Origin of the sequence: Paraburkholderia sp. J67, assembly GCF_905220265.1 — a bacterium.
Taxonomy (GTDB): Bacteria; Pseudomonadota; Gammaproteobacteria; order Burkholderiales; family Burkholderiaceae; genus Paraburkholderia.
The window spans coordinates 56026-113696 of sequence record NZ_CAJMZK010000029.1 but is presented as its reverse complement, the minus strand read 5'-3'; the positions used below and the strand labels follow the sequence as shown (position 1 = coordinate 113696).

Annotated in this window: 49 protein-coding genes and 1 pseudogene; 16 read left to right on the top strand and 34 right to left on the bottom strand. The window is 58.7% G+C overall.

The genetic code is table 11. The annotated features are described in order from the left end of the window. Window positions 1-483: 483 nt before the first annotated feature. From U5782_RS34175 to U5782_RS34150, 6 genes are all read right to left on the bottom strand, one after another. Complete coding sequence (locus U5782_RS34175; RefSeq protein ID WP_322048268.1) at window positions 484-1461, bottom strand: TnsD family Tn7-like transposition protein; 978 nt, start codon at window positions 1459-1461, stop codon at window positions 484-486. Between the two features lie 138 nt (window positions 1462-1599). Further along, the gene (locus U5782_RS34170; RefSeq protein ID WP_322048267.1) at window positions 1600-2994 is read right to left on the bottom strand and encodes a TnsD family Tn7-like transposition protein; all 1395 of its coding nucleotides are present in this window, start codon (window positions 2992-2994) and stop codon (window positions 1600-1602) included. A gap of 97 nt (window positions 2995-3091) precedes the next feature. After that, window positions 3092-4666 carry an ATP-binding protein gene (locus U5782_RS34165; protein ID WP_322048266.1) on the bottom strand — a complete coding sequence of 525 codons (1575 nt, stop codon included), beginning with the start codon at window positions 4664-4666 and terminating at the stop codon, window positions 3092-3094. Further along, window positions 4663-7095, bottom strand: a complete 2433-nt coding sequence (locus U5782_RS34160; protein ID WP_322048265.1) for a DDE-type integrase/transposase/recombinase — start codon at window positions 7093-7095, stop codon at window positions 4663-4665. Before U5782_RS34160 ends, U5782_RS34165 begins: the two co-directional genes overlap by 4 nt. Window positions 7096-7121: 26 nt before the next feature. Beyond that, a complete protein-coding gene (locus U5782_RS34155) occupies window positions 7122-7934 on the bottom strand; it encodes a TnsA endonuclease C-terminal domain-containing protein (protein WP_322048264.1) in 813 nt (270 codons plus the stop codon). Window positions 7935-8069: 135 nt separating this feature from the next. Further along, window positions 8070-8819, bottom strand: coding sequence for a hypothetical protein (locus tag U5782_RS34150; RefSeq protein ID WP_321883309.1), 750 nt, complete (start codon window positions 8817-8819; stop codon window positions 8070-8072). Between the two features lie 889 nt (window positions 8820-9708). On the opposite strand from U5782_RS34150, the gene U5782_RS34145 reads away from it, so the two are divergent. Beyond that, window positions 9709-10533: a DNA-binding protein gene (locus U5782_RS34145; RefSeq protein WP_322048263.1), complete on the top strand. Its 825-nt coding sequence runs from the start codon at window positions 9709-9711 to the stop codon at window positions 10531-10533. 25 nt (window positions 10534-10558) lie between these two features. Beyond that, window positions 10559-12103, top strand: coding sequence for a tyrosine-type recombinase/integrase (locus U5782_RS34140; RefSeq protein WP_322048262.1), 1545 nt, complete (start codon window positions 10559-10561; stop codon window positions 12101-12103). Window positions 12104-12159: 56 nt separating this feature from the next. Here U5782_RS34140 and U5782_RS34135 read toward each other — a convergent pair whose 3' ends face one another. Further along, window positions 12160-12408, bottom strand: a complete 249-nt coding sequence (locus tag U5782_RS34135; RefSeq protein ID WP_321883312.1) for a helix-turn-helix transcriptional regulator — start codon at window positions 12406-12408, stop codon at window positions 12160-12162. A 76-nt stretch (window positions 12409-12484) separates the two neighbouring features. Here U5782_RS34135 and U5782_RS34130 point away from each other — a divergent pair, with 76 nt between their 5' ends. Then, window positions 12485-12928 carry a hypothetical protein gene (locus U5782_RS34130; RefSeq protein WP_321883314.1) on the top strand — a complete coding sequence of 148 codons (444 nt, stop codon included), beginning with the start codon at window positions 12485-12487 and terminating at the stop codon, window positions 12926-12928. 571 nt (window positions 12929-13499) lie between these two features. Here the strand turns inward: U5782_RS34130 and U5782_RS34125 are convergent. The 9 genes from U5782_RS34125 to U5782_RS34085 all read right to left on the bottom strand — a co-directional run bounded on the left by U5782_RS34125 (window position 13500) and on the right by U5782_RS34085 (window position 22028). Next, window positions 13500-14453 (bottom strand): alpha/beta hydrolase, encoded by a 954-nt coding sequence (locus tag U5782_RS34125; RefSeq protein ID WP_322048261.1) that lies wholly within the window; start codon window positions 14451-14453, stop codon window positions 13500-13502. Next, window positions 14419-15219: an alpha/beta hydrolase gene (locus U5782_RS34120; RefSeq protein WP_322048260.1), complete on the bottom strand. Its 801-nt coding sequence runs from the start codon at window positions 15217-15219 to the stop codon at window positions 14419-14421. The genes U5782_RS34125 and U5782_RS34120 overlap by 35 nt, the downstream gene beginning before the upstream one ends. A 150-nt stretch (window positions 15220-15369) precedes the next feature. Further along, on the bottom strand, window positions 15370-16161 hold the full coding sequence (locus U5782_RS34115) for a substrate-binding domain-containing protein (RefSeq protein WP_322048259.1): 792 nt from the start codon (window positions 16159-16161) through the stop codon (window positions 15370-15372). Window positions 16162-16213: 52 nt separating this feature from the next. Beyond that, window positions 16214-17152, bottom strand: coding sequence for an SMP-30/gluconolactonase/LRE family protein (locus U5782_RS34110; RefSeq protein ID WP_322048258.1), 939 nt, complete (start codon window positions 17150-17152; stop codon window positions 16214-16216). Next, window positions 17149-18432: an MFS transporter gene (locus U5782_RS34105; RefSeq protein WP_322048257.1), complete on the bottom strand. Its 1284-nt coding sequence runs from the start codon at window positions 18430-18432 to the stop codon at window positions 17149-17151. Before U5782_RS34105 ends, U5782_RS34110 begins: the two co-directional genes overlap by 4 nt. 29 nt (window positions 18433-18461) lie before the next feature. Continuing rightward, the gene (locus U5782_RS34100; RefSeq protein ID WP_322048256.1) at window positions 18462-19298 is read right to left on the bottom strand and encodes an amidohydrolase family protein; all 837 of its coding nucleotides are present in this window, start codon (window positions 19296-19298) and stop codon (window positions 18462-18464) included. Next, entirely contained in the window at window positions 19298-20131 is an 834-nt protein-coding gene (locus U5782_RS34095) for an SDR family NAD(P)-dependent oxidoreductase (protein ID WP_322048255.1), read from the bottom strand. The genes U5782_RS34100 and U5782_RS34095 overlap by 1 nt, the downstream gene beginning before the upstream one ends. 14 nt (window positions 20132-20145) lie before the next feature. Continuing rightward, complete coding sequence (locus U5782_RS34090; protein ID WP_322048254.1) at window positions 20146-20700, bottom strand: carboxymuconolactone decarboxylase family protein; 555 nt, start codon at window positions 20698-20700, stop codon at window positions 20146-20148. Between the two features lie 23 nt (window positions 20701-20723). Then, entirely contained in the window at window positions 20724-22028 is a 1305-nt protein-coding gene (locus tag U5782_RS34085; RefSeq protein ID WP_322048253.1) for a cation:dicarboxylate symporter family transporter, read from the bottom strand. 211 nt (window positions 22029-22239) lie between these two features. On the opposite strand from U5782_RS34085, the gene U5782_RS34080 reads away from it, so the two are divergent. Continuing rightward, the gene (locus U5782_RS34080; RefSeq protein WP_321883329.1) at window positions 22240-23208 is read left to right on the top strand and encodes a LysR family transcriptional regulator; all 969 of its coding nucleotides are present in this window, start codon (window positions 22240-22242) and stop codon (window positions 23206-23208) included. A 135-nt stretch (window positions 23209-23343) separates the two neighbouring features. Here U5782_RS34080 and U5782_RS34075 read toward each other — a convergent pair whose 3' ends face one another. From U5782_RS34075 to U5782_RS34065, 3 genes are all read right to left on the bottom strand, one after another. Beyond that, on the bottom strand, window positions 23344-24327 hold the full coding sequence (locus U5782_RS34075) for a zinc-binding alcohol dehydrogenase family protein (protein WP_322048252.1): 984 nt from the start codon (window positions 24325-24327) through the stop codon (window positions 23344-23346). Window positions 24328-24557: 230 nt separating this feature from the next. Beyond that, window positions 24558-25796, bottom strand: coding sequence for an MFS transporter (locus tag U5782_RS34070; protein WP_322048251.1), 1239 nt, complete (start codon window positions 25794-25796; stop codon window positions 24558-24560). Between the two features lie 16 nt (window positions 25797-25812). Beyond that, complete coding sequence (locus U5782_RS34065) at window positions 25813-26457, bottom strand: carbonic anhydrase (protein WP_322048250.1); 645 nt, start codon at window positions 26455-26457, stop codon at window positions 25813-25815. A gap of 877 nt (window positions 26458-27334) precedes the next feature. On the opposite strand from U5782_RS34065, the gene U5782_RS34060 reads away from it, so the two are divergent. Both U5782_RS34060 and U5782_RS34055 read left to right on the top strand, forming a co-directional pair. Then, the gene (locus U5782_RS34060; protein ID WP_322048249.1) at window positions 27335-28813 is read left to right on the top strand and encodes a cytosine permease; all 1479 of its coding nucleotides are present in this window, start codon (window positions 27335-27337) and stop codon (window positions 28811-28813) included. Window positions 28814-28948: 135 nt separating this feature from the next. Continuing rightward, the gene (locus tag U5782_RS34055) at window positions 28949-30085 is read left to right on the top strand and encodes a porin (RefSeq protein WP_322048248.1); all 1137 of its coding nucleotides are present in this window, start codon (window positions 28949-28951) and stop codon (window positions 30083-30085) included. 70 nt (window positions 30086-30155) lie between these two features. Here U5782_RS34055 and U5782_RS34050 read toward each other — a convergent pair whose 3' ends face one another. The 3 genes from U5782_RS34050 to U5782_RS34040 form a co-directional block, all read right to left on the bottom strand. Next, window positions 30156-31100 carry a helix-turn-helix domain-containing protein gene (locus tag U5782_RS34050; protein WP_322048247.1) on the bottom strand — a complete coding sequence of 315 codons (945 nt, stop codon included), beginning with the start codon at window positions 31098-31100 and terminating at the stop codon, window positions 30156-30158. A gap of 202 nt (window positions 31101-31302) precedes the next feature. After that, window positions 31303-32655 carry an MFS transporter gene (locus tag U5782_RS34045; RefSeq protein ID WP_322048246.1) on the bottom strand — a complete coding sequence of 451 codons (1353 nt, stop codon included), beginning with the start codon at window positions 32653-32655 and terminating at the stop codon, window positions 31303-31305. 19 nt (window positions 32656-32674) lie between these two features. Next, window positions 32675-33856, bottom strand: coding sequence for a porin (locus U5782_RS34040; protein WP_322048245.1), 1182 nt, complete (start codon window positions 33854-33856; stop codon window positions 32675-32677). A gap of 329 nt (window positions 33857-34185) precedes the next feature. Here U5782_RS34040 and U5782_RS34035 point away from each other — a divergent pair, with 329 nt between their 5' ends. The 4 genes from U5782_RS34035 to U5782_RS34020 all read left to right on the top strand — a co-directional run bounded on the left by U5782_RS34035 (window position 34186) and on the right by U5782_RS34020 (window position 38221). Further along, entirely contained in the window at window positions 34186-35082 is an 897-nt protein-coding gene (locus tag U5782_RS34035; protein WP_322048244.1) for an arginase family protein, read from the top strand. 134 nt (window positions 35083-35216) lie between these two features. Further along, a complete protein-coding gene (locus tag U5782_RS34030) occupies window positions 35217-36317 on the top strand; it encodes an alkene reductase (protein WP_322048243.1) in 1101 nt (366 codons plus the stop codon). A gap of 59 nt (window positions 36318-36376) precedes the next feature. Further along, entirely contained in the window at window positions 36377-37144 is a 768-nt protein-coding gene (locus tag U5782_RS34025; RefSeq protein ID WP_321883350.1) for a glucose 1-dehydrogenase, read from the top strand. 33 nt (window positions 37145-37177) lie between these two features. Next, window positions 37178-38221: an NADH:flavin oxidoreductase/NADH oxidase gene (locus U5782_RS34020; protein ID WP_322048242.1), complete on the top strand. Its 1044-nt coding sequence runs from the start codon at window positions 37178-37180 to the stop codon at window positions 38219-38221. Window positions 38222-38290: 69 nt separating this feature from the next. On the opposite strand, the gene U5782_RS34015 is transcribed toward U5782_RS34020, so the two are convergent. From U5782_RS34015 to U5782_RS34005, 3 genes are all read right to left on the bottom strand, one after another. After that, complete coding sequence (locus tag U5782_RS34015; RefSeq protein WP_322048241.1) at window positions 38291-39226, bottom strand: helix-turn-helix domain-containing protein; 936 nt, start codon at window positions 39224-39226, stop codon at window positions 38291-38293. Between the two features lie 318 nt (window positions 39227-39544). After that, on the bottom strand, window positions 39545-40291 hold the full coding sequence (locus tag U5782_RS34010; RefSeq protein ID WP_322048240.1) for an SDR family NAD(P)-dependent oxidoreductase: 747 nt from the start codon (window positions 40289-40291) through the stop codon (window positions 39545-39547). A gap of 56 nt (window positions 40292-40347) precedes the next feature. Further along, entirely contained in the window at window positions 40348-40773 is a 426-nt protein-coding gene (locus U5782_RS34005; protein ID WP_322048239.1) for a nuclear transport factor 2 family protein, read from the bottom strand. A gap of 457 nt (window positions 40774-41230) precedes the next feature. On the opposite strand from U5782_RS34005, the gene U5782_RS34000 reads away from it, so the two are divergent. Then, the gene (locus U5782_RS34000) at window positions 41231-41566 is read left to right on the top strand and encodes an EthD family reductase (protein ID WP_322048238.1); all 336 of its coding nucleotides are present in this window, start codon (window positions 41231-41233) and stop codon (window positions 41564-41566) included. 283 nt (window positions 41567-41849) lie between these two features. Here the strand turns inward: U5782_RS34000 and U5782_RS33995 are convergent, their stop codons facing one another. Both U5782_RS33995 and U5782_RS33990 read right to left on the bottom strand, forming a co-directional pair. Then, the gene (locus U5782_RS33995; RefSeq protein ID WP_322048237.1) at window positions 41850-42380 is read right to left on the bottom strand and encodes a hypothetical protein; all 531 of its coding nucleotides are present in this window, start codon (window positions 42378-42380) and stop codon (window positions 41850-41852) included. A gap of 591 nt (window positions 42381-42971) precedes the next feature. After that, window positions 42972-44525 carry an anti-phage dCTP deaminase gene (locus U5782_RS33990; protein WP_322048236.1) on the bottom strand — a complete coding sequence of 518 codons (1554 nt, stop codon included), beginning with the start codon at window positions 44523-44525 and terminating at the stop codon, window positions 42972-42974. 463 nt (window positions 44526-44988) lie between these two features. On the opposite strand from U5782_RS33990, the pseudogene U5782_RS33985 reads away from it, so the two are divergent. Beyond that, window positions 44989-45138: pseudogene (locus tag U5782_RS33985) on the top strand (aconitase family protein); the annotation flags it as partial. Between the two features lie 82 nt (window positions 45139-45220). On the opposite strand, the gene U5782_RS33980 reads toward U5782_RS33985, so the two are convergent. From U5782_RS33980 to U5782_RS33965, 4 genes are all read right to left on the bottom strand, one after another. Next, on the bottom strand, window positions 45221-46279 hold the full coding sequence (locus U5782_RS33980; protein WP_322048235.1) for a type IV toxin-antitoxin system AbiEi family antitoxin: 1059 nt from the start codon (window positions 46277-46279) through the stop codon (window positions 45221-45223). 1605 nt (window positions 46280-47884) lie between these two features. Continuing rightward, on the bottom strand, window positions 47885-48349 hold the full coding sequence (locus U5782_RS33975) for a hypothetical protein (protein WP_322048234.1): 465 nt from the start codon (window positions 48347-48349) through the stop codon (window positions 47885-47887). A gap of 286 nt (window positions 48350-48635) precedes the next feature. Further along, window positions 48636-49127: a nuclear transport factor 2 family protein gene (locus tag U5782_RS33970; RefSeq protein WP_322048233.1), complete on the bottom strand. Its 492-nt coding sequence runs from the start codon at window positions 49125-49127 to the stop codon at window positions 48636-48638. An 87-nt stretch (window positions 49128-49214) separates the two neighbouring features. After that, on the bottom strand, window positions 49215-49883 hold the full coding sequence (locus tag U5782_RS33965; RefSeq protein ID WP_322048232.1) for a TetR/AcrR family transcriptional regulator: 669 nt from the start codon (window positions 49881-49883) through the stop codon (window positions 49215-49217). Between the two features lie 194 nt (window positions 49884-50077). Between U5782_RS33965 and U5782_RS33960 the strand changes: the two genes are divergently transcribed. Next, window positions 50078-50740: a YceI family protein gene (locus tag U5782_RS33960; protein WP_322048231.1), complete on the top strand. Its 663-nt coding sequence runs from the start codon at window positions 50078-50080 to the stop codon at window positions 50738-50740. Window positions 50741-50752: 12 nt separating this feature from the next. Here the strand turns inward: U5782_RS33960 and tdh are convergent, their stop codons facing one another. Beyond that, complete coding sequence (gene tdh, locus U5782_RS33955) at window positions 50753-51784, bottom strand: L-threonine 3-dehydrogenase (RefSeq protein ID WP_322048230.1); 1032 nt, start codon at window positions 51782-51784, stop codon at window positions 50753-50755. Between the two features lie 41 nt (window positions 51785-51825). Beyond that, window positions 51826-53025 (bottom strand): glycine C-acetyltransferase, encoded by a 1200-nt coding sequence (locus tag U5782_RS33950; RefSeq protein ID WP_322048229.1) that lies wholly within the window; start codon window positions 53023-53025, stop codon window positions 51826-51828. A 124-nt stretch (window positions 53026-53149) separates the two neighbouring features. Here U5782_RS33950 and U5782_RS33945 point away from each other — a divergent pair, with 124 nt between their 5' ends. From U5782_RS33945 to U5782_RS33935, 3 genes are all read left to right on the top strand, one after another. Continuing rightward, window positions 53150-53866, top strand: coding sequence for a helix-turn-helix domain-containing protein (locus U5782_RS33945; protein WP_322048228.1), 717 nt, complete (start codon window positions 53150-53152; stop codon window positions 53864-53866). Window positions 53867-53974: 108 nt separating this feature from the next. Further along, window positions 53975-54379, top strand: coding sequence for a DUF2471 family protein (locus tag U5782_RS33940; RefSeq protein ID WP_322048227.1), 405 nt, complete (start codon window positions 53975-53977; stop codon window positions 54377-54379). A gap of 70 nt (window positions 54380-54449) precedes the next feature. Continuing rightward, window positions 54450-55472, top strand: coding sequence for a tyrosine-type recombinase/integrase (locus U5782_RS33935; protein ID WP_322048226.1), 1023 nt, complete (start codon window positions 54450-54452; stop codon window positions 55470-55472). Between the two features lie 89 nt (window positions 55473-55561). Here the strand turns inward: U5782_RS33935 and U5782_RS33930 are convergent, their stop codons facing one another. Further along, window positions 55562-56767: a DNA-binding protein gene (locus U5782_RS33930; RefSeq protein ID WP_322048225.1), complete on the bottom strand. Its 1206-nt coding sequence runs from the start codon at window positions 56765-56767 to the stop codon at window positions 55562-55564. Window positions 56768-57671 lie beyond the last annotated feature (904 nt).

Here is a 57671-nt window from a genome sequence, read left to right as displayed (position 1 = left end):
CTTGGATGTCTGTCCCATCTAGCTCATGCTGCTCAACCTTAGCGACCGGTCGGGATCCGATGGAACACCTACGGGACATCACGAAATGTATTGCGTGCACCGGCTACGCTGCAGATCAGTACGCTGGCGAGGTATTGCGTGCAAATTCTCGTGGCGAACGCTACACGACCGTACAAAGCGGCAGGAGGGACAAGCTCGCGCCGGCGCCATAAGGAACCGCCAGAAGTTCGCGACTTAACGTCGAACTATCACTGCCGGCGGCACGTGTGGTAGCGCCGTCTGTTTTTCCAGGATCCTTGACACGCCCCCAGGGTCAGCTTCGATCGCTTTACCGATGGCCGTTCGCGTCGCACCGGTGCCCACCAGGTTGTGAACAAATTCCGCATGGCTATGTCCATAGAATGTTGGACGCAGGTTCTGCGGAATGCCCGCCTGTGTGCGGCTGTAGGTGAAGCAGAATCCACAACTGCACCTTGCCACGAATCAGCCACTCGGCGCCCTCTGGCGACACTCGACGATATGTCCGGGCCCGTGAGGGGCAATCTTGTTCGGACATACAGGCCACATTGCATCGCAATCCTGCTGACTGATGAAATTCACGAATATCGCCACCAATACCGCCCGCGTGGTAAATCTACGTGTCAAATGGCCATTGGCAGCTGTTGCCAGCCAATTATTGTTTCCTGTCGGCGGCAACGACTCAAGATGGGCAAGGTATGGCTCACCGTAAAATTCTATGAAATCCCGAGTCAGTCTGCGACAGTCGAGATTACGGGGGCCGAATGTATAGCCCGCTTTCCAGATCATCGATTTGAATTGCGCCAGCGTTGCTTCCAGGTCAGCCGAGATGCGATGGTTCAACAACCAGACTGACGCACGCGTCACGCGCTGGCACGCGTCAAGTTGCGCGGAGCTTAGATCAAGCGCGACCGGCTGGATATTCGCGACGGACAGGTGCTGAAGTGCCGGCCATGCCGCTAAAAACCTCAGATCCCTACTCCAAACTTCCTTCAGATAGATCCCGTGTTCGGGGCACAGAAGAACGCCAGGCAACAGATGAGAGCGACGCCAATACGCTGGTCGATGGCCAGCACGGTCTGCGGCTCGACAGGCTTCGCAGAAGCGCAATCTGGAGTGCACAACGAGCGGAGATGGCTTGCGTCCTTTTTGACGCATATCCGCCAGCAAGGCATCGCGAACTGGAGCAGGAAGCAACGCCGCGTAATACGGATACAAGGTAAACCGCTCAGCCAGTTCCCTGCTATTGAGGTTCCATACACAACTGGTTTCTTCTGCGAATCGATCAAGACCGTACGCTAACGTAACAGATAGACGTTGCTGATATCCAAACAGATTTTTCAGAAAGCGCACCTTGTCTCCAACCCTGAGATCCGCCATATATCGTGCGACAGCACTGAATAGCGGCTCGTCAGGAAATGGAAAATCAAGATCTATGGCCATGGCCTCACCTGTCTCATCGGTCAAGTCGTTATGCTTTAAGCCACAACCTGCCGCGACCGTCGCACGACAACGGGTTTTCCGGGTCGACGAGCTTCCAGATGATTCTCTCAAACATTGGCCTGCCCGCTCTTCGCAGACTCAGCAGGAGTTAGCGTTTCGTCCGCCGAGCCCACATGGCCGCGCAGGCTCCTTCAAGTCCTCTGGAGAATATCGCCGTATTGTTTTCCATAATCCTGGCTCGGCAACCGCCGCTCGCCTGACGGTGCCGAAATGCTTCACGAGCTTGCGCCACCTCGCGCGAAGTTGCTCAATCGAAACTGAACGGTTAGGCAACACATCGCCCCGCGGGTGCCTGACCATTCTCCGCGCCGTCGTCTCCGATATCTGAAGGGTGCGCGCGATCTGGGCGACCGACCGGCCGGCACCGGACAATGATCTCGCTCGCTCAGCATAAGCGCTTCCATAGACCGTGACCTCGACGCCGAGTGGCTCACCGCCCGCCACAGCGCGATAGGCGAACGAATGACCGCACCGGCAATGTGCGTAGTACCTTCCATTACGGGCGTCTCGTGCTTCAACCGGGTGTCCAGAGCCATGGGCAGCGAGAGGATTGGGGCAGCATGGCCACCCATCGACAGACTCATCACGAATAAAACTACCGCAGAAGACAGCAAGCAGTACATTGGGCAGCGCGCAGCACGCACTCTGCCGCCCTGCCAGTCGCGCGACCACCCAGTTCTGGCGTGTTAAGGGGCATAAATCCACCATCTCCAGATAGGATTTACCGTAGAACGCCATGAACGCGTCGACAACCCTTCCGCCTGAAAGTGCTTCCCGCCCGTGGGCAAACCCGCCATTGTGGAGTGCATCCCAGCATGACTGGCGCAAGAACGCATCGTCAACCGTCGCGCTGGACTCAAGTAAATACTGCGCCGCCCGGGCGACCTGGCTGATATGGCTCATTTGTTCTTGCGTTGCGGTGAGCGGGATGGTCAGGCCTTTCGCCATCACGTCCTGAACGGACAACCAGGGCGTCTGTGAGCTGGAACAATAGCCAAGGCTGCGCAGTCCAGATCCGTGTATCGGGCACACAACGACACCCGGCAATTGATGAGTGCGCCTGAAATGCAGTGGCGCTCCAGCGCGCCGGTCCTCCGCAATACACGCGTCACAAATCCGGACAACCCGGCGCTGGTGTATCAACTTGGGCATGAACGTCGCCAGTACGCGCGACCGCCGTACAAGCAGCAAATCGAGCATCGTTTGCTGCTGGACCTGCGTGAGGAACGCAGCGTAGAACGGAAACAGCGTGTGCTGTTCCGCGATCTGACCGGGCGAAATGCCCCACGTCAGAGCCGTATTCTCGGCTACGCACGAAAGATTGTAGGCAAGCACCGGGGAAAAATGCGCCCGATGTCCGAACAGGTTAGCCAGGTAGCGCGGCCAGTTCCGCACGCGAAGCTCAGTCGCGTACCGCGACACCGCCCCAAACAGCGGTTCGTCAGCCTCCGGCGGGAATAGATCAGTAGCCATGGTTCATCGCAGGACTGGCGTCGCAGTTGCTGCGTCGGTCCGATTGTCGATCCGCCTGCATTGGGACAGGGATTGCATAACAAGGCGATCTAGCGGATCAATCCGCCGACGGTGGTGCAGTCGGAGAGCGCGACAGTTCGCGCCTCTGGAGCACCTCAAGTACCACGCCATACGACGTCAGCGCAGGCATGTCGCGCAACACCTCGCTAACCCGGAGATCGGCGTCGCTGTGCGTGAAGCCGAGCGGCAGTAGAGACGCCACAGCGGAGGCAAAGGTCTGGCTGCGGACCTCATCATCGATGCCCTTGTTCTCTTTCTCATTCGGGCGACTCATCGCCCGACGATGCACCTGGGCCGCTTCTCCGTGGAGGATATCCACATAGTGGCTCAGCGCTTTCGAGTCCTGGGCGCGCAATGCCTTGACGACACCGGTCAGTGGTTCGAGCAATTCCTGCTGCACCTTCTCCAGCAGTTCTGGCGTGAACTGCTCACGTTTAGTTTCAATCGCCATGTACTGCACAAGCCTGGCGAGGAGTTTGATCAGCGCAGGCAACCCGGCACTGTGATCCAGAAGGGCAGCTTTAACGCGCTCCGGATCCGTGATCGGCTTCTTCAGAAAATTTAACGCCAGAACCTTGTCTGCAAATCCCTTATAAACCTTGTCATCGCTCAGGGGTGCCATGACCTCGTAGCCATCGCTCGACACTCGTCTGGCCAGGCGCAGCCGCGTTTTAATGATAGCCTCGGTTTCTGGCGTGCCCAGCACCATCATGCAGCAGCAACGGCTGTTCAACAGATTGACCACGGTGTCCAGCAACTCCGTGCTGGCTGCCGCACGCAGGAGATTCTGGAATTCGTCAATCACTAGCACGCCAGCGAAGTGCCGGCGCAATACCACGTCGACCTTTATCCCGTAGTCGTCGCTGCTGTCCCGCACTTGCATCTCATCGAGATAGTGAGTGTCAAGGTGCTCATCGACCCAGCGCAAGATACTTTTCAGAAAGCTTTTGACGCTGCCATTGGCGGGACACGTGACGTATATCCAGACAAGCTGCCTGAACCGGCACGGTATACCCCGAAACTCCGTGTGACGGATCACTGGCGGGAAGAGGCTTAATGCCAACCTCACCGCTGTGGATTTGCCAGTACCCGACATACCGACGAGCGCCCGGCATGCCGCGTGACCTTCGACCAGATCCGCAATGACGCCAGGCTTTCCGCTTTGGATCCTGTTGTAGGCATCCTGCATATGCCTATGGATGTCGATCGTCGGATTGATGGGTCCATAGTGGTTCCGCAGGGCAACGTGCATCCATTCGAGCAGGCTGATGTGAATTGGAAGAATGATCAGCAAACGGTCAATTCGACCGATGGACATAAGGCGATGCTCTTTTGGCCAGGCACCGCATCCCTCCGGACACGCAACAGCGAAGTGCTCTGCAAGCGCCCTGAGCGTTCCTTCGAGATTCACAAAAGTCGGAAGCGCGAGAATCAGCGGGTTTTCGGCGTATTCCGCCAGTTCAAAGCCGCCCTCGTGATACACCGCCAGGACATACCGCTGTGTCCGTGCGAAGATGGGATCGTTGAAGACAGAGCGTGATGCCTGCACGTCCTCAGACTCGCCAGCGGTATGATCAGCCCCGGGCACGCGTCGGCTATTCGGACGTTTCATTGCGGAACTCCTTCGGGATCAGCGTCATCATGTGACCCGGTTGCCGCTTCGAGAAGCTCGATGGCGGCAGCTTCGCGCTCCGCCTTAAGCGAGCCCTTCCGGCCCTGCTGCGGCTGATCGGGTGCGCGTTCGGAGGTCGACGTGTGAGCTCTCGACGGACCACTCCTTGGCGGGGAATACGCGTCCACTGCACGGTTTAGGGCGTTTTCCTGGTGCCGTGCGTCGCTCATGCCGGTTGACGTAGGATGCTGTTTTCCCGAGTCCTTGAGTGCACTGCGGGTGCGTTTTTTGGCGGACTCGGTGTCTACACGGGCGTTGTTCATCTGCATGACCCGCTCAGGCTGCTGCCTGAAGTTTTCCTCGCGGTCGTTTTCGTGGAGTTGATCGGCATACTGTTGATGCTCGATCCACGAGAGCCCCTGCATCTCGATTCCGCAGTCGAGCGCCGGGCAGAAAACGGGAAAGCCGCCCAATTCAACCCAGATTCCGCCCAATTCGTCGGGGTCGCTCTGCACGTGAACGTGCCGGTCCTTGCGGTCAAGGCGGCCCAGATAGGCGTCCTCCGTGGCCTCCGATCCGTAGAACCTGCCATGCAGCTTTACGCCACGCTGAGTCAGCAGCCCAGTATCATGCCGCCACGTCGCCAGCTGAATATCGCTAAGAGAGTGCTCCAGGAGCGCACCTGAAACGTTTTCGACTCCCCAACGCCAGCGGTTGATGGGTGTATTGGATTGGTGGGAGAACACCAGATCCGGGTGGGGAAAGCCACCGGTCAGCGGCGTCCTGTGATAGACATGGACCGCGCGCAAAATGTGCGTCATAAATTCACTGAGCGTGTACACCGCGTCCCAGGGGTAGCGCCGCGCGCGTCGATGCTCATGCCAGTCACATTCGACGACTCCTACCATCTGGCGCTGCCAGACGAGCGGGACACTCCCCCAGCGCCGCTCGGCGGCAGCTCTCCAGGTCGGCGTGTAGGGCCGGCAGTTGGAGATTGAGATACCCAGCTTCGCAAGGCTCAGCCAGGGCTGCGCGGCCATGAATTCACTTCCACGGTCGCAAACGATCTCCGGAGCCAGAAAGTGGCACGGCCAGGCGTCGTCCTCGATGTCAAAACCGAATTGCGCACAGAACTCCTGTTTCCCCATCACCGCCGCCTCGATGACTGATGCTGCAGCAGCAAAGCTTGGTCGCTCGAAACTCGCATGTACTGCCACGATCATCTGACTGAACGAGTCAATCAAAAAGTAGATGGTCGGACGCCCGACCACTACAGTGCGATCCAGTCGGGAAACCAGATAGACGTCGGCGATCGTCGCGTCTAACAAAAATTTGTCGCCTGGTCCCTTCACCCGACGGTCAGCGCGACCGCGAAGCAGCAACGGTCCGCAATCACCCCGTCGGCGGGCGGCCATCAATGCGCGTACATCCGGCTCCGATTGACAGAAATAACTAACCTGTCTGGCCGTAATGATCCCGACATCGCTTAACTCCAGTTCCGTCAGGTGGCCCTGCTCGTCCCTCGCCTCATGGACGGTGCGCGCGATCGCGTTCAGCGCATCACACACGTTTTGATAGCTTGGACGCGACCTCCCCTTACGCGTCGCGCGCCGTGTCTGGCCATGACGCTTTGCCTGTGTCAGTTCGCGTGCTACCCGTTTCTTGATCGCACTGGCCGCCTCCTCCTTACTCTTGCCGGTTTGCCTTGCGCCAAGCGCTGTAAGCCACGGGGCCTCGCCTTCGGTCAGCAGCAGATCGACCGCCTGCCACAACAGGCAGGCCAGTTGGTCACCGGGAACCATATAGCGTCGCTCGGGATGCAGGCCCTGCGCGCCTGACTTGCGTCCTGGCCGACAGGTGTAGTTTCGTCTGGTCGGTTTTTCACCCGGCTCGCCGCGATACGCGCCGCCGCTTCGGGGCCGTCCACAATTGGGAAAATCACTCGTTACCGCCTGTTTAGTCATGCCTCGCTGGAAAAATCTGAGGAGATAGGCATGAATAGTTTTGGGCTGCACATTCGCAAGTTCGGCGGCCTCGTGAATCAGACGGCCCCGCGTGGAACGGTCGAGAAGTGGGCGGATTACTGAAGGATCGAACGTGTCTCCGGGCTGGACGATCGGGCGGATTCGCTTCCAGACCTCATCCGACCTCCTGACGTTTGCGTCGAGCGATCTGCGTGTCCGTTTCTCGTCCGCGAACGGATCCTCCCAAACCCGAAGCATCCGCCCTGGACCATGAAAGCGATCGTCGGTGAGCACCCGCAGTTCGGCCGTCGCGTAGCGGAAGAACTTGAGATGCCGCCCTGAGATCGGGCAAAGGTCAGTGCGCTCGGCGTTCGAATAGACGACACGGTAGATGATCCCGGACTCCGCCGAGCGCCACAGACTCCTCACAGGGTATGGGATTCGGCATTGCACGCGCATTGGCATGTCGAAACTCCTGGGCCGCAGCTGACTCAAGCGCGCGCGATCGGCGCCACGACGGTGAAGGCCGAAGGCGGCAGGCAGAAGAAGTCACGAGCTGACAGGTCCACCCTGAGAACCTGCGTGGCCAGCAACCGCCGGAACGCGCCAACAGCAGTTCCGGAAGGTAGCGAGCCTCGTCGGGTCGCCGCGCGGCAGACCTCACGTACATCGACGTGGTCATGGGCAGTCAATTCTTCCAGCACCACCGACTGGGCCCGTTGCTGGGCCGCCGTCACGCCGGTGCGGATCACCTGCTCGCAAACTGGAAAGAGCCAGCTAAGGTTCCGCGCGAGCGGACTATCAACGCCTCTGCGGCAGCAAACAGAAAAGCTCGCCCCGCACGCGCTCCAGTAGTACTCCAGCAAGGCACACTCGGTCCTGAAGGCCTGCGTCGATGCGCTGTCGGAGTGACGCGTTTGGATCGCCTCTTGCACCAGCTCGCCCGCTTTCTGCCGGGTTATGAGCAGATCAGTCAATAGCACTTCGGGATTCGTTATCCCACCTGGATGCTGGAGCCCATGGCGCACGGCAATCGCGGTTGTATGTGTCGTGAGCGCCGGAACATGTTCACGGATATCCGTTACGTCCTCCTGAAAGTACTGCTCCATGAAGACACACAGCTGCGTATCGGACCGCAGTTCGACGGTCCGGTTTTCAAACCGGGCGCACGCAAACCGGTGAATGAGGCCCGTCCTCGGCAATTCCAGCCCCCTTAACGGCGACACATATTCCTCGCCCTGCAGCATGCCCAGATGCTGTCTCGTCAGCAGGCGACGCCGCGTCGAACATGACAGACCGATCATGATTCGCATTCCTTATCAATTGCGGGATATCGACACGGTTTTTCTATGGTGCGATATCGACAAACCCGGACTTTGTCCAGCGCCCGAAACAACCACGGGGACTGGACAAGGTCAGCGAAAATGTGCCCCATTGGGCTAGACCGGCTCTTTCAGAGGATGCCGTCTGGCCCCGTAAATAATGACGTTCCGGCAGTGGTCAAACACCCAATCCATGACCGGTGAAAAATCGGCCGCCCGCGCCTCAAGCATGAGGGTGTGAGGCAGGCCCTTCCGTGCAGAAAGGCGCTCCAGGCATGCCCCAGCGTCAGCGGCACCGCATGCATCGAGAAGTTCGAACAGCATCGACTCCTGGGTCATCCAGTCCCTGACGATGAGAACACACCAGCCCACGCCAGCCGGCCTGACAAGCCCGGATACCGGATGCATATCGATCTGCCAGACGCCTTGACCAGCCGGCGACCGATCTTTATGCCCCCTTGCGGCGGTGCCGGATCCGTCAGATGAGTGCAGCCTCTCGACTGTCGACTTCACTGGATAGCCGTGGGCGAGCCGGGAATCATCGGGATCGGACGGCAAGCATGAAAAGCGCGCGCCCGCACCGCTCCAGCGATCATCCCGTTTGCGGCGTGACCGCTTTCCAGCTCCCAGCTCGAGCAGTTCGCCGCTCACGATCTCATCCCCAAGCCATCCCCATATCGGCAGCGCGTCATGGCTGAGCTGCGGGACGACCGGGAAGCGCCGCCGCTTCCCCGACACGGGTACTTGCCCGCTCGGCGTTGGGCGCTTGTCGTGCCTGGAGTGCTGGTCGTGCTTTTTTGACTTTGCACAGCGGTGCTGTTTGTCTCGCTTTCCATTGCCAGCGACACGTCCAGTTGATGACTTCATGTGTCCTCCTGACCGGTGAAAATGTGGCCCCAGTTACTGGCGCACGGGAGAATGCCCGCGGCGGCGGTCTCTCTCATGGAGACCGCCGCACCAGGCACGCCGAAGCTTGCATCGGTGCCTGCGCGGTCACCGTACTGGATGGCGACCTCGCCTTGATTCTGTTAGCACACCTGAATGCCGTACATGTACTTCCCGACGGTCGGCGCAACTGAGGCTGTGTAAGTCACAGCACAGCCTTGTGCAGGTAACTGTAGTCCATGTCCAGGGCGGTTCAATCTGCCCCAAATCTGCTCTGCGCTTATCGCCTTCGTCGTGCTCGCACGGTCGATAACATGGACGCATAAGGCAGGTGGCCTCACCCGCTTCGTCGTCGCCTCGCCTCCATTTTTCCTCATCCTTACCGCCCCTTACTGGCACATGGGATTTCGGCACATTGATTCGGATAGCTAATTGATGCAATTCGATACTGGAAGAATCGGCGTGCTGTCTAACAACCCTTGCAATAGTCAGATGGTTTCAGCGGTGATGAGTTGAGATTTTCTGATATGACTTCTTTGTCTATCTGTTCGCCCGTCAATCCGGCTGAATGACGTCGTACAAGCCTCCCGCTCCCTCGCTTCGCTCCCCCTTAGCGTCGATCAGGTTTTCTGATGAGCCGGCGAACCGGCCAGCGTCCACGCGGGAGGGTGGCATACGCCCCCAAAACCGGATGTGAGCCAGGCTCACCCACTCCCGCTGCCGGGGGGCGTTTGCGCGAGTCGATTGGCACGATAATGCAAGTTATCTTGCTATCCTAATTTTTTCCCTGCCAATTTTCCCTTGATTGGCGCAAAGCGCGTCCGGGAAACAGACAATCGCCTTAAACCGCCGATCGGGGCGATAATGATGCATGGGACGCACACCGCTCAACACGCAGGAAGCAATCCGTTCCGTGGTCCTGCGCCTGCTGGACTCGGCGGGGGTCGTCGCGCCCATCACGCCCACCCTCTTCCGGCAGATTGTCAGTGCGAGACGGGTACGGGACGAACTCGGTGCTGGCGATGCCGGGTGGATTGGTCGCCAGATTCGTGACATTGAAACGGAGATAGTTACCGAGTCGGCGACCCGGCGCCATTCCGTCCCCGGGCTGCCCACAACCGTCGCCGATTCAATGCGTGCCTTGTGGGTTGAGGCACTGCAGGCCGCGCAGACCGAATTCTCTGACGCACGCGCGCAGGCCGAGGCATGCGTGGTCCGCGCTGAAGCCGACCGCCAAAATGCGAGCGCCGTGACTGCCATGCTGCGCACCGAACTGGACGACTGGCAGAAGCACGCGCGCTGCGGAGATACCCGGATCGGACAACTGGAAGCGGAACTGGCCGAGGCGCGCAGGCACCTTTCCGACGAGTCGGAACGGGCGCGCCGCGCCGAAGCCAGACTCGCTGAGGTGTCCCTCGCCAGCGACGCAGCCGGGCACCGTCACGCCGAGGAACTGGCAACCGTCACGGAGAGATATGCCGGCCTTTCCCGCCAGTTACTGAACTGGACGGATCAAGTTCGGCAGTCACGGGGTTCCAGGCCTGCCGCTGTGCCACCAGAGATGGAAGCGCTGCGCCAGAGCGTTTCGCAGCTAGCCGAGCAGTATGAAGAACTGCGCAAGTCAATCACACTGATTGCCGCGCACGTCCCCCGCGACAGCGCGCCCACGGGGCCGCAGGATCGGTCTGCGGGCTGATGTACCGGTCAGACGGAGTACTGTCGTGCTGCTACACCCCGCAAACTACCTCGACCTTGCAACGGATCCGCCACGACCGTTGCCCGATGACATCCCGGGGGCCGTCGCTTATCTGAGCACTGTATTGAGCCAGCCGGTTTTCGAGACATGGACGCCCGCCAGACTGCTGCAGTCGTATGGCTCGATGCCAGCGGCCAAGGCGGCCCAGCCTGAAGTGTTTTCTCTGCTGCTGCAGGCCGCCTGCGCGGTCCAATACTGGGATCTAGGGCAGATCCGCACCGTGGCCGCGAATCAGGCTCCCGACGCCGAAGCCGTCGTCTCGAAGCTCCTGCGCACCCTCCGGGTGCGGTTCCGTCTTGCGCAGCCCTCGCCCGCACCCGGCCAACCCGCTGCGAAGCCGCCGGGGGCGGCGGCGATCCGCCCCGACCTTCGTCCGGCAACGCTCCCCGTGGCAGACGAACCCTGGCTCAGGGGGCGTGGTCTGTTCTTCAACAGCGATCCTTCGACCAACGTTCTCGGCCTCTCCGACGATCAGGCCGCAGTGAGGCGATTCCTGCAGGAGCGCGCTTCCAGTTCCCCTCACACGATGCGCGCCTATATGTTCGAGTTACGGCGGCTGATCCGCTGGTGCGAAGCCAATGGTGTGCGCGGGCCGCTGTCATCGCTCACACGCGCGGTCCTGCTCGACTACCGCGATGCCTTGCGCCGGCGTGGCGCGGCACAGGCGGAACAAGGAAGCGAGGAGCGCAGTGAAGCCGGGCAGCAGCGTGGATTGGCCGTGCTGCGCAGTCTTTATGGTTTTCTGTCGAGTACAGGCTATCTGACGTCCAACCCGTGCGCCAGGCTCGGCGATGGTGTCGCCGCCCGCGCCAGGTTTCATCCTGAACGCATCCTTCCCGACAGAGCGGTCCAGGCGATTGATCACTGGCTGCGCCAAAGGCTGCACGATACCGGCCAGGGGCCTGACGGGATGCGCTGCGCGGCAGCGGTCGCAACGCTGCGCTTCACGGGCATCCGCCTGGACGAGTTGGCTAGCCGGAACGGCTACCCGCGCGTGAGTATCGACGCCGCAGGGTGGACACTCACGGTCATGGGTAAGGGAAGGAAGCGGCGATCCGTTCCGGTGCCGGACATTTGTACACGGTTCCTGAAGCAGTACCGTATCGCATGCGGTCTGCCAGCGACCCCGCCGCCCGGTGAGGTCGAACCGCTAATCCGCGGAAAACGGGGCGCCGGCCTCGGCCCTTCAGGGCTTTACAGGGTGGTCAAGGCGGCGTTGCGCGAAATGGCCTGTTCGATGCCCGAAAGCGAGGTCGCTGCGCGCCTGGTGCTCGCGAGCGCCTCACCTCACTGGCTCAGACACCTGATGGCGAAGACACTGGTTATCGACAGGAAGGTACCTCTGCCGATGGCCGCCGCGCTCCTCGGCCACGGTTCAGTCGTAACCACTGCCGGCTACGCACAGAGCGACCTTTCCGAGTTACGTGAAATCATGGAGGGGAGCTTCACGTTGCAGTCCGTCGCCGATACGCCGCAGCCTGATCACTCAGTTACACAGGTGCAGGGGTAAACGACCGGCCGATCGTTTTCACGGTGAAAGCGCACCGCAATCCAAGAATACTTCGCTCACTTCGCGCGCTGTCGTGGTGCGGGTGGAGACAGCAACTCGCCGACGTCCCGCCCCAGAGCGTGAGCCAGCGCCGCCAGCACCAGCAATGAGGGATTGCCAAGCGAGCGCTCGATCTGGCTGACGTACGAGCGATCCAGCTCAGCCTCCAGACTCAGACGCTCCTGGGAGAGCGACTGCTCTTTCCTGAACGTTTTGATATTGATCGCGAGATGCTCCAGAAGCGTCTCATAGTCGCGTTGCCTCATGGATCATGAGCGTGACGACTCCGGGATTGTCAGTCCACGGGATATAATCCACAAATTGACTAATTGTGAGTAAGAAATGCTGTTGACCCATGCCCAGTGGGCCGAATCCAATCCGGCGAAACAAAGACTGTCCGCACCTCACCACCCGTGGCGATGCGTCGGACTTTCCGCTGAATCACCAATTTTTTTCATCGACCTGCTCTACGATGACAATTCGGACCAGGCGATTCGAAGCGCTCTCGTCTCGTCCCCTGAGGAACTCATTGAAATCGTGACGGAAATCGGTCCGGCGCGCTGTCGCGTATTCCACCTCGGGCTCGCCAATGGTCGCCGTGAGGTGGCACCCACGCTCACGGAAGTACTCAGTCTGATGAGCTACCGTGCGCCGAGCAATTCGGTGAAATATTATGTCTACCTGGATATGGAAGGCCACCGGCAAGCCTGCTTTCCTTGGTCGCCGCGCGCAGATGAAAATTCGGTGTGGGAGGAAGAACTGGCGTTTAAGAGCGGCACATCGTAATGCGGCGACGCGTCGCCGGATAATGCCTTGTGAGCAGAAGGACTCCAAATGATGACGATTGCCCGACGCCTATTCCCGCGTAACGAGGAGAGGGAAGCCCTTGCCGCGCTTTCGGCAGTGGCGGCCGGTGCCGTTGGATCCATCGCCACCCTGGTGACCCTCGCCATGGCGATAACTGGGCACTGAACGCGAGTGATCCTCTGCAGGTGTTGCAGTACGAGCCTCACCGAGCACGGCACGACAAGCCACTGCGGTGATGCCCCAGCGCAATCACACTTTTGGATCCGCGAGTGTGGCCACATCGATCGCTACTGCGGGCTTGAATATCGCCGATTTGTGAATGCGTCCCACACAATGAGTCTCGCCGTCCCCCGATGCCCGGCCACGTGCAGACGGCAAAAAAGCCCGGCACAGCCGGGCAAACGACTCACGAAGACGCGGGACGCGAGCCGACGTGGATGAGACGCGCTTATTACGCGCTAACTCCTCCTCGCGATTCGGGTCGCTTGCTGTTCGGGATGACACCTTGAGATGATCAACGAGAGCGCATCTCAAGCGATGCCCTTGCCCGTTATTGTGCGAACTGTTTGCGAGAAAACGCCGCGATCGCGTCCGCCATCGCCTGCGGCTGTTCCGGCGCGAACGCGTGCCCAGCGTGCGGGACAACGACCACGGTGACACGGTCACCCACCATCGACTTCAGAACCTGCGAGAAGCGCCGCGGTGCAACCGGATCGGCCTCTCCCTGGAGATCGAGAATGGGCGCGCTGCCAGCTGCGAAATAGTCGTCCACTGGCGTTGTCTCGCGCGCGTGCGACTCCGCATCATGCGTGGCCTGATGCCATCCATCCAGCCACACATGCGGATCATTGCCCGGAGCAAAGAAGGCTTCTTTCAGATAAGCGAGCCGCGTCGCTTCAGGCAGGGAAAGGTCGCCCGCGCCGTCAATCGCCTTGCGCATTTCCGGGCTGATGGGCTTCTCCTTCGAACCCGGCGGTACCTTCCCCGCCGACGCCGAAACCAGCACCACGCCTTTCACCAGATCAGGGCGGTCGGCCGCCAGTTGTCGGGCGGGGAAATTGCCCCAGGCGTGCCCCACGACCACGACAGGACCCGCATGCTCCTGCTCGATCACGGCGGCAACATCCGCCGCGAAGTCGTGCATGTTGAGGTTCTCCATCGGCCCTTCGCTTTTGCCGATACCGCGCGGCTCGGGGCGCAGGACGCGAAAGCCATCGTCAGCGAGCATCTGCGCCACCTGATCGTAATCGCGCGCGGAGCGACCCAGCGAAGGAAGAATGACGATGGTCGGCCCCTTCCCCTGGCTGAACACTTCCGTGCGTACGTTGCCGTGTGGAATGACCGTATCCTGCACGGTTGCCGGGCCGACATCGGCAAATACGAACGATGAAGCCACCAGGGCGATCAACGCTGCGCCACCCTGCTTCGAAACTTTTGCGAACCTGTTCATCTCTGACATTTCCTTTCGTTTAATCGGCATAGACGCGGCGGGCAAACCGCGCAATTGCGTCGCTCATGGCGCGCGGCTGTTCGGGCGCCATCGCATGTCCTGCGTTCGGAACGACCTCCACAGAAACACGCTCGGGCATCATCGTCTTGAAAACGCCGCGAACAACGACCGCGTCGTATTGACCTTGCAGGTCGAGGATCGGCACATTGCCGCCCGCGAAGTAAGTATCGACCGGTGTCACGTCCCGCGCGTGCGCTTCCGCATGATGGGTGTCCGGGTACCAGCCGTTCAGCCACGCATGAGGATCGTGGCCCGGTGCGAAGAACGCCTGACGCAGATAGTTGAGACGCTGCGCCTGCGGCAAGCTCAAATCACCTGAACCGTCGATTGCATCACGCAAGCGCCCGTACGGCTTCTCTTTTGAGCCGGGTGGCAGTTTGCCCGCCGATGCAGCCGCCATCACCAGGCCTCGCACTAGATCCGGCCGGTCCACCGCCAGCATGCGCGCGGGCTGGCTGCCCCAGGCATGCCCCACGACCACGACAGGTCCGGTTCTCTCGTGATCAAGAACCGCCGCAACGTCGGCGGCAAAAGCATGCATATCGATGTCGCCCATCGGTCCCTTGCTTGCGCCGATTCCGCGTGGCTGGGGACGTAGAACCCTGAAGCCGTCGGCAGCGAGCAGTGCAGCGACAACATCGAAATCCTCCGCACCTCTGCCAAGTGAAGGAAGCAGAACAATCACAGGGCCCTTTCCCTGAGCGATAGTCTCGATCTGAACGCTGTCGTAGTTGACGAGGAAATGTGTAGGCTCACCCACGTGCCTCGCCTGCTCGGTCGCGACCGCGCAACCCACTGAACTGGTCAACATCACCGCCACCGCGAGGCGGACGATGCATCGTCTGGATATAGTTAATGGCATTGTCTTAACGGTGTTATCTGAACTTTCATCCCGGCAACCAGGCCGCGGTCATTTCGCGGCCGGAATCCCAAGCCCCGTGCTCTCGATGATTGCCTGCGACTCGTGGCTCTGCACGAAATCGACAAACTTCTGCGCCTCGGCACGCTCAGAGGCGTCCTTTGCGATGGCGGCGGAGATCACACTGACTTTCTGCACCTCCTGCGGCAACGGGCCAGCGTACTGAATCGCCGGGATGGCGCGCAGTTCGCTGATTTGCTGGAGCCCTACGTCGGCATCGCCGCGCGCCAATGCGTTCCCAACCAATTCCTTACCCTTGATCAGCACGCTCTTTTCTTTCATCTGGTCGGCGATGCCCAGTCTGGTGAACAGCGTTCCCGTGATGTAGGTACCGCTCGCGCCTTCGGAGAACGCAACGGAATGGGCCGCGAGAAGAACCGCTCTGAGCTTGTCCACACTGCTCACGTCGGGGACCGGTAGTCCGGGACGCACCGCCACGCCCACGCCTGACTCGGCGATATCGGCTTTCGTTTCGGGAACGAACACCCCTTTTTTTATCTGATTATCGAGCGCTGCGCCAATCATGAAGCATACATCCATCGGTTCGCCGTGCTCGATGCGCATCGGTAGCGCGTCGGGCGACGCACCATAAGACGGCCCCCAGGAGATGATCAGATGATCTCCGGTCTGCCGCTCGAACGCCGGAACGAGTTGTTTGAAAGAGGCAGAAAGCGCTCCCGTCGCGAGCACATGCACGTCGGCCGCGTTCGCCTCGTGAACGGCCATCGCTGAAAACAACAATGCCGATGAGAAAACTGATACGCACAACTTATTGAGTGTCATAAACACTGTCTCCTTGATTATTGATTTATGGTTGATTGAGCCTACATGGAAATTACACTGCACCTCTCGTGTTCACGTACAACGCATAGAGCGACGAAGTCGACGCCATGAAGAGGCGATTCTTGTAGCGACCGCCGAAACACAGATTCGCACACCGTTCGGGAAGCGCAATATGGCCAATTGCCGTGCCGTCCGACGCGAAAATGCGGACTCCGTCCAGTTCGTCGCTACCCGTGCCCCATCCGCACCAGAGATTTCCGTCGACATCCACCCGGAAGCCATCCGGCGTGCCGTCTTGCGCATCGATCAGCACGCGGCCGTTCTTCAGCACGCGTCGCTCGTGCACATCGAACGCCATGATCGTGCGCGGCCGGGCACGGGAGGCAACCACATACAGCGTCTGTTCATCGGGTGAGAATGCCAGTCCGTTCGGTCCTTCGACATCGCCCATCACGCACTCGACGACACCGCTCTGCGGATCGACACGATAGATGTTCGCCGGCAGGTCCGGCGTGGATATCTGGCCCATGTAGTCGCTGACAAGGCCAAAAGGCGGATCCGTGAACCAGACCGCGCCATCGCTTGACACGACGACATCGTTGGGCGAATTGAGAGGTTTGCCGTCGTACCGGTCTGCGAGCACGGTGATGCTCCCGTCGTACTCGGTGCGCGTGACGCGCCGGGTGCCGTGTTCACACGCGATGAGTCGCCCCTCGCGATCGCGCGTCAAGCCGTTGGCCTTATCGGACGGATAGCGCCATGTCGCAACCTGTCCGCTTGCCTCGTCCCAGCGCAGGATCCGCTCGTTGGGAAGGTCGGTCCAATAGAGCGCACCCGCGTCGCCAAACCAGACCGGTCCCTCTGCCCATCGGCAGCCGGTCCATAGTCGTTCGACACGGGCATGCGCAAGGCGGTAATGTTCGAAGCGCCCGTCGAGAATCCGCACGGCGGGATCAGGGGTTCGCAGGCTGGGCTGCCATATGTCGTTCATGCTTTTTTCTCCTGCGTCAATGCACTGAGTAGGATCGTGAGCACCGTGGCCAATGCGAGCATTGAACCCATGCCGATCAGTCCCGCGTTGAAGGAGCCTGTGACATCGCGCAGCCATCCGACCATGTACGGGCCGACCAATCCGCCCAGACTGCCAACCGCGTTGATCACGGCGAGGCCTCCCGCAGCAGCTTCGCGACCAAGAAATGTCGACGGCACACTGTAAAAGCACGTTCTCACCGACGACAATCCGATCACGGCAACCGTCATGCCCAGCAACGCAGGAACGAGCGAACTGGACGCCACGGAGCAAAAGAAACCGACCGCTGCGCAACCGCAGGTCCACGCAAGGTGCTTGACGTAGCGCTGGGAGCGCGCGAGGACACGGCCCCAGATCAGCATTGCCACACTGCCGACGACATAAGGCAGCGCGGAATACAGTCCGATCTGGTAATCAGTCAGATGATGTGCCTTGAGGATCGTCGGCAACCACACGCCAATTCCCAGGATGCCAATGATGTAGCTGAACAGGATGGCCGTGAGCATCCAGACCCGCCAGTCCTTCAAGGCGTTTCCAAAATGGCGTTCCGCATTCCGGTCGCTCCCGCGAGCGATCGCCGCGCACAACGCGTGACGCTCCTCTGGTGACAGCCAGCGCGCCTTCTCCGGCGAATCCGTGAGCACATAGAGACAGAGCAGACCCAGCACGCACGCCGGCAAGCCCTGGAGAACGAACAGCCACTGCCAGCCGTGCAGATTCAACACGCCGTCGAGTTTGAGCATCGCGATGGACAGTGGACCGCTGAACACGGAAGAAAGCGGTACAGCGGACAGAAACCACGCCATCATGCGCGTTCTGTACTGTGGCGGAAACCAGAGAGTGAGATAAAAGATCACACCCGGGAAAAAACCTGCCTCACCGATTCCGGCGAGCATACGCAACGCCGCGTAGCTTGCCGGACCACGTGCGAAACTCGTCGCCGCTGCAAAAACGCCCCATGTAATCATGATGCGTGCGAGCCATCGCCTCGCGCCGAACCTGTAGAGCGCAAGATTGCTCGGTACCTCGAAGAGGCAATAGCCAACGTAGAAAATACCCGCCGCAAAGCCGAATTGCGACGCCGTCAGCCCCAAATCGCGGTTCATCGTCAGCGCGGCAAAGCCGACATTGGTGCGATCGAGATAATTGATGAAGTACGCCAGCGCGAGCAGCGGGATAAACCGCCACGCAGCCTTTCTACAGGCTGCGTTTTCCGCGTTGTACGTCGTCTCCTGAATCATTGTCGTTGTGCGCATGGTGGTCGCGGTGTTCAGCCGTACAGACGAAGCGGATTGCGAACGAGGACGTCATGCGCGGCTTCGGGGCCGCCGCATACCGATTCGATGAATTCAAGCAGCTTTGCATCGTCGGGAACATCGCCCTGAATGTTCGGGTGCGGCCAGTCGCTGCCCCAGATCGCACGCTCTGGCGCGGCAGCCAGCAGATCACGCACCAGCGGCTCTGCTTCCTGCCAAGGGCGCGCGGATGGGCTCATCATGCGGTCGACCCCTGACAGCTTGATCCAGCGGCGCTGGTCCTGGAGATGCGCATGCAGATCCCAAAGCAGTTCACGTTGAGCGCTCTCTGAGCTATCGACGCCGTCGGGCCGCCCCATGTGATCGACGACGAGCAGCGTTTCCAGCGCGCGCCAGGCGTCCAGTACAGGCAGCACCTGCGCGAGCCGGCCGTGCAGCAACACATGCCAGCCAAGCTTGCCGACGCGCTCCGCCTGCGTCCGCAGTCGATCAAGATCGACCTCGGCCGCAAGATGCCCCATAAAGTTGAAGCGAATTCCGCGAACGCCCCCTTCATGCAGCGCGCGCAACTGGTCATCGCTTTCCGAGCCGTCCAGTAGCGCAACACCGCGATAGCGCCCGCCGGTCCTGGCGATTGCATCGAGGAGCGCCGAATGGTCGCTCCCGTAGCACGCCGCCTGAACCAGCACGCCGCGCGAGATGCCGAGCTTGCGGTGAACGTCGAGCAGGCTGGACATGGGAGCAGCGGCCGGCCGGTAGACGGCGTCAGCGGGCAGCGGGAAGTCATGCCAGGGGCCGTAGATATGGGTGTGGCAGTCCCATCGCGCGTTTTCGAGCTCGACGTTCGACATCAATCACACCGCGCGGTCATGCCGCCGTCGACCACGATCTCCGTCGCCGTCACGAAACGCGACTCATCGGAAGCCAGATACAGTGCTGCGTTTGCAGTGTCCCTGCCGTCGCCCATGAAGCCCAGCGGAATACGTGCGACACGGCTTTCCAGCAACTTGTCGACGTCGCCACCTGCGCGCTGGCCCGCAAGCCGCACTTCGACCATCGGCGTGTGCAACTGGCCAGGCACTACGGTGTTCACGCGGATGCCTTTCTTCGCGTACTCAACCGCGACGACCTTCGAGAGCTGGATCACGCCAGCCTTGCATGCCGCATAGGCGACCTGCGCGGAACCGGTGAAACGAATACCCGAGGTCGATGCCGTATTGACGATCGAGCCGCTACCTTGCTCTTCCATCACGGGCAACACATGCTTGCAGGTCAGGAACACGCTCTTCAGGTTGAAGGCAATCTGCTTGTCCCATGCCTCTTCCGACAGTGAAACGGGGCCGCCCGCAGCGGACCCCCCCACGTTGTTCACCAGCACATCCACCCGGCCATACTCAGACTTGCACGCGGCCACCATTGCCTCGACCGCGCTCGAATCCGTCACGTCGCAACCGTAGGCGGTGATCTCGCCGCCCGCCTCCCTGACGCGCCGGACCGTTTCATCCATGGCGTCGACGTTCTTGTCGACGGCGAAGATCTTTGCACCCGCCTGCGCAAACAGCACGGCCACCGCGCGACCGTTGCCCCAACCCGGACCGACGCAACCCGCGCCCGTCACAATCGCTACCTTTCCTTGCAGACGTCCTGCGTTGACGTATTGACCACCGTTATGAGTCGATTCCACTTTCGTACCCTACCTTAGACTTGGGGGAGTTCCGGTGCCACGCCGGCCGGCGGCGGCACGTCAAAGACCTTGATCGTCATTGAGATCAGCGTGTAGTAGCCGGCAATACCCACCAGATCCACTACAGCCTGCTCACCCAATGCGCTCACGAGGTCGGCATACAGGTCGTCGTCGATGCGATGCTTTTCATGCAGCTGGATCACAAACGCGTGAACCAATGCTTCGTCCTGCTTGACGAAAGGTGGCGGCACGCCATCGCGAATCGCATCGATGACTTCGATGGACAGGCCAGCCTCCAGTGCGAACGGCTTGTGCGCCGCCCACTCGTATTCCGCGAGCCAGTGCCGCCCCATCGAGAGAATGACAAGCTCCGAAAGGCGAGCCGGCACGCTACTGTCGTAGCGGCAGTAGCGACCCAGCGCCTGCGCGCAATTCGCGAGTTGTGGGCGATGCAACCAGACCGCGAGCGGACCTCGTACACCCTTACGCGGGCCATTAGCGATCTCCTCAAAAACTGCGCGTTGTTCGCGGGTCATCGTCTGGGGATCGGGGGAGGAAATACGTGCCATGAAACTCACCTTCGATTAAAGATTTATTGATGTCCCGCGACGCGTTCGCTCGTCCCCGGCTGCCGCGAGCGCTGCTTGAGACGCGAAGCATGTCCCGTTTCCCGTTCGAATGCTGCTGCGTCGAACAGCCCTTCCCAACGCGCAACCGTGAAGACGGCGACCGTGTTGCCAACGATATTGGTCAGTGCGTTGGCCGTAGCCATGATCCGGTCGATGCCAAACAGCAGCCCCAGGCCGCCAATCGGCAAGGTGCGCATCGATTGAAGGGTGGCGGCGAGTTTCACGAACGCGCCCCCTGCGACCGTGGTGCCGCCCTTCGACGTGAGACTCAACACGGCCAGCAGGCCGAGTTGCTGCATGAGCGAGAAAGGCGTGTCGGTTGCCTGAGCGATAAAGCCAATGGCAATCGCCATGTAAATGGCCGTGCCGTCGAGATTGAAGCTGTAACCCGCTGGCAACACGAAACCGACAACCAGTTCGTCGCAGCCTGCGCGCTTGAGCTTTTCAACGAGACGGGGGAATACGACCTCGCTCGACGCTGTGCCGAAGGTCAGAAGAATCTCGTCCCGAATCAGGCGCAACACGCCGATAAACGACAACCCGATCGTCCAGCTAATCGCGCCCAGCACACCGAAAACGAAGATTGCGCACGCCGCGTAATAGACCACGATCACTTTGGCTAGATACAGCAGCGTTCCACCGCCGTAGCTGCCGATCGCTGCCGTCATTGCGCCGAAGGCTCCCAGCGGAGCGAGACGCATGATGAACGCGAGCATGCGGAACAAGACGGTTTGCGCTTCGTCGATACCACGCAGCAGTACCGAATCGGCTCCTACCGAGACATTGAGCGCGAGCCCGGCGAGAATCGAAATAATGAGCACCTGGACAATATCGCCCTTGGCGAACGCGTCGACGAGCGTGTGCGGAATGAGGCTCAACAGATAGGAAACGGCCGAAATATGTCCAGCGTCTGCCGTGCTTTTGACGGCCTCTGCGCTTTCGGCAATGTTGGTTGCGTGCAGGCCAGCGCCCGGCGCGAAGACGTTGACCATCACGAAGCCAACGATCATGGCGAGGGTGCTGACGACTTCGAAATAGACCAGTGACTTGACGCCCATGCGTCCAAGCGTTTTCAGGTCCTTGACGTGCGCCATGCCTTGCACGAGGGTGCAGAAGATGATCGGCGCCAGCATCATCTTGAGAAGCGCGATGAAAGCCGTGCCCAATGGCTTCATGGCGATAGCCCAGTCGGGCTTGAGCGTCCCCAATATGATCGCCGCCAGAAGGCCGATCAGTACCTGGACATGCAATTGCCTTAGACGCTTCATTTTGTCTCCTGCAACCCTTGGGGCTGACGAATTGGAATTGGGTTGCCCGGCCGTGCCGGAGCTATCTCGTAGCGACTGACGTGAAGCGATGCCGTGGAGCAGTCAAATCGTCGTTGCGCCTTGTTGTCAGAAGCATAGGAGAGCCGCCTTGGCTTGACAAAGACCATGTAAATATACAAAGCTATGCCGTGACGGCATAGGACAGCACTCCATGGACATTCGGGAACTGAGAAGCTTCATCCACGTCGCCCGCGCGGGAAGTTTCAGCCGCGCGGCGTCGGAGTTGTACATCGCGCAACCGGCGTTAAGCCGCCAGATCGCGAAACTCGAAGAGGAAATGGGCGTGCCATTGCTGATCCGGCATGGACGAGGGGTGCGCCTGACTGCAGCAGGGGCGCGACTGCTTGAGCGCGCAGAAATGATCACCCAGATGATGAGCGACACGGGCGAGCACGTGCGCGCCAGCGCCGATGAAGATCGCGGGTATCTCGCCGTTGGGCTTCCGCCAACGTTGGGCGCACTAATCGGAACGGAGCTTATCCACGAATTCCGCGCGGCTTTTCCACGCGTCTCCCTGCATATTCGCGAAGGCCAAAGCAGTTCGCTTCAGGAATGGGTTGCCGATCGACGGGTGGACATGGCGGTGGTCTACAACCAGCCTCCACTCGACGCGTTCGACGTAAAGCCGCTATTCAGTGAGCCCATGATTCTGATCGCGCCGCCGGGCGCGTCGCTGGCCAAACGCCAACTCCATATTCGCGATCTGGCCACCATCCCCCTCATCTTGCCGGGTCTGCCGCACAGCAATCGCCGCGTGATTGAGCATGCCGCAGTTCAGAATGGCATCCGGTTGCGCATTGAATTGGAGATCGACAGCGTGGCGCTGACAAAGCAACTCGTCAAAGCTGGCGAAGGCTATTCAATTCTCACGTACGTGGCCATTCGCGACGAAGTCGCGCGCGGTGACTTTATTGCGCTGAATATCGGGCGACCCGCCATTCGCTCGACGGTGGCGATCACTACGTTGCGCGAGAGTGTGCCCTCCCGCTTCGCCGTTGCCTGGGAAAAAATACTGAGACAAAAGCTTGCTGATTTCATGAGCCGCGAGGACTGGGCAGCAGAGATCACCTGGCTCGATGCGCAGAGCACACCCGGCTCCCCCCGCACTCACGGGCGTTGATAGAGCCGGATTCAGACGCACTAGCAGCCGCTTTATCAGCAGGCATGCGGAAATACGTGTTCGCATCCACGCCGCTTGGGTTCAATCGCTAATGCAGTAAATACTGTCCCCCAGTCCTTTGGCGATATGACTCAACTAGGATTTCGTATCGACACGTAGCAACAGCGCGCCCATAGCCTGTCGTGACGCCAATCGCCGATAGCCGTCCTCGAAGTTGTCGAATGTGTACGTACTGTCGATGACAGGTCGCAGATATCCTGCCTCCGCGAGTCGCTGAACCTCCGTCAAGGCGTGATCGGCATCCGCCTCCGACTCTAGATGCGCGTCGTAACCAAGAATCCGCTTCTCGTGCACAACAAGATCGATCACATCGAACTCTGCCCGGCCTCCACCGGCGAATCCGATGGAGACCACTGCGCCACGCTGCCTGAGAGCGCGCACCAGCAATCCGAGCATCGCCCCACCAACCGGATCAAACGCCAGATCTACACCCTGACCATCGGTGCGCGACATCACGGTCTCGATCAGTTCGCACTGTGACAGGTCGATCACGGACGAGAGCCCAAGACTCTGGGCGTGAGCCGCCTTGTTTGCATTGGACACTACGGCAATTACCGTCGCGCCTAACGCTGTAGCCGTTTGAACCAGAGCGTAGCCAAGCGCACCTGTTGCGCCCGGAATTAGCACTGTCTGGCCGCGCTTGAGCTTTCCCACCCGCGTGATCGCCTGGTGCGCTGTCACGTAATTGATCGGCAGCGCAGCGCCCTCGTCCAGACTCAACGTAGCGGGTAGAACAATGAGTCGCTTGTCGTCGACGACCACCCATTGCTGCTGCAGTCCGTCCTCGGTAATGCCGAGTTCGCCCCCCCCGTAGATCGCAACACGCGTGCCGGGTGTAAATCTTGAACTTTGCTCGATGGTGCCTGCACCATCGTTGCTCAATACGAGCGGCGACGTCGCGGTGGCGATCTCACCTTGGCGAACGTAGCTGGAGAGCGGATTGATCGTCGCCGCGTGCATCCGGACGAGACTCTGATTGGGCTGTATCCGCGGCATCGGTCTATCTTGCACCATCATCTCCGGCGGCATGCCAAGCCGGGCGGCTACAAGTGCTTTCATTGATTCTTCCATATCTAACAGAGGCTTATGACTAGACGATCATATTAAGTCTGGTGTCGACTGCCCTTCTGTGAGTGCCAAAAGAGTGTCTGGAAGTGCCATACATCACAAAATGAAAGGAATGAGCCTAGAAAGCGCTGAACTGGGGGCCGATACGTGCTTGAATTTGCCGCGCACGTAGATGGTCAGGATCCCATGTTTAACGTGTACCGAGTGCCATTTTTAGACAATCAAAGAGTCACTGGATCACGGAAAGACTGTCGACGATGCAACATGAAAAAGACCATTGATATCGACAGCAGCCCAAATGCGGCAATATTCAACCACACTTCTGTAGACCATCTTCCGATTACGAAACCAGCTGCATTGATGCCAAAAGATTGACCGAGAAACAGGACACAAGAGAAAAGGGATACCGCTGTCGCTCGCGCAGCTGGAGCCATTTGCGTTGCGTTAATTTGCAGTACATTATGCAATGCATAAAACGCAAATCCACCAACAAAGCACGCGATATAGGATAAATACACTTGATGGGATAGCGACAGCACAAGGAATGACAGAAATATAAATGTCCCACCCAAGCGGATTGCCCCACCCTCCCCAACGCGCGTTAGTAAAGCACCGGCCAGCCTTCCGTACACAATACCGCCGACACCATAAAGTGCGGTAACGACCGCGGCCCGATTCCACGGAATCCCATATTTAACGTGGAGATGCAAAGGCATAAATGCGAGCACACTATAGGCCAACGCACCTTCAATAAAGGCAGTCAGCAAAACGATTTTCGCCCAAGGCTCCCTCACAGCAGTACTCAGACGCTTAACAAGGCTCTCTGCGCTCTGAGAACCGAGCGTATCTGGCTTTCGCGCATCGGCCAACAGCACCATGAATCCGGCAACAAAGAAACATGCGATCAGTGCGAACGCACCTCGCCAATGGTGGGAAGCCGAAAGCTCTCCGCCGATGATCTGACCTGCGATCGAGCCCAAAACGGTCGCACCAAGCAATTTACCTAGCGCAGATCGCCGCTGTTCGTATGCCGCACTGTCGCCAATCCAGGCCATTGACAAGGGTACGATCGCGGCTGCCGACGCACCAGATATCAGACGCATTGCCATCAACTGATCTAGCGAATTTGCGAAGAAAGCAGTGCCATTTCCGATCGCACATAGAAACGTAGAGAGCGCAATCACACGCAACTTCCCAGACCTGTCACCTACGGGCCCCCAGAAAAGCTGGGCCACTCCATATGCCATGGCAAATGCTGATATGGCACGCGATGCCTGTTGCGTTGTTACTCCAAACGTCAGGGACAGCGATGGCAACATCGCATCACAGACCCGCATGGACGCCATACTGCCGAAACAGACGACATACAGTGTGAGATAAATTCGTCGATTGCGGATGTCGTCCGTTTTTTCCGTCACATCCGATCGTTTCGAAGTTGTCTTCGTATCGAGCTGCGCCACGACGTCGCCACCTCCATCAATGGCTGCGGAGAGCGCAGACGCCAGGATTATCCGCAAGCGAGACGAATTGCTTGCTCAATTCATCGAACGCCTCGATTTCGCCCGCTTCGATCTGATAGACCCATCCGTGCAAATTGAGACGCTTTTTTGCCAGTGCAAGCGCAACCGAAGGATGGGTCTGCAGGTTCGCAAGTTGTGCGACGATGTTGTCCCGTATCAGGGCGTCAAGCTTCGCTTCCGGCGAACGATATTCACGTGATTCGTTGATCATCTTGGCGGCATCGGAATGTCGCAGCCAATTTGCGACAGCGGGCAAATGAGTCAAGCACGTGCAGGTCGAGATCGCTTTCATTGCGCCACAGTCCGAGTGTCCGCAAATAACGATATCTCTAACGCCAAGAACAGCGACTGCGTATTCTACTGACGCAGAAACCCCACCGGGCTCAGGGCCGTATGACGGCACGATATTTCCCGCGTTTCGGATCACAAAAGCGTCGCCCGGTTCGCGCTGCGTAAACAACTCAGGAACGACGCGACTGTCCGAGCACGTAATAATGAGCACTTCAGGACTTTGCTTCCGCGCCAGCTGTTTGAAAAGTTCAGATCTTTCAGGAAAAACTTCCGTCTTGAATTTGATGAAACCAGCAACAAGATCTTTCACAATGCCCTATCCTGAATAGCTCCGCCGAAGCCGCTATCTTAGCCGCAAGATCAGGTTTCATTCAGCACGGACTACCAAGGGGCACCTCGCCGGGGAGACCGCTGCACGACGAACGATGCGAGCCAACGTACTGTGTTGCTTCGCATAACGCCACAAAGTTGCGATAGATCCCCATTGTCTGCCTACGAATTGCCCGTGTGCCGCCAAGCACTCACTCGGCACATTCGGGATGTTGCCTACAGGCTCGAATACGATCAACGAACGTCCCGTAGCCGCCACCGTGTCATGCCGCACCTGAATCTAGCGGGTCAGAGCTGTCGGCGCCGCGGGCAGCGCTGAGATCGCTGAGCGCGCCGGGCAACGCTAGACGCGACCCTGAATAGGGCACCAATCCCTCGCCGGGCGTTTTCGTTGTTCATTGCCTAATTGCTTTCGCGGCGATGACATCGCTGCCCTCGATATTAATGAAGCACCGCGCCCACCTACACATGATGTGCCACTGCGACCTGCGCTTGACCTGTTCGTCGGCTCCGGGGCCAGTTTTCTTTAGGCGTTAGCTACACTGGAAGTATCAGACTCGCCCGCTCACGATCAAACGGGTCATGCCCACCTAGCAGGCGAAGCATCGACGGATGCCGCATACCCGTCTGCACAGTTCCCCAATGCGTTAGCACCGACACAAAACTCATATCTATCCCCTAAAGGATGGCACGCTCGATTGACGAGCACGGCACGCACAGAGGAGCGGTACCAATTTGGCGCCCCTACGCTTCGATCCATGTCGTGCACTTCGTCGCGGCATCGAGCGATTCCAGACTTTCCAAGAATAGTCAGCAATCTTTAAGGTTAATGTCCGACATAGAGACGGGAACTCCCCATGAGCCAAACTGATTTTGTCGAAGCGCGTTCCTTCGACCACATCCCCGAACGCGAGCGGCACGGCAACGTGACCGGGCAGTTCCAACTGTGGTTCATGATCAATGCGACCCTGATCACACTGCTAACCGGTGCGGTCGGCACGCTCTACAAACTCGATCTTGCTTCGACGTTGTTGGCAATATTGATAGGAAGCATCTTCGGCACCCTGTTTCAGGCTTTTCACGGCGCTCAAGGACCTCGGATGGGACTGCCGCAGATGATCCAGTCGCGGGTGCAGTTCGGCTCGCGCGGCGCAGTTCTGCCGCTCGCGGCCGCGATGCTATGCCAGTTTGGTTTCGCAGTGTTTTATATCCAGACTGGTGCGCAGTCACTGGGCAACCTCTCACACTTCGAGCATCCCGAGGCACTGCAAGTTGTATTTGGAGTTGCCGCGATGGCGGTCGCAATCATCGGCTACCGGCTCGTGCTGCGTGTCGAACGCTTCGCATCGTACGCGACGTTGATCAACCTCGTCCTGCTGAGCATCGCCGCGTTCACGTGGCTTCCACTGCGCGGCCTGCTATCTCAGCATCATTTCGCAGTGGTGGCGTTTCTTGCCCAGTTCGGTGCGTCGGCGACGTATCAGATCGCAATTGCACCGATCGTTTCCGACTACACACGCTATTTGCCGAGCCGCACAAAAGGCAGCGCGGTCTCGTCGGCTGTGTTCTTCGGCACACTATTGGCCGCCGTCTGGCTAGAGTTCCTTGGTGCAGCGCTCTCCGCAGCATTCCCCAATTCCGATCTGATCGCCTCGATTCGCGATCTAGGAGACCGCTTCGGATTCGGGCTGGGATCAGCCACCATGATAATCGGCGCGATTTCGTGTCTGATTGCCTGTGCTGTGACGCTCTATAGCGGTACGGTCGCTGTTCTGAGCGCGGCAGAAGCGTTTCGCCCAATCCGCTCAACAGCCAGTTTGCGTACGATGACTATTGGCTGCGGCGGCTTGCTGGCGATCGTTGCCGTTGTTTCCATGCCCCCCAATTTGCTCGATTCGTTTTCGGCATTCTTGAGCTTGCTCGGCTATTTTCTGATTCCCTGGACAGCCATCAATCTGACCGACTACTACTTTGTACGGCGTGGAGCCTTCTCGATTACTGACATCATGATGCCCAACGGAGGCATCTATGGGAAATGGAACAAGGCCGGGATCGTCAGTTACGGATGTGGCTTCATCGCAATGATCCCGTTCTTCAGCACCTCACTCTACACCGGAGCGATTGCTTCAAAACTCAATGGTGCAGACATCGCGTTCTCAATCGGTTTGGTCAGCGCAACGGCCGTTTATCTTTTCTTGATGCGGCGTTTCGATCGCGCCGCCGAACTCAAGATTGTTGTACTTGCCCCCCTCAATACGCTGGACTCTCACGATGCGCTGGTCGGCACGGACAGGGGCACAAGCCCATCGGGCCACCTCTACGCAGCTGATCACTGATTCGTCAAAACGGGCGGCCTGCGCGCCCTCCTTAAGAAGTTTCTAAATCCCCTGTTTTTCCCATCGACGGCTAGCCATTCCTGCTAGCCGCGATGGCGCACGCCATTTACATTAAATTCAGATCCTTCTCGCGTCATGACACAACTCAAATACACAGTCGGCCTGCTATTTACGGGGCTCTCGCTCCACGCTTATGCACAAAGCGACATCACGCTATTCGGTACGCTGGACGCCGGCCTGAATTACACCAGCAACGCTGGCGGCCACAGTGCCGTACAGATGGCCAGCATTGACCAGACTATCAGTCGCTGGGGCCTGAAGGGCAGCGAGGATCTTGGGAGCGGCGTGCGCGCCGTCTTCGATCTGGAGAGCGGCTTCAACCTGGAAAACGGGACATCCGCCTACAGCAATCGGCTTTTTGGTTACGAGTCCTGGATCGGCCTGCAGTCGGACAGTCTGGGGACGTTAGCCTTCGGTCGCCAGACCGATGCGATAACCGATACGGTCGGCCTCCTGACGGCCAACGGCAACTGGGCCGGGTGGCTGTTTTCCCATCCGCTCGATAATGACAATACGGACACAACTTATCACGTCAATAACTCGGTCAAGTGGACAAGCCCAATCCTACGCGGCGCCACCGCGACAATGCTCGTCGGGCTCGGCAACCAGCCCGGTGCGTTTTCACAGAATCGCACGCTGTCGGCTGGTGCAACCTATGTCTACAATGCGTTGACACTGGCCGCCGCGATTTCGCATTTGTCCTCCCCCGGCACGAGTACAACTGGATCAATTGCTTCGGATGACTATTCGATCCAGAGCGCTGCACAAACGACATACGGCATAGGATCGAACTTAGGCATCGGCCACGCAACGTTGGGGCTGGTCTATACGCATGCAAACGTCGAGCAGGCGCAGTCTTCCATATATGTTGGCACGTTGGGCACGCCGACACCCGATCTCCGGTTCGATAATATTGAGTTGAATCTGAAGTACGATCTCACGCCAGCGCTGTACGTCGGCGGAATGGCTACCTACACGCGTGCACACGTCAACCGGGGAATCGAATCCACCACGGTTCATTGGGGGCAGTTAGGTCTGATGTCGCAATACAGCTTGTCGAAGCGCACAACGTGTTATGTGCAACTGGTCTATCAACGGGTGTCGGGTGACGATGGCTCCGCGCTCTCGACAGCCACCATACCCGGCAGCGCAGGTCCTTCGACGAATGGACATCAGATCGTGACGCGCATCGGCATGACACAAGCGTTCTAGCCACACAACCGCGGTCGCATGAAACGCGCGACCGCGGCATCCAAATAAAAAGTGCAGGGAGAATCGCGTCCTATTGCAGGCGCGAGCGGAGCAATGACTGAGGTAGCACACCAAAGGTCTGCTTGAACGTTCTCGCAAAATGCGAAAAATTGGTGAAGCCACACTGCATCGCGACATCGCTCACTCGATGACAGCGACCTTCCGCCAGAGCCTTGTAACTTGCACAAAGCCGCTGCTGCCAAAGCCAGCGCATAACCGTCGTGCCCTCTGCACCAAACAGACGGTGCAGTGAGCGTACCGAAAGATTGTTAGCCGACGCAATCGTCTCGACATCAAGCGATGGATCCGTCAATTCGTCGAGTATGAAAGCCTTGATTCGCGCAAGCGCATTGGGTTTTCCAAGTGGCACGCACGCAGTCGCGCCGAATTCAACGTCAAACGCGGTGGCAACAAGGTCGACGATTGCAATACCGACGCGCCCAGCAACGGCGGGCGCGGTTCCATTGTCCGACATACCAACATCGCGAAACATCGTCCCAACGAGACGACCGAATGTCGACGCCCCGCTGAGCACTTCGCCGACGACTTCATCAGCATTCGGCAGATATTGCTGAAGGAGTGTTCTCGGCACGTCGATGACCAGTTGATCGTCGCCATCCGGTAACGCGTAGTCGAATGGCCGCGCAGTATCAAAGATCACAATATCGCCTGGACGTTGTACGATTTCCCTGTCGTTTTGTGTGATGATTGTCTTGCCGGTCAGTGTCAGTGAGATTTCATAATTGTCGACAGGGTTGCTGTCGATTTCACTTTCGCTGCGGATATAGCGCACAGGTGTCGAGTGAAAATGGCGAAGCAATACCGCCCCAAAATTTCGGGCAGACAACCGGCCGTTGAATGCACCTGCACCGAGCGGATGCGTCTGTACCTGGATCTGCGATCGGCAAACCGCCTGTTCCCAGCGTGCCACACAATCCAGTTCGTCGACCACGGTCGAATTTTGAACGCTATCCATCTCTTCCTCGCTACAAGTAGTGACCGCACCTGGCAACAGCCCCCAAAACCAAGGCGCACGTCATCATCGACGTGCGCCTCACGGACTGTCGGCAGTTTTCACAATAAAGCAAATCGCCGCCCGAAAGTATTCTTTGCGTGCCAGCTACTGTTCTGCGCGTGCCACGACCAGTGGGAAAGTCTGCCCTGATGTACTGGATCTATTATTCAGACAGCACAGCTGCGCCGGCGAGTTCGTCTCGGTGAGAGCGTCGGCGACTGTCGTGCCAACGGAGCGCCGCGAAGAACACCAGCGTCAGAGCGGGCATCACAGCCGCCCACTGAAAGATTGACGTGGCCGCCGCGACCATGGCGTGATCAAACGCTGGCGAAGATGGGGTCAGCGCCTTAAATGCCGCCTCACCTCCAGCAGCATGAATGCGTGCCCGATCAAACAAGGCTCCGAATACCGGCATTAACACATAGGTCGACAACATGCCCGCCGATGCAATCGCGCCGATCGCAAACGAACCGCCGGCCGGGAAACGCTCGGACGCCGCCGCGAGCGCAGTTGGCCACATCACTGCGGTTCCCATGCCGAACAGCATCGCACCGATCAGGCCACGCATCGGATCATGAGCGTGACTCAGCACCAGCAACCCCACAAGCACGAACATCGAAGCCAACATCAAAATGCCAGCCGATCCAAGATGGCGGTTGAGCCACCCGGCGAACAACCGGACGACAACATGCATCGAATAGATAAACGCGACGAGCCAGAACCCCTGAATACCGACCACCTTTGTCAATGTCAAATCCATCCAGCTACTCGGCACCAGTTCGCTTGCCGTGGTAAAGAACATTGCGCAAAGACACAGATAAAACAGCGGGCTCGTCAGCGTGCGTCGGAACATGCCAAGAAACGATACGCCATGCACAATGCGTTCGCTCGGCGGATAGGAAAGCCGTGAAATCAGCAGCAAGGCAATTGCGGCAGGTATAAAAACAAGAGCGAGCTGGAACCGCCATCCCGGTCCATACCGCGCAATCAACACGCAGATGGGCGCAGCGCTCAGCATACCGAGCGCATAAGCTGCGTGGAAAAGGTTCAGTTTCGCCACCTTGCGCGTCGGATACAGGCTTACAACAAGAGGATTCAATACGCTCTCAATTGAACCCCAGGCCAACCCCTGCAGCAGCGATCCCCCCCAGAGCAGCCAATACGCCGATGCGCTGCCAGGACGCGCGATGCAGATCACCGCCGTGCCGACCAGATAGGCAACCAGGCTGAGCGCGTGCAGACGCTTCATGCCAATGACGTCCACGAACGCCGCCATCACAAAGTTGGCAATCGCAAATCCGAGAAACAGCACGCCGAGTATTTCGCCGATATGGACGCCCGACGTCAACGGGTCCACTACGTCGAAAAATTCGGCCTTAATACTTGTGGCCGCATTGATTCTGAACAGGCACTCAAGCCCCATGCAGAACTGCGTGATGAATGCTGCGCCAAAGATCCGCCCGACTGGCACGCCGTGCAGGCTCTGGATGGACTTCTGTTGATCGAACATTGTCATAATGATTCTCCCGGCAGGTTCAGAAGAAGTGCTTGATGCCGACATGGCCAACGGCCTGACGGCTGTTTGACGACGCATCGAGTCCAGCTATCTGAGCTGGGACACCACCACCCGCCGATTGCCACACTGCATCCGCATAGACACTGGTACGCTTGGACAGGCTGTAGTCGACGCCCAGATTGATCTGGCGATAACGCGTCTTTTGATCCAATAGCGGGGCATGGCCTTCCGTATAGGTGAAGCCTCCGTACGCAACCGTGGCAGGATTCAGCCGGTACGCGACCGACAGTTCGGCGTTGCGGAAACGCGTATCGAGTGACGTCGAACGCTGGGGAAAATCAACCTGGGTGAGATTGCCGAAGATCTGGACCGGCCCGAAGCTATAGGTCGCACCAACGCCGGCAATGCGCTGGCTATGTGCATCGACCAGATCTGCGCCATATACCGTGTTGATGTATCCGCCGCCACTCTGGTAGCCAATTACCGTGGTTTGCGGATCGTTAATCTGCAGGTACGCGGCGCCGATCGTGAATCCGCCCTGAGTCCATGCAAGCGCACCACTGAACACGGCGTTCGCAGAAAACTGTCCCGCCTGCCCGCCGAACGCATACATCGCTTCGGCGACCCAACCGCCAATCGTGGGGCTCACGTACTTCACCGCGTTCGGTATCGAAAACGTGTAATTCAGGTTATCCAGGTCGTTCGGGTGCGACGCATACCAGCCGCCGTACACCCCATTGAGCGACAGCGGTGAAATCAAATCCGTCATCGGTGACCACTGACGTCCAAGACTCAGTGTGCCGAATTCGTCGCTGCGCACACCGACATAGGCCTGTCGGCTGAATGCAAGTCCGCCGCCCGCTGCCCCATTTGCGGCATTGAATCCGCTTTCGAGGCGAAACACCGTGGCATAGCCACCTCCGAGATCCTCTTCGCCAAGAATGCCCCACATCGTGGCGGTTCCAACAGCGTTTGACATCTGAGCTTGATGGCTGCCACCGACATTGCTCGCGAAGTCAACCCCGAGGTCAATGGATCCGTATAGCGTCACACGGCTTTGTGCATATGCCGGTGCTGATATCGCACCGCACAGCAGACACATCGCTATCAATCGCGATGAGTAGTTAAATTTGGTAGGATTCCGAAATTCATAGGATGAATTTCGGAACGCGGGCCAATAGCCCGTTCGCTGACGTTTCATCGAGTCTCTCTCCAAGCCATTGCTTTATTTTGTTTTCCGTTACACGCCGACTATCGTTGTCGAAAGGCTTCATGCGCTAACGGGTCATGCACCACAACATGCGACGCATAGAGACAGGATTACGCAAAACAAAAGCCGCGACTCGCCCCTGACCGCCAATGCGGATGTGCCAGTTGTGCCAACCGTGCCAGTTGGAATATTCGCGCGCTTCAAATACCTTCGCCGGAAACGGTGGCAAGTGTGGCACCCACGGCACACGAATTGGCTGCCGGGGAAAAGTCGGCTTCGAGGGTTTCTGTGACGCTGTCGGTCTGACTCCGGAGAACCCCATGACAAAATCGAGCCCCCAAACCACCCTTCGCCTGTTGATGCCCCAATGGCAGGGTGGGAACAACGCGCCCTATCACTTCGGAGCGCAGTTGCTTGACTGGCTGGCGCCCCCCGCGAGCGGACCAGTCGAGACGGTCGCAGTCGCTCCGCCTGACGGGCGCCAGCTCCAAATTGAAGACGGCATCGTCGGGCGCAGTGAACTGCTCGCCCAACTTCGCGCCGCGGAAGCATGCATAGCACGACACCAGCCCGAACGCATTGCGGTACTGGGGGGCGACTGTCTGGTCGACCTCGCGCCGTTCGCCTACCTGAACGAGCGTTACGAGGGTGAACTCGCCGTGTTATGGATTGATGCACATCCGGACATCATGACGCCACGCGATTTCTCGCATGCGCACGCAATGGTTCTTGGCAATCTGCTTGGCGAAGGCGATCCCGACTTCACAAGCGCCGTTCGCCGGCCGTTACGCCCATCTCATGTGATGTACGCCGGCCTTAACGAAACGCTGGAGGCGGAGACTGCCATGATTGCGCGCCTTGGCCTGCGGCATGCTGGACCACGTGAGCTGGCGTCTGATAGTCGCCCCGTGCTGCATTGGCTAAATGAAATCGGAGCGAAGCACGTCGCGATTCATTTCGATCTGGACGTACTCGATGCAAGCCGGTTCCGCTCCCTGCTGTTTGCGAACCCCGAAGCGCCACCAAACGCTTTCGACGGCATCGCACAAGGTTCGATGACCATTGAACAGGTCACGCGCCTGATCGGTGATGTCGCGCAAGTCGCCGATGTCGTCGGTATCGGCATCACCGAACACCTGCCGTGGGATGCGCTGGCGATGAAGGCGATGCTCGCGCGTATGCCCTTGCTTGGTACGCCGATCACCAACGAAGCCTGACCTGGCCTCTGGGCAACGCGGCAATGGCACGCGCAAGCCAGCGCGAATGGCACCGGTGAACGAGCGCCTCTCGCACGCGTTGCTTAGTCTTCCAGATAGCAACTGGAGCACATTACCCCACCTAGGAGACACGCATGACGACGCTGATCGATCCCATCCGGATCGGCGACCTGGAATTGCCGAACCGCATTGCGATGGCGCCGCTGACCCGCGCCCGCGCGGGCGACGGCGATGTTCCAACCGAACTGAACGCCACCTACTACGCCCAGCGCGCCGGCAACGGGCTTATCGTCACCGAGGCAACCGACGTCGCCCCCAACTCGCGCGCCTTCGAACACGCACCGGGCATCTGGTCCGACGCACAGGTTACGGGTTGGAAACGGGTTGTGGAAGGAGTACACGCCAACGGTGGCCGTATCTTCCTGCAACTGTGGCACGGCGGCCGCGTCGGTGCGGCAGGCACACTGGGTGGCGAGATGCCAGTCTCCCCGTCGGGATACAACGATGATCTGGCGAAGCTCAGTGTCTGGGGCCTGCTCGCGAACGGGCGATATGTACAGATCGCAGCAACGCCATCGCGCGCGATGACAACCGACGAAGTCAAAGGCACGATCGATGCATACCGACGGGCAGCGGAAAATGCAAGTCGCGCGGGCTTCGACGGTGTGGAAATCCACGCAGCAAACGGCTACCTGCCGCATCAGTTCCTCTCCCCCGTCGTAAACACGCGTGAAGATCAGTACGGCGGCTCGATCGCCAATCGCGCGCGCTTCCTGTCCGAGATCGTGGAGGCTGTTGCACAGGTACTGCCTTCGTCGCGTATCGGCGTACGCCTGTCTCCCTTCACCACTTACAACAATCCGCAGGAATCGGAAAGCGAGGCGCTCTATTCTCATGTCGCGACGATGTTGAACGAGCACGGCATTGGCTACGTGCACATTGCCGACATGAACGGCTGGTTCGGACAGCCTGACCTGCCACGCATCCTGGATATTGTGCGTCCCCGCTTCGATGGCGCAATCATTGCCAACGGCGGGATCTCTATCGAGCAAGGCAATCATCTACTGCGCGATGGCGTCGTGCAGATGATCTCTTTCGGCCGTCTGGCTCTCGCCAATCCCGATCTCGCAACACGCATCAAATTCAGCTTGCCGCTCGCAGAGGCGCGGCCGACGGGCTGGTACGCGGGTGGCGAGTCAGGCTACACCGACTATCCCAGCGCGAACGCCAGTTGAAAGAACGCGCGGCACGATCGCCGCGCGGCAGGTATCACTACAACATTGGAGACAAAATCATGTATCAGATGCAAGACAAGGTCGCCGTCGTGACCGGCGGCGGTTCCGGAATCGGTCGCGCAACCTCTATCCTGCTCGGTGATTGTGGAGCCACCGTCTTCGTCGCCGATATCAATCTCGAACATGCGAATGCGGTCGCACACGAAATCAATGACGCAGGCGGCAATGCACACGCAGTCCACTGCGATATCGGCAGCGATTCGTCGATTCATGCGCTCTTTCGAACAATCCGCGAGCAATGCGATCGCATCGACTACTCGATCCACAACGCGGGCATCACCGGCCCTATCGCATCTATTGCCGACTTTCCGCTTCAAGCTGCACGGGACATCTTCTCGATCAATCTGACCGGCGTGTTTGCGTGCATGCAGGAAGCACTAAAGCTGATGATCCCACAGCGCCGCGGCGCGATCGTCAATACTTGTTCGATCTGGGGCCTGACTGCAGGGGCAAACTACGCGGCCTATACTGCCTCGAAACACGGAGTTGCCGGACTGACGAAGGCGGCAGCGCTTGAGACCGCTCAGCTTGGTGTTCGCATCAACGCCATTTGCCCCGGATTCACCCAGACTCCGCTGCTAACCGAACAAGGGCTGAAACTCAAACCCGGTACGGCCGAATTCGAGGCTGCCGGCAACGCTCATCCCATGGGCCGCCTCGGCCAGCCCGAGGAAATGGCCCAGGCGATTGCATGGCTCTGTTCTGACGCGTCGTCGTTCGTCACAGGACACTGCCTGTCAGTTGACGGCGGATTCATTGCCCGCTAAGCGCAGCGCGTCAACAAACCACGAGTCAATATCATGAGCAACATCTTCCAGCCGTTCCGCTTGCGGGGCATGACCGTCAACAACCGCATCGCGATGTCACCGATGTTGATGTATCTGGCCGGCGACAACGGCATGCTGACCGACCTGCACTTCGTGCACTATGGCGCGCGCGCACTTAGCGGCCTCGGCCTGATCATGACGGAGGTCATCGCAGTCGAACCAGCCGGGCGCATTAGTCATCGCGACCTAGGCATCTGGTCGGATGATCAGGCAGCCGGCCTGCGCAGGCTGACGGACTTCGTACACGCAACTGGCGGAAAAATCGGGGTCCAACTCGCGCATGCGGGACGAAAGGCTGTGCTCGAACAACCAATCTTCGGGCCATCGGAGATCGCCTACGACGGCCAGAGCAAACAGCCAGTAAAACTCGACACGGACGGTATCGCCGCTATTGTCGAAGCCTACAGGCGAGCAACCGTACGCGCGGAGGCAGCTGGCTTCGATTGCATCGAAATCCACGCCGCACATGGCTATCTGCTTCACTCATTTCTCGCACCGATCGCGAATCGGCGTACCGATGAATACGGCGGTTCACTTGAAAATCGCGCACGTTTCACCCTGGAAGTCACGCGAGCCGTCCGCGAAGCCTGGCCTCAAGAAAAGCCCTTGATCGTCCGTATGTCGGCAACGGACCTGATCGATGGCGGTGTCACACAGGAAGAATCTTTGTGGCTAGCAAAGCAACTGAAGGCGGTCGGCGTGGATATGATTGAGGCCTCTTCGGGCAATATCGTGCCCGGCTATCCGGCTCCGATCACGCCCGGATATCAGGTCGAGTATGCGAAGACAATCCGCCGCACGGTCGATATTCCAACCGCCGCCGTCGGCTCGATTACTTCCAGTGAACTCGCTGAATCCATCGTGAGCAGCGGTGCTGCGGATATCGTATTCATGGGCCGAGAACTACTGCGCAATCCGTTCTGGCTGATCAACGCGGCTCGCGCAGCCAACGTGACGCTGGAATTGCCGATCCAGACATATGCACGAGCAACAAGCCCGTACGAACGCGGTTTTTAATCTGCAACCAGGATAGTGCATGGTATGCCGGAAATTCCGGCATACCGACCGGCATGAATGAGGCTTGACCTAAGCTTCACCGCGCAGCACACGATTGGGTGCCACGCCGTATGCTCTTTTGAAGACACGCGCGAAATGCGAAAAGTCGCTGAATCCACAGCGAATCGCAACTTCGGAGACCTGCGAAACCTGCCGCTCCTCCAAAAGCCGATAGCTCATCTCAAGCCGCTGTTGCCATAGCCATCGAATCGCAGTTGTGCCTTCTGCGGCAAATGCACGGTGAACCGTGCGGGGCGCAACATGGCAAGCCGTTGCGATGGACTCAATATCAAGTGCCGCGTCTTCAAGATTGTCATGCATGTACCGGCGGATTCGCGCAGCCACACTTGCATGTCTCGAATCGCCGCCAACCGGCGCTCGCAGTTCACCGTCAATTGCGGCGCCAATAATATCGACGATTGCGCTGTTCAATCGCGTCGTCAGCGCGCTGTCATCGAGAGATCCGAGCGCCACCGCCTCGCGAAGCATGCTCCCCGCAAATGCCCCGAGTCGAGTCGTTCCAGACAAACAATGAGCGGTGAACGCGTCGACCCCGCTTACGCGTGCCGACAACAAACGCCGCGGCAAATTCAGATGGAGTGACCGATAGGTATCGTTGAATCGCAAGGCGTACGGCCTTGCTGCATCGAACAGCGCGAGATCACCCGGCCCCAGCTTTGCCTCTCGTCCCGCCTGTGCGATCGTGGCACGGCCTGACTGAATCAGACAGAGTTGAAAGTGGTCGCTGGGGACGCGCCGAATGGACTCGTCTGAGCGCACGTAATCGACGGGGGACGAACCGACATCGGTCAATTGCACCGTTCCAAGATCGCAAATGCCAACACTCGCATCAAATGCCGCGCTAAGCGGAGCACACTCGACTTCAGCATAGGTACGGCAGACCAGGTCCTGCCAAAAGTCGAGTCGCGAGGATGCGGGGAACGTCGAAGTCGAGATCTGCTTCATCACCGGAACAGTACAGAGAGACTCGCCATTGGTTATAAGCGAGTTGTTTTGCTATTTACCAATACTGATCGATTATAGGACCCATGCGGGATAGTTGAATTTCGGTTTACCCTATGCCCGCTGGCATCGTCTCGCGGCTTTCAATGGCGGAGCAGGCCCGTCCGCCGCGCTCGGCAAGGCGGAACCATCCAGCGAATTTAATAATTGGGGCGCGACGAAGATCGTCGAGAAGGACGCAGCAAAGAACGCGTCGGCGAGCGGAAGTGAGCGACGCGCTCATATCAGAGAGAGATGAGCGCCGGAATTAAAACAGATGAATTACCAGATGGACAAGCCGCCGGTCACACCGAGGCTCGCACCAGTGATATTCCTGGCGCGTTCCGAAGCAAGGAACGCTGCGGCCTCGCCAATGTCATCCGGCGTCTGGCCGCGCCCAAGCGGGATTTTTTTAACTTGCAGATCCCACTGGTCGTCTGCGAGGCCATCCCACATCCGCGTGCGCACGATGCCCGGGCACACCGCGTTGACATTGACGTTGAAAGCGGCCAGTTCCTTTGCGAGCGACTGGGTCAGCCCCGTTGCACTGAACTTGGATGCGCAATACGGCGCGTACTCGACGATCGCTTCTTTCCCACAGAATGACGTGATATTGACGATTTTGCCGGAACGTCGACTCGCAAAGTATTTGCCGTATGTTTGGCACGAGAAAAACAACGCCTTGCTATTGATGTCGTTCATGCGGTCCCAATCCTCTTCTGTGACCGCTTCAAACTTAGCCTGACTCGCGACACCTGCGTTATTGACGAGGATGTCGACAGCTCCGAATGCCGCAATCGCCTCATCCAGCACGAGTTGATGCGATTCGATGTTGCCGACATCCTGCTGCAAGCCCATGGCGCGCCTGCCCAGTCCCGCGATTTCAGCGGCAGTGTTCCGCGCAGCGTCTAGATTCAGATCGGCAACAACGACATCGGCACCGTGCCGCGCGAGAACCAAGGCACACCCTCGCCCAATTCCGCTTCCCGCACCGGTCACAACAGCTACTTTCCCTTCGAGTTCCAGCATCGCCTGTCTCCTGATATGTTGTTTTAGGCCATCGGATATCACGTCAAGATGCCAGCTCAGAACGGTGCGTCCAACATCGCATCCATGTTGACTATTCTCCAGAATCCATCGTTTTCCTTCGCAACCTGCACGCGATACCACCCTGCAGTGACGATCGAGATACCACCATTTTTCGCACCGGTGACATGCATGTAGCACGAAAAATCAGCCTGCGAGCCGGTCTGACTGTGAAAACGAACCGTGTGAATGCAATGACGCCGTTGATCTGTCTGGCCATCGCGGATGGTCTTCAATACGTTGACAATTTCAGTGCGGCCTTTCATCGGCCCCCAGCCAATGTCTGTCTTGGCAACCTTGCCCTGTGTCGTAGCGTCCGCGACGAACGCGTCTGCTAGCAGATCGAAATCCCCTTCGTCGTAGCCCCAGGTATAGCGGGCAAGCGCTTCGAGGATCAAATGGCGATCGAGTGCCGTGTCGTTCATGAATGTCTCCGATAATGCCAGCCTCGTGTGCTTGGCCGGTCAGGTTCGATTGACGCGGAAACGGATGAAAGCCGCGCCGCGTGGAGAAGATCTTAGAACGAGGGGACGGGGAGGTCTGCGCCAGGAGTGCCGTCTTGACTGTGCCACGAACGTCAGCCCGGCTTTTCGGAAGTGCGCTACTTTCCGCTGTTTTGAAATTGCACGTGAAAGCGTTCGAATGCACCTTGGTAGCTTGCAATGGAAGCGTGACTAGGCGTACGTTCAAACAAACCGCCCCCACTACGACAGCTCCGAGTGTCGACGGCCCTCCAACTCAACTGGCAGCGAGAGGCCATTCGCTGTCACATCCAGACGCGCATCTGCATTTTCGGCTACTTACGCTCCCTGAATCGTCAGCTGTTCAGGACATCCGTGTTGCCATGCAACCGCCCTCCTCACCTTCTTCACAGGACAATTTATGCACAGCATCGCATTCCTGTTTAAACGCACGCCGGGCATGACACCGGACGAGTTTGAGCATCACTACAAGAACGTGCACGGTCCCATCGCTGCACAATTACCCGGCCTGAAGGAATATCGACAATACCCGATCCGCAAGGCAAATGAAGGCGACGTTCATGCGCACATTCCGCCCGACTTCGATGCGCTTTCTGTCTACGTTTTCGAAAGCACCGAAGCGGCCGAAGCCGCGTGGAAATCGCCAGAAAACCGAGAAGTGCAAATCGACACGCTGAAATTCATCGATGTTGAAACCATGATCACACTGCCTCTCATGCTCCGACAGGTGGTCTGAATGAACTCGATGTGTTCGCGAATTGGCCGTAACCCATGGGTAGCTTACAGATAGAGGTTATCGTCTAGGCGTCAGCTGACAAGTGGGCATCGCTCAAGCCGTTCAGCAATGCTCGCGCTTTTGAAAGGATGAGCGCTCGCCCGAATGGCACTCGAACAACGATTTGCCAATCAACGTATAGTGATCACCCTTATGAGATTCACATGGGCGACGAGTACGTACTGAACTCGGGCGCGTACAACCCGCTCGCCTTCAGGGCCCGGCTGATGGTCGTCCGCGGAAGCTAGGCCCGGGATCTCGCTCCTTCCGGTTTGACAAAAGCGGTACCGGTCGCCGTCGGCTGTTCGAGCCACTTCTCGCCCTTCCGATCAACAAACGAGAAAGCACCATTTGCGTTGATCACGGCATAAACCCCAATCAGTTCATAGCTTCGAGAACCGTCACCGTAGTCTTTCGTACTACGTCTGTCGAATGTCCAATCCACCGGAGCCAACGACTGAAGTCGGAGCATCGCAGCGTCGATTGAATCTTCTGTCTCTTCCAGCGAACGAGTGCTAATGGTTTTCAGCAAGTCGTGCAAGACCGTGAGCGCGTACTTTTTGTACTCGCCACGTAATTTTTCTCGATTTGTATCCCACTCCACTTTACTCGCATAATCCACCGGTGGATCCATACGTACGTATGCAATGGCATCAGCTAGTGTCTTGGGATACTGGTAGGCTGAAAACTGCTTTAACATTTTTGTCACCGATGTAGCCATGGAATGCCGGATTTTAGAATTATTTTTCTTAATGTTTGATTCGACAAATTCCATGATATTTTGATTATTTTGGAGAATAGTGAATATATCAAACTTTTCACTCGCAGCAGCACGTAGCTAACAACGAAGCGCAGACGCTTAACCACAGCGCGACGAAAGTCACGGACGCCCGTAAGGCATTCGATGCGCCGAAGCTGCTGCGCATCAGGTATCTCTCATATTGACGGAGTCATTTCGTCAAGCGCGCCAAACCGGAAAATTTAGGCGTGCAAAAATAGAGGCAAGTCATCGTTCATAGAACTGTGTCTGCTGCCAGACAGGTCACGACTCATGCTCGCGTGCAGCACACCCCATTGTTTTGACAGAGAAGCCGTCGCCCCGGGGCGTCGAGCACCATATCTAAACCAGACGAGTAATGCAGTGCCTGCTGTCACAGGCACCGAAGTGAAGACAAATCAATCTCGGGTTTTGGTTTGCTGACTTTGCGCAGACCTGTGTTCCGCAGCCTTACTATCTGGAAAGGATGCTGTGGCCACGCCTGCCGCATCTTTCATCCATGTCGGCCACTGAGCTACGTCCTTTTTCGAAGCCTCGAATTGCGCCAGAAATCTGGACATCTGGTCATTATTCATACTAACACCTCACTCAGTTAACAGACTCCGCACTAGTTATAATAATATCCTCGGCGACAATATATGTCAAAACAAATCTCTTTAATTTTGGTTGTTTTGCAATTTCATCACCATCCAGAATCTCGCCTTTCGCATTTTTTCTTTGAGTGGTCATCGTAAATAAATCCATATAACGACGCGGTGCCACACCTACGAACGCGCGAAAGGAAGCCTTATTTCGCGGCAACTCACCTGGCTCAATAGAAATAGAATCATCATAAAGCTCGCCGGTTCGGCTCTTGTCGTAAGGCTCGACAAAAACAACTTCTGACAAGCCACTGGAAATTATGTGTCGCGCACAGATATGGCACGGAAAAGTTGTGCAGAATAGTCGATGACCTGACAATGAAATTCCATTCTTAGCCGCCTGAGTTATTGCTGCCATTTCAGCATGTACAGCACGACCAAATTCAATTACATCAAATAATTTTGAATTTTTCAGGTATTTACCATTCCCGGTGAGACTCTCGTCGGTCAACTCAGCGTCACTTTTCTGTTTCGCCTGACCCGAAAGCCAATTGGCCTCGCGAAGTTTCGCGAACATTTCCTCGACAATTTCCCGTTTGATCGTCATATTCGAGTCGTGGCCCAACTCGAAATCTCTGGCACAGTGCTCGTCTTCTTCCCAGTAGAGACCACCACCAAACTTGGGCACTTCATTGCACCCTGTCGACAGGAGATCGCCATCCGGCGTAATCACCGCAGCCCCGACCTGTCTCGACAAATCTAGTGAACGCAATGCGGCAGCCTGCGCGAAAAACATGCCTTGTTCATCGCGAGTAGGCGAAATATAGGGGTCGCCAAAAATGAGCCGGACAAGTCTGCGAATATTGCCCTCGATCTCGGAGGCCAGTCCGCTGGTAACGAAATAGTCCGCGAGCGGAAACGTTTCGCCTACGCTCTGGCCGTAGTCCTTTCCATCTTCTTCTGCATAGTCGCGGTTGATCAACTCGACGGCGTACTCTCCCGCCTTCTTCCGTGTCCTTGATGATTTCAGGAACTTGCGCTCCATGTGCCTGATTCGGGCAACCCTCGGGGAATAAACAGAGATTAGCGTGAATGCCTTACCATATACATCGCGATAAAGTTCGACCTCTTCTGGTCGTTTAAACGAACGAATGATGTATGCAACGCGAGATGCTGGCTTTTTTCGATCACCGGATTTTTCTTCTCGAACGGCACGGATACGTGCGACACCAAGCCTGGCAACAATATCAGCCTGCCTAGTACGTGCTCTGAGCTTCGTACCAATGGTCATCAACTCTTTGATCCGCTCATATTCCGAAGCTGGTTTAAACTTCTCCTTGATATACCCCGGGATCAATTCACTCAAGGAAATAACCACTGGATCATATCCCACTGCAGATAGTTGTGATTTGAGTGCATTACATACAGCAGTTAAATCAACGCCAGTCGGCCCAACCAGCCCAAATACCAGTTCGATGTCCTTGGGAAAAGACGCCTGTGCGACGCGTTTCGAGTCACTCACGTTATTGAGCTTCTCCACCGGCTTAGCCTTTCTTGTCATCCCGTGCTCGTTCTGTTGGTTAGTATTCGGAACCTTTTAGACTTCTAGTTGAGCATTGCGGCAAGGTCAATATTTTCTTGATAGGTAAAATCCCGAAAAGCGACATTTCCTCACTATGGATATATGCGGATCGCATCAAGGTCGTAGGCAAAAATGACGTCCGACTGCTGTCGGACAACCCTATCGCAAACAGACTTCCTGTTCGACTAAGGCGTGATGTCAACGGACTAGGTACTTTGGATGGGGAAATTCGCGTGTGCATTCCGACTGCCGAGACGATGTCCGCTATCGCGAACCGCTTCGCGACCTGTCGCCGGAGACTGATGTGACGCTTAAATGTGTGACCTGAGACGTCGCGTAGATTGAAAGGTTCACTACCGCTATCTGGAACGGCACGTGGTAGACATTTGCGAACATTAATGTGTAGATCGCGATAGATCGACTCAAGGATCTATACACTCCGCAAGCCGAAGGGCTCGACAAGGTGTTTCGATCGGCGGGTTTCGAGTGGCGTGATGCTGGCTGCTCAATGTGTCTTGGAATGAATTCGGATCGATTGGAGCCGGGCGAGCGGGTCTCCGCCTCTCGCGCTAACAGATTGATTCGGTCTAGGTGATCGCGCGGGTTTTGACACACCCTCGGCCGCCAGCGAACAGTCTGTAGCCATCTGCCGTTTTCGGTTTGATTCCAGCCATCTATAGATCCAGACGAGTGAGCACGCTCTCTGCCAGTTCCTTGTTTCTTCCGCGGCCGTCGAGCAAGTCGAGGTAGAGGATGAACGGGCTAACGAAATACGATGACGGATAGTTGGGGTGAAGATCGCGAAACTGCAGACTTGTTCCATCCCGCTCGATCAAGGTGACATTCGCGCCCTTCTCAGCAGGCTTAAGCCCTAAGGCCATTGCGAGATCTTTGCCGGACCTGTGTGGTACGACAATTTCGGTCGTGTCCGTGCTGGTGAGGAGCGGCGCATAGATGTTCGCCGCGGACGTGCCAGTGAATGCCCACGGGAAGGACAATCCAGCCTTGTCGATTTCGTCGGTCAGACGCGAAAGCATCCGCTTTGGCTGATCCACGAAGCAGTACCAGCGTGTGCGCTCATTCCTGCGCTTCTTCCAGTGCTCGGCCCAATCATCCAGCAGTGCTCGCGGTTTGGAAAGACGTCGGCGCAGCGTGCGACCGCTTCCGCTCGACTCAGACCACTCGCGTCGCTCCAGTTCCTGGAGCACGACAGAGCACGTGTACTGCGACGTGTGGGAAATCTCCGCTAGTTCGCCCCCCGTCAGCCACTTATGACGGTTCACCAGGAGGGCATGGACAACCATCTCACGTGCTTCGGAAAAAAGTGACGTGACACCTCGTTTAGCCACTTCCGGCTGCGGCTTTTCGATATTGACCAGCCAGCTACCGTGATTCAGATAAAGATTGCCGTTGCGCTCGAAGTAACCGATTCCACGCTTGCGTAGCATATCCCGGGCCCCCGGGCTTAACGATTCAGCTGCCACGAGAGGGATAGCGGTCATTCGTTCCCTTGAACTAATCTGATACTCGTTCAGCCGCCAAATCGCCGCCTGAACATCGCGCGGATATGCGTTGCGTACGGTCTCAACGGCAACTTCGGCGGAGTATTCGCCGACACGAAGAGTCAGAAGCAGGTTTAGGCGAAGGTTGCGGTCGAAAGCGATCTCGGCGCGTCGTGACACTATCTGTCCGTTAGTCGCTGAGGCTAACGCGGCACACAGTTCGTCAGACACCTCCAATTCGTAGGCGTGGCGGCCTCCGCGACTACCGTTCGGTCGTGGGTTAGACATCATTTTTCGGCAAAATTTAGGGCCTTGCTGATCAGTTTCAGAAGCGTTTCTCGCTTTAATTTAGCTATTTTTAGTGCTTTAGCTGTGCAGCAAAAGTATATCAAGGGCCATCCATTGCGAGCGTCTTGTCCTCAGGGTCGTTGCCTCTGGCGACAGTGATAATGCGACGCCTGCGCGGCAGTCCTGCAAGGCGGCAGTGGCGACTTCGCGAGGCCATCCCAGTCTTGCGAATCCCGTTCAGCGGTGCACCGTGCAGCATCAGGGAGATACATCACGGCCAGAATCGCCCAGCGTTGTGAGGAAATCGCGCGCCAGGCTGCAATCGAATGCGGCAACGGTCCGTCAGGTCGCTTCGGCCTAGTCGTAGACCTTGGTCGTTTAGCTCAACCATTCTTTCCTCAACGCTAGCGGCAGGTCACGTAAAGAGTGACAAGCAGCGAGGAAATGATCCGCAAAGCCAATCGCTGAACGACTCATTTTCCTTTCATACATCTAAACTCGTAGGTCTTCCCACTACCTGTGCACAGGATGAGGTGAGCAGTCTCGGGAGTACGGTCGCCTTCAGCCGTTCGCGCACGGGACGAGGTGAGGCATATCGGGAAGGTGTTCAGCCACTTCCCCTGGAAATCCTCACCTTCTCGAACGCCTTCACCTAGTGAGTAGCCGAGCAAACGGATCGACAGCGCACATTGACACCGTCGTGTTCAACTCATTGACTGAAGCGTCATCGCATTCGCCCGGCCCCATAGTGCTCTAAGGGTATAACCGCTATCCGCCGTTCCAGCAATTGCTGAGGTGAGTGTGTTCGGGGATACGGCTATCCTTGTGCGCGATCCCCTGGAAATCCTCACCATCCCGTATTTCTTCACCAATGGCGAGGGATGGCAGACTACACAACGTATGCAAACCTAATCTTTGATCCCGTTAGTTTGCGGCAAAAAAATGCATACCACTCCAATCACCACTGATTGACCATGAATTTCCTGCGTCAAGCCCATCCAGCATCTCAGAACGGCTGAAGTGCCATCCGGTCGGCTCCTCCCCGCGGACGTCTAAAGTTTTGTCTCCTGGAATTCCTCACCAATAAGAAACAAGTTCGTACCCAAGGGTGAGTTCGTATGAAATAGACAAATCACCTTATCAATATCTGGACCGCATTCTACGCCAATTGCATCGCAGATCGTCGGTCATCGATAGTTAGCTTCACTCTGTGCAAATATCCAATAGTATGCCGGCGCTAACTACTCGACGAAGAACTGCTACTCCGACGAATCAGTAAGCTGATGCCTCGTCCGACCAACCTTGAAAGCCTCATCTGACAACGAAAGTCGTAACTTTCACTTCGGATGACTAATCGTTTTCATCACTCAAAAACGGAATTTCATGCAATTTCGAAAGTTTCGGATGCAGATGTCCGGAGGTGGATGTCCGCACCCGTCATGGGTCAGCGGGTCGCATTTCATATTATGGAATGAAACGTCGCGACTCTATTGTCTTTTTTCAGTAGATTTCCAAAAGTCGCAACTTTTTTGGACGGTGATAAAACACTCAGAACTTCACCCGCAACTGAAACCCCACCGTGAATGGCAAATCGTCGGATGGAATCGGTGGGATGACGATGAAGTTCACGCCTACGCGTTTATACGCAACCATCACAATAGGCGCGGCCACGGGGCCGATCGTGTGATTGTGGCCGAGCCCCCAGTTACCGTAGTTGTAGCCGGAGATGATGCCGCCCATCGCGGCGAGGCGCACGTAGCCCCAATGAAGAAATTCCGGCGCCCAGACGCCGCCGCCGTAGAAGGACGGACGGCGCAACGAGTTGCGAAAGCCGCCCGCCGTGACGGCCCATTGCTCGCTTGGCCAGCATTCGATGCCAAGCCCTGGGTTGAACTGCTCGAAATCCTTGTCGGGATGGATGTGATACGAGCCGACCATCGCGTCGACCCAGAGGCCCGCGCCGCACCAATTGGCCGCACGCGCCCCCGTTGCCGCGCCGAGCATGAGCAGCATGAACGCTGCCTTCGTGATCGTCTTTCTCCCTGTCCTGCCACAGTGCACTTGCCAAAACCGCATGGGCTCTCCGTCCTCTCGCTCGCCGAATCGATTCGGGGCGTCTGCTGGGTCTAGTTATGGTTTGCTGTTTTTCTGCTTTCCGGCGACTGCCAACTCTACAGCAAGCGCGCCCGCGCGAGTACCGAGGCTTTGCTCGGATCGCGGCGCTCACACTCGATGCGTAGTCCACCTTTGGCGCTCCCCATCATGCCCGCCCAGTGCGTCGTGGCGATGAACGCGGTGCTCAGAGTCCGAGTTCGCTCAGGCTGGGATGATCGTCGGGACGGCGGCCGAGCGGCCAGCGATAAAGGCGATCGGCCTCGCGGATCGGCAGGTCGTTGATACAGGCGTGGCGGTGCGCCATCAGCCCATTCGCATCGAACTCCCAGTTCTCGTTGCCATACGAGCGGAACCAGTTACCCGAATCATCGTGCCACTCGTAGGCGAAACGCACGGCAATGCGGTTGTCGGTATAGGCCCACAGTTCCTTGATGAGGCGGTAATCGAGTTCGCGCGCCCACTTGCGCGCGAGGAACGCGACGATCGCTTCGCGTCCCGTCACGAATTCGGCGCGATTGCGCCAGACGCTTTGCGGTGTATAGGCGAGCGAGACGCGCTGCGGGTCGCGCGTGTTCCAGCCGTCCTCGGCGGCGCGCACTTTCTGGATCGCCGTTTCTCGCGTAAATGGCGGCAGCGGCGGGCGAGCTTCGATGGAGGTCAAGTTCGGGTCAGTCATGGTCGGGCTCCTCTCTTTAGCTTCAGAACAGCAGGAAGGCGTGCCGGGACGGCGCGCCAGATTCGAACAAAAGGGGAAACGGCACAATCAGCGGCGCGTGCGCGAGCCTTCTGCGCCACCGGGCGTCAACGCATCGAGCAGTAGCTGGCCGGCGGCACGCGCGTCGAGCGCGGCGTCGGCATCGCCGCTCACGAGCGCCACACCGATCGCGCCGTCGATCAGGATCAGCCACTGGCGAGCAAGCCGCGCGGCCACGCGATGGTCTACGCCGCTCACAGCCGCCCAGGCGTCGCACTGCTGCGCGACGAACGCGAGCAGCCGCGCCTTGTGCATGCGGGCCACTCCGCGCACGGCGTCGTCGGCCGATGCGATTTCGCCCGCCGCATTCAGGAACGCGCAGCCATGAAAGCCGTCCGAGGCGAACCACTCGCGCAGCACGTCGAACATGGCGATGAGGCGCGTGCGGGGCGTGCGCCCGCGTTTGAGCGTGCCTTCCTCGAACCAGCGCATCCAGCGTTCGTCGCGGCGCGTCAGTGCGGCGGCCACCAGCGCGTCCTTCGATTCGAAATATGTATAGAAGCTCTTGCGCGCAGCGCCTGCCGCGCGAACGATCGCGTCGACACCCGTGGCATGGATGCCGCCAGCGTATATGAGCGCTTCGGCGGCTTCGAGCAGACGCTCGCGCGCGTCGGGCGACGTCGCAACCGTTGGTGGTGGGGGCGGCGATAGTTCAGCGGAATTAGCGGTCTTGCTCATGATTTCGTCGATTTGAGGTGGAACGATCGTTCTCCATGAGGCGCAATGTAGAACGATCATTCTCGCGAGTCAAGCGGCGATTTACCGGCGCGACGAGCACCGGGTTTCGCTGCCAGGAGGGACAATGGAAGAAACGCCTGGCGAGGATCGTTCTGTTCTTATGCCGCCCCTGCGCCTGCCCTCCCGGAGACACCATGACTCGACGTCGAACCGTTGCCGCCTTGCTCTGCGCTGGATTGCTCGCCTGCACGCCGCTGCGCGTGGTGACGCATAGCGTGAATCCTGCCGAAGCGAGCGTCCCTGCGGGCCGCTACACGCTCGACCCGCATCACTGGAGCATCGTGTTCGACGTCGACCATCTGCACTACACGCGCTTTGTGATGCGCTTCGACCGGGCGAGCGCCCAACTCGACTGGCGCGCGCACGCGCTCGAAGACGCAACGGTGGAAGCGGACATCGAGGCCGCCAGCCTCGATACCAACGTGAGCGTGCTCGACCGCATGGTGAAGGGTCCGCAACTGCTCGATACGGAACACTATGCGCAGATCCGCTTCGCGAGTACGCGCTTCGAGCGCACGGGCGAGGCAAACGGCAAGCTGACAGGGAAATTGACGGGCAATCTGACGATACGCGGCGCGACGCAACCGGTCACGCTCGACGTGACGTTCAACGGTTATGCGCCGAATCCGCTTACGAAGCAACCCACGCTGGGCTTCTCCGCGCGCGGTACGTTTAGCCGTTCGGCGTTCGGCTTGACGACGTGGTATCCCGCCGTGGGCGATGCGATCGACGTGCGCATCGAAGCGGAATTCGAACAACCGCCGCCAGCCGATGCAACGACGGCGGCGGCGCAATAACCTGGATTCGGCTCAGGCGCCGGTCCAGTCGAGAATCACCTTGCCGCTCTCACCGGAGAGCATGGCGGCGAAGCCCTTCTCGTAGTCATTGACGTTGAAACGATGCGTGATGATGGGCGACAGATCGAGCCCGCTTTGCAGCATCGCGACCATCTTGTACCAGGTCTCGAACATCTCGCGGCCATAAATGCCCTTGATTTCAAGGCCCTTGAAGATAACCTGATTCCAGTCGATGGCGGTCTGCGCGGGCGGAATGCCGAGCAGCGCGACCTTGCCGCCGTGGTTCATCGCTTCCAGCAGGGCCGTAAACGCGCTCGGCACGCCCGACATTTCGAGGCCCACGTCGAAGCCCTCGGTCATGTGCAGATCGCTCATGACGTCGCGCAGCGACTCACGCGCGACGTTCACGGCGCGCGTCGCGCCCATCTTGCGCGCGAGTTCGAGCCGGTAGTCGTTGACGTCGGTGATGACCACGTTGCGCGCGCCCACGTGCTTCGCGATCGCCACGGCCATGATGCCGATCGGCCCGGCGCCCGTGATCAGCACGTCTTCGCCGACGAGGTTGAACGACAGCGCGGTGTGCGTGGCGTTGCCGAACGGATCGAAGATCGCGGCGAGGTCGTCGGAGATCTCGGGCGGAATCTTGAACGCGTTGAAGGCCGGAATCACGAGGTATTCGGCAAACGCGCCCTCGCGGTTCACGCCCACGCCCGTGGTGTTGCGGCACAGATGGCGACGTCCTGCGCGGCAATTGCGACAGAAACCACAGGTAATATGGCCTTCGCCCGAAACGCGGTCGCCAATTGAAAAGCCGCGCACTTCCTGGCCCATCTCGACGATTTCGCCCACGTATTCGTGGCCCACGTGCATCGGCACCGGAATGGTCTTCTGCGCCCAGTCATCCCATTTCCAGATGTGAATGTCCGTGCCGCAGATTGCCGTGCGGTGGATCTTGATCATCACATCGTTGTGACCGACTTCGGGCTTCGGCACGTCAGTCATGGTGAGACCGGGGCCGCGTTCGAGTTTGGCGAGTGCTTTCATAATATTTCGCTATCCTTCCTGATTGCTTGACGTATCGCCGTTCAAATCACGCCAAGCTGCTTGCCCACGCGCGCGAACGCCGCCACGGCGCGCTCGATCTGCTCCGGCGTATGCGCGGCACTCATCTGCGTGCGGATGCGCGCGCGGCCCTTCGGCACCACGGGGAACGAGAAGCCGATCACATAGACGCCTTCGTGCAGCAGGGCGTCGGCCATTTTCGAGGCCACCTGCGCATCGCCAAGCATCACCGGAATGATGGGATGCTCGCCCGGCACGAGCGTGAAACCAAGTGCGCTCATCTCGCGGCGGAAATGCGCGCCGTTGGCCTGCACGCGTGCGCGCAGGTCAGCGCCTTCGTCGCTCGCAATCAGCTCGAGCACGGCGAGCGACGCAGCGGCGATGCTCGGCGCAAGCGTGTTCGAGAACAGATAGGGGCGCGAGCGCTGGCGCAGCAGTTCGATCACTTCCTTCTTCGCCGCGACGTAGCCGCCCGACGCGCCACCCAGTGCCTTGCCGAGCGTGCCCGTGATGATGTCCACGCGCTGCGCGACGCCGCAATGCTCGGGCGTGCCGCGCCCATTTGCGCCGATGAAGCCTACGGCGTGCGAATCGTCCACCATCACGAGCGCGTTGTAGCGATCCGCCAGATCGCAGATGCCCTTGAGGTCCGCGATGATGCCGTCCATCGAGAACACGCCGTCGGTGGCGATGAGCTTGTAGCGTGCGCCCGCGGCATCGGCTTCCTGCAGCTTCGCTTCGAGATCGGCGAGATCGTTGTTCTTGTATCGATAGCGGCGCGCCTTCGACAGCCGCACGCCGTCGATGATGCTCGCGTGGTTGAGTTCGTCGCTGATGATTGCGTCTTCGTCGCTGAGGAGCGTCTCGAACAGGCCGCCGTTGGCATCGAAGCAGCTCGAGTACAGGATGCTGTCCTCGGTGCCGAGAAACGCGGCGAGCGCGCTTTCTAGCTGCTTGTGCACCGTTTGCGTGCCGCAGATGAAACGCACGGAGGCCATGCCGAAGCCGTCGCGCTCGAGCCCGTCCTTGGCGGCGGCGATCAGGCGCGCGTCGTTGGCGAGGCCCAGATAGTTGTTGGCGCAGAAGTTCAGCACGTCGCTGCCGTCGGCCAGCCCGATGGCGGACGACTGCGGCGTCGCGATCACGCGCTCGCTCTTGTAGAAACCGTCCGCGCGGATCTGGTCGAGCGTCGCGCGCAGGTGGTCGAAATAGGAAAGGCTCATGGCATCGTGCTCCTGACAGGGCAAGCCGCGGCTGTTATAGTCGCCGTCAGCTTTGAGCGAATTTATTCGTTTTTTCGAACTCAAGTTCGGTATATCGAACAAACTCTAAACGATGAGGCAGGGAATGGCAAGCACCGGCTCAGGCAGGCGCGCGGGCGCGCGGGCAGAAGCGACTGACGACAATCTGGCGCCGCAGCCCGCCACCGCGCAGCGCGCGGCGCGCAAATCCCGCGCCACGGCCGCCAGTGCGGCAGCGGATCTGCCCGATCTGCCGGGCAAGGCGACGCCCGCCGCGCCGCCACGCGTAGGCGAGCAGATCCAGCGGCTGCGCAGCGAACGCAAGATGACGCTCGACGAATTGTCGCGCGCGGCCGGCGTGTCGAAGTCCATGCTCTCGGAAATCGAGCGCGACAAGGCGAATCCGACCATTGCCGTGGCCTGGCGCCTGACCAACGCGCTGGGCGTCAAGCTCGATTCGCTGTTCGCCGCGCCCAAGGCGCCCGATGCGATCGCCGTGGCCGGGCCGCATGACATTCCTACCTTGCTCGGCCATGACGCGGGCTATCAACTGCGGGTGTGGGGGCCCATCGAGCTGGCCGGCCATTTCGAATGGTACGAGCTAACGCTCAAGGCCGGCGGCGCGCTGGTGTCGAGTGCGCACGAGCCCGGCACGCGCGAGCATCTCACGGTGCTGCAAGGCACGATCGAGGTGGAAGCCGCGGGCACGGTCGAGCGGCTGAAGGCCGCCGACACCGCGCGTTACGTCGCCGATCAACCCCATGCGATCCGCAATCTGGGCAAAGGCGAAGCGCGGGCGCTGCTGGTGGTGATCCACGGCTGACACGGCCTGGCCAGATGGCCAGTTAGATGGTTAATCTGGGCATCGAGGCTGCACAATCGCTCCGGGTACTGTATATTTATACAGTAAAAAGAACGACCGGAGCCGCCCATGCACACCTCGCGCATCCCGAACGAGCAGGAGCTGGCCGCCTTGCGTTTCCAGGCGGCCGCACGCGATCTCGAGCAGATCGTGCGCAACATCGCGCATCGCTATATCGCCCAGCAGGTCCCGCTAAGCTGGCGCCTGCTTCACGCGATCGAGGCGGAAGCGCTCGCCGACCTCGGTTTCGCCAGTCGTCACGACACGCTCATGCTGGGCCTGTTCCAGCGCCCCGGTGATCTAGCCTATCCCGAAACCGACGAAACCGTCGATTTTGGCCAGTCCAATGCGCTGCCAGCCGTATTCGCGTTCGCCGTGAGCGCTTACGAACATGCGACGCGCAGCGCCGAACAAGCGCAACGCGAGGCGCGCCGCGAAGCAGCGGTAAAACGCGCACGCGCATGGGGCGGCTGATGATGGCGCCCACCTCTGCACCGCCTTCGCTAGAATGTCTTTCTGCAACGCAACTAACGGAAGGACAGTGATGACTACCTCCGATTTGTCCCACTCGTCCCATTCTTCCCGCGATCTCTTCGACCAGCGCCGCAAGGACTGGCAACACGACCCCGCCGCCGCCTTCGATGCCTGGCTCGCGTCCCAGGATCTGCGCCGTTCGTCGGCGGATATCTACCGCGTGCAATGGGGCCGCTTTCTCGAATGGCTCGCGCTCAAGCGCAAGACCATCGTGTCGGTGGATACCGGCACGATCGCCGAATTCGTCGCCGGACTCGACGTCAAGAAACCGCAGCGGCTGCGCTATCTGCGGCTGATCGAGCGCGTGCTCGACCACGTGCGACAGATCGAGCTGGCGTCCACGAACCCGGCTCGCTTCATTGCCCAGGACGGCGAAGCCGCATGGCGCAACGCGCGTGAAAACGAACCCACCGGTTTTCTCACGGCCACGGAGCGCGCGGCGGTGATCGCCCAGCTATTCGCACCGCTCACCGAGCAATCGGCCGCGCGGCGCTGGCGCGAGCGGCGCGACCGCGCACTCGTCGCGGTGTTTCTTGGCGGTGGCCTGAAGACGGGCGACGCAATTGCCTTGCAGCTCGACGCCACGGCGATCGGATCGGAATGGATCACGATCGAAGCCGACAACCCCGCCTTCACGCACAGCACGAAGCTCGCGCCGTTTGCCGTCGACGTGATGGGTGCATGGCTGGAAGCCCGGCGTCTCGCGGGTCTGCCGGGACAACTCGTGTTTCCCGGCTCACCGAGCGGACGGCCGATGCACAAGGCCACGGTGCTGCGCGCGATCGACGCATTGATGGAAGCGGCAGGTGTCGCCCAGACGCGAGCGGAGCGGGCAAGTCCACAAACGCTGCGCAACAGCTTTGCCGCCGACCTGTTTGAACGGGGCGTGGATGCCGATCAGGTTGGCCAATGGCTTGGCTTTCTACAGCCCATTTCGGCAGGCCGGCTGCATCGTTCCTGGCGCGTCTGGGCCGACCGCGAAGCATCAACCCGCGCCGTCGACGCAGAAAACGCCCCTTCCCCACGCGCCTGAGCCCCCCAGTCTGCGCGCGACTTTCAAGCATTACGGCTCCCGGAAGGACTCACTTTCGCGAGCCGCAACCGTTCCCGTAAACACTCACCTCACCGCGTTGCAGGCATCTTTTTGCCGGCGGCAAATCGGGCGATCGCCTCCAGCCGGGACAGCCCTGCACCTGACGTGTAGTCACATTCAGGGCAGGACAGCTCGATGCGCCCTTCGACCTGCGAAAGCTCGGGCTCGCCTTCCTCGCAATTCGGACAACGCGTGGGCAGCGCGACGTGGCCATCCACGACGGTACCGAGTTGAGCCAACTCGGACGCAGTCAGCCGGCCAGACTGCGCGAGCGCGCATAGTACGACGGCCACCGAGCCATCCATTCCCTGCTGCGCCTTCAGGGTCGAAACCTGACGCGTCAGCCCGTCCACTTCATCTGAGCGCTCGCGCAGCACCGCATCGAGGCGATCTGCACGCGCTTTGGCCGTTGCCAGCTGCTGGATGAAATCGAATTCCTTTCTGCTCGCATCGCGCTGGGCCGCCTGCCAGGTCGACGACATCGTGCGCAGCGAGTCGAGTTCGACCAGCATCGGCTTTACGCGGCGTTCGGCCTCGGCTAGCGCGTCCTTGATCTGTTGCGCGTAATGCTCGGTGCTGCGCCGCATCTCCTCATTGAGACCGTCGATGCGGTCACGCAGACCCGCGTTGGTGGCCTGCTCGGCTTCGATGCGTTTCTGAAGCGCCTCGTTTCCGGCTTCAAGCCGAAGGACGGTGGCCTGAAGGTTGTCCTGATGCGATGCACCCTGCGCCGACGAAGCGGCGAGCTGGTTTTCGAGCTCCCGTACACGGGCCCATGCAGCTTCCGTGCGGGTTTCGCTGCGCTGAAGCATCTCATCGGCCGCAAGACGCCGGGCTTCGGCATCGCGTAGCGCCTGTTCCGCATCATTGCGGCTGGCGTCGATGGCTTCGCGTTCCGATTCGAGCGTTTGCCGGGCCAGTGAACGTGCTTCTTCAAACAGTGCGCCAAGCAGTTCGCCCGCACGTTCTTCCAGCGCAGGCGGAATGGCGCCACTACCGACGCGCACTTTCGAGGCCGTCCGGATGCGCTGCCAGAACAGTTCGATATCTTTAGGGATGTCGCTGGCGCTGCCGGTCTGGGTCAGGTCCCGGACAGTGGCCATAGAGGGGCGAATGCCGAAATCAAAAAAGAGTCGCTTGCAGGCGTGGAGCGAAAGTTCCTGACGTCGTGCGCCATCTGCACGCAAGGTTTCGAGTTCTTCGCGAAGGGCCAGACGTTCTTCGTCTCGGATCATGGTCGTCTCAGCGAGGGATAACAGGTCGAATAATAACAAATTACGTATTTTTCGATACGTTTTTCCCAGCGCATGCGTAAACCGTTGGAATCGAACGTGATCGTCATCCGAATTTGACCGTCGGGTTACGTCTGTCTGCAGGTTTACGTGAAACAAAGCGAGGTTTGTTTCATAAGTTATTGTAAACGCTTGGCTTTCTGATGACGAGCCATTTATAGACAGTGTTTCACGAGGGCAAGGGACGAGGCAGGAGTCTTCGCAAGGGGAAGAGGATGTGGATATCTCAGGAGGCTCGCGGGGTAAAAAAGGCTAGAGAGTAATAAAAGTAAACACCATTGATACCCGTTAAAAACGTTAACGCCACGGCAAAGCCTTACCAGGTCTGGCTTTCAGCGGGATTGGGTGAAGCTTTACGGGATAGGTGGTGAGGCTCTACGGGACGTGCGGGTGATGGGCTTCGGGGAGGCCGGTGAGAGCCTGCGGGAAATAACGTGAGCGGGTTCGGGGAGCACACCATTGTTGACTGTTTGGCAAGGGTGAGTGATTACGGGAGTCAAAGCGCCGCTACGCGTGTATACGCCGGAGACGGTGGCGTTGTTACGTGAAATGCAACGGTGAGCGGATTCGGGGCGTGTAATCGCGGTTGTTTTTGGGCGCAATCCGGGCGCTTCAGAGGCTTCGGTGAGGGGTATCGGGAAAAAATGCCAGGCGAAGGTGATGTTTTTCGGGAGCTCAAGGTTAATTTTCATCGTTTTTGGCTGTTTGGGGGCGTGAAGTGAGCTTTTACGGGAGCACGCGAGTCATGTCTGGATTCCAGGTTGATCAGCTTTCCTGCCCACTAACTGTGCAATCTGGGTATCGAGGTGAGGCTTTTCAGGAGCCGATGGTCGTTCTGTGAAAGCGG

Coding starts and splice junctions, on each gene's coding strand:
- U5782_RS34175 (WP_322048268.1), bottom strand. CDS start 1,461: ATGGCCATAGATCTTGATTTTCCATTTCCTGACGAGCCGCTATTCAGT.
- U5782_RS34170 (WP_322048267.1), bottom strand. CDS start 2,994: ATGGCTACTGATCTATTCCCGCCGGAGGCTGACGAACCGCTGTTTGGG.
- U5782_RS34165 (WP_322048266.1), bottom strand. CDS start 4,666: ATGAAACGTCCGAATAGCCGACGCGTGCCCGGGGCTGATCATACCGCT.
- U5782_RS34160 (WP_322048265.1), bottom strand. CDS start 7,095: ATGCCAATGCGCGTGCAATGCCGAATCCCATACCCTGTGAGGAGTCTG.
- U5782_RS34155 (WP_322048264.1), bottom strand. CDS start 7,934: ATGATCGGTCTGTCATGTTCGACGCGGCGTCGCCTGCTGACGAGACAG.
- U5782_RS34150 (WP_321883309.1), bottom strand. CDS start 8,819: ATGAAGTCATCAACTGGACGTGTCGCTGGCAATGGAAAGCGAGACAAA.
- U5782_RS34145 (WP_322048263.1), top strand. CDS start 9,709: ATGGGACGCACACCGCTCAACACGCAGGAAGCAATCCGTTCCGTGGTC.
- U5782_RS34135 (WP_321883312.1), bottom strand. CDS start 12,408: ATGAGGCAACGCGACTATGAGACGCTTCTGGAGCATCTCGCGATCAAT.
- U5782_RS34130 (WP_321883314.1), top strand. CDS start 12,485: ATGCTGTTGACCCATGCCCAGTGGGCCGAATCCAATCCGGCGAAACAA.
- U5782_RS34115 (WP_322048259.1), bottom strand. CDS start 16,161: ATGACACTCAATAAGTTGTGCGTATCAGTTTTCTCATCGGCATTGTTG.
- U5782_RS34110 (WP_322048258.1), bottom strand. CDS start 17,152: ATGAACGACATATGGCAGCCCAGCCTGCGAACCCCTGATCCCGCCGTG.
- U5782_RS34105 (WP_322048257.1), bottom strand. CDS start 18,432: ATGATTCAGGAGACGACGTACAACGCGGAAAACGCAGCCTGTAGAAAG.
- U5782_RS34100 (WP_322048256.1), bottom strand. CDS start 19,298: ATGTCGAACGTCGAGCTCGAAAACGCGCGATGGGACTGCCACACCCAT.
- U5782_RS34090 (WP_322048254.1), bottom strand. CDS start 20,700: ATGGCACGTATTTCCTCCCCCGATCCCCAGACGATGACCCGCGAACAA.
- U5782_RS34085 (WP_322048253.1), bottom strand. CDS start 22,028: ATGAAGCGTCTAAGGCAATTGCATGTCCAGGTACTGATCGGCCTTCTG.
- U5782_RS34080 (WP_321883329.1), top strand. CDS start 22,240: ATGGACATTCGGGAACTGAGAAGCTTCATCCACGTCGCCCGCGCGGGA.
- U5782_RS34075 (WP_322048252.1), bottom strand. CDS start 24,327: ATGAAAGCACTTGTAGCCGCCCGGCTTGGCATGCCGCCGGAGATGATG.
- U5782_RS34060 (WP_322048249.1), top strand. CDS start 27,335: ATGAGCCAAACTGATTTTGTCGAAGCGCGTTCCTTCGACCACATCCCC.
- U5782_RS34055 (WP_322048248.1), top strand. CDS start 28,949: ATGACACAACTCAAATACACAGTCGGCCTGCTATTTACGGGGCTCTCG.
- U5782_RS34050 (WP_322048247.1), bottom strand. CDS start 31,100: ATGGATAGCGTTCAAAATTCGACCGTGGTCGACGAACTGGATTGTGTG.
- U5782_RS34045 (WP_322048246.1), bottom strand. CDS start 32,655: ATGACAATGTTCGATCAACAGAAGTCCATCCAGAGCCTGCACGGCGTG.
- U5782_RS34040 (WP_322048245.1), bottom strand. CDS start 33,856: ATGAAACGTCAGCGAACGGGCTATTGGCCCGCGTTCCGAAATTCATCC.
- U5782_RS34035 (WP_322048244.1), top strand. CDS start 34,186: ATGACAAAATCGAGCCCCCAAACCACCCTTCGCCTGTTGATGCCCCAA.
- U5782_RS34030 (WP_322048243.1), top strand. CDS start 35,217: ATGACGACGCTGATCGATCCCATCCGGATCGGCGACCTGGAATTGCCG.
- U5782_RS34025 (WP_321883350.1), top strand. CDS start 36,377: ATGTATCAGATGCAAGACAAGGTCGCCGTCGTGACCGGCGGCGGTTCC.
- U5782_RS34020 (WP_322048242.1), top strand. CDS start 37,178: ATGAGCAACATCTTCCAGCCGTTCCGCTTGCGGGGCATGACCGTCAAC.
- U5782_RS34015 (WP_322048241.1), bottom strand. CDS start 39,226: ATGAAGCAGATCTCGACTTCGACGTTCCCCGCATCCTCGCGACTCGAC.
- U5782_RS34010 (WP_322048240.1), bottom strand. CDS start 40,291: ATGCTGGAACTCGAAGGGAAAGTAGCTGTTGTGACCGGTGCGGGAAGC.
- U5782_RS34005 (WP_322048239.1), bottom strand. CDS start 40,773: ATGAACGACACGGCACTCGATCGCCATTTGATCCTCGAAGCGCTTGCC.
- U5782_RS34000 (WP_322048238.1), top strand. CDS start 41,231: ATGCACAGCATCGCATTCCTGTTTAAACGCACGCCGGGCATGACACCG.
- U5782_RS33995 (WP_322048237.1), bottom strand. CDS start 42,380: ATGGAATTTGTCGAATCAAACATTAAGAAAAATAATTCTAAAATCCGG.
- U5782_RS33990 (WP_322048236.1), bottom strand. CDS start 44,525: ATGACAAGAAAGGCTAAGCCGGTGGAGAAGCTCAATAACGTGAGTGAC.
- U5782_RS33975 (WP_322048234.1), bottom strand. CDS start 48,349: ATGCTGCTCATGCTCGGCGCGGCAACGGGGGCGCGTGCGGCCAATTGG.
- U5782_RS33970 (WP_322048233.1), bottom strand. CDS start 49,127: ATGACTGACCCGAACTTGACCTCCATCGAAGCTCGCCCGCCGCTGCCG.
- U5782_RS33965 (WP_322048232.1), bottom strand. CDS start 49,883: ATGAGCAAGACCGCTAATTCCGCTGAACTATCGCCGCCCCCACCACCA.
- U5782_RS33960 (WP_322048231.1), top strand. CDS start 50,078: ATGACTCGACGTCGAACCGTTGCCGCCTTGCTCTGCGCTGGATTGCTC.
- tdh (WP_322048230.1), bottom strand. CDS start 51,784: ATGAAAGCACTCGCCAAACTCGAACGCGGCCCCGGTCTCACCATGACT.
- U5782_RS33950 (WP_322048229.1), bottom strand. CDS start 53,025: ATGAGCCTTTCCTATTTCGACCACCTGCGCGCGACGCTCGACCAGATC.
- U5782_RS33945 (WP_322048228.1), top strand. CDS start 53,150: ATGGCAAGCACCGGCTCAGGCAGGCGCGCGGGCGCGCGGGCAGAAGCG.
- U5782_RS33940 (WP_322048227.1), top strand. CDS start 53,975: ATGCACACCTCGCGCATCCCGAACGAGCAGGAGCTGGCCGCCTTGCGT.
- U5782_RS33935 (WP_322048226.1), top strand. CDS start 54,450: ATGACTACCTCCGATTTGTCCCACTCGTCCCATTCTTCCCGCGATCTC.
- U5782_RS33930 (WP_322048225.1), bottom strand. CDS start 56,767: ATGATCCGAGACGAAGAACGTCTGGCCCTTCGCGAAGAACTCGAAACC.